We start from the raw sequence: 57,671 nt of genomic DNA on the forward strand, positions 1-57,671 counted from the left end.
GAGGCAAGGCGTTACTTGATATGCAGTGCTAGCTACCTTCGTTGAATGGTTAAGTGAATCGGCATTATGGGTACTTTTTTCAACTGGATTCCTTAGTGCGACCTTACTCCCCGGAGGTTCAGAAGCCGCTCTCATCGCAATACTTAAACTTGGCCACTATGATGTGGCCGAGATTATTTTGGTCGCTACACTGGGTAACACACTGGGTGGCCTGACTAATTATTGGATAGGTATTCTTCTTCCAAATCGAACCCAATCCGAAAAACATGGTCATAAAGCTTTGAGATGGTTAGAGCGCTATGGCTATTGGACTCTATTACTCAGTTGGCTGCCAGTAATTGGTGACCCGTTATGTTTAGCCGCTGGTTGGCTAAGAATGAAATTTATCCCCTGCGTTATATTGATTGCGATTGGCAAGGCACTTCGTTATGCCGTGTTGACTGCTGCATTTTATGGCGTTTTTTAAGGAGTTTTTATGAGACAACTTTGGTTAGGCAGTTCGTTAGCCCTATTCCTTGCTGGTTGTTCCAGTGTATCCCCAGTCTCTTTTTTTTCGTCTGTACCTGATGGGTTTACCTTAATAGAAGAAGCCACGTCTGAGCCGGGTAAGGCGATAATCCCTTACTCTAAATATCAGCTAGACAATGGCCTTACGGTGATCTTAGCGCCTGATGAGTCCGATCCTTTAGTTCACGTTGATGTTACTTATCATGTTGGTTCTGCAAGAGAAGAGATTGGAAAGTCTGGTTTTGCTCATTTTTTCGAGCACATGATGTTTCAAGGCTCTGAACATGTTGGTGATCAAGAGCATTTTCGCATTATCACTGAAGCGGGTGGTACGTTAAATGGCACCACAAATAGAGACAGAACCAACTACTTTGAAACGGTACCTGCAAACCAGTTAGAAAAAATGCTGTGGTTAGAATCGGATCGCATGGGCTTTTTATTAGATGCTGTTTCTCAAAAGAAATTTGAAATTCAGCGAGATACGGTTAAAAACGAGCGTGCTCAGAACTATGATAACCGACCATATGGATTGATGTGGGAGCGCATCGGTGAAGCGATGTACCCTGAAGGCCGCCCGTATTCTTGGCAAACCATTGGTTATGTAGAAGATCTAGATCGTGTTGATGTGAATGATCTTAAAGCGTTCTTTTTGCGTTGGTATGGCCCGAATAACGCCACGATCACTATTGGTGGTGATATCGACAAACAACAAACACTAGAATGGATAGCGCAATACTTTGGCGAGATCCCGAAAGGGCCAGAAGTCGACTTCGCTCCTAAAGTCCCTGCTAAGTTAGAACAACAGAAATTTATAACGCATCAAGACCGAGTGCAGCAACCTATGTTGGTTATGAGTTGGCCGACCACCTATATGGGAGGAGATGATCAGGCTTCATTAGACGTACTTTCAACCGTACTGGGTGATGGTAAAAATAGCTTACTGTACAAAGAGTTTGTTGAATCAGGAAAAGCCGTTAGTGCGGGTGCATTCCAAGATTGCGCTGAATTAGCCTGTACCTTTAATGTTTACCTAATGGGTAACGCGAATGCATCATTAGCTCCGCTTTATAGTCAGTTGTCTGAGACGCTCGGTTCTTTTGGTCTTGACGATATATCGCAAGATCAACTGGATGCCTTACTGGGCCGAGCTGAAGCCAGCACGGTCTTTGGTTTAGAAAGTGTACGAGGTAAAGTGTCACAACTGGCTGAAAATGAAACCTTCTATGGACAGCCAAATAGAATGGAAACCGAGTTAGCCCAACTTAGGGCGGTAACACCGAATTCCATCAACGACGTGTATCAACAATATATTCACTCCAAACCTTTTGTTGCACTTAGCGTCGTACCAAAAGGTAAGTCTGAACTTGTCGCGAAACCGGAAACCTTCGTCACTCCGGCGAGAACATTACCTAAGTATCAGAAAACTCAAGAAAGTGATTTGGCGTTTAGACCAACCCCTAAAAGCTTTGACCGAAATATAATGCCAGATGTATCCGGCAGCGTGAAAGGCACGATGCCGGAGCTGTACAAACTGTATTTAGACAACGGCATAGAAGTACTTGGAACCGTGACGGATGAAACGCCTACGGTTCAGTTACAAATTGAACTTCCTGCAGGTAAGCGATATGTGCCCGTTGGCAAAGAAGGGGTTGCTGGTTTAACGGCAGCCATGATGCACGAAGGCACAATAAAAAGAGATTATGCTCAAATTGAAACCGAGCTTGATAAGCTTGGTAGTAGCATCAGCTTCAACGATGGGGGTTACACCAGTACGATTTACGTCTCGAGTTTGGAGAAGAATCTAACCGCTACGCTAACTGTATTGCAAGAAATGCTATTCGAGCCTGCGTTTGAGCAAGCAGATTTTGACCGAGTTAAGCAACAAAGCCTACAGGGCTTAGTCTATGAACATCAGAAGCCAGGATGGCTTGCAGCACAGGCGACACGAATGGTTCTGTTTGGTAACAGCATCTTTAGCCGTGCAAGTGATGGCACTCAAGCGTCGCTAGAAAGTTTAACGCTTGATGATGTAAAGGCGTTTTACCAGCAACATTACACTCCACAAGGTGCACAGATTGTTGTTGTAGGCGATATTGATAAACGACATCTTGAACATGAACTGTCGTTTTTGAATCAATGGCAAGGCCCTACAGCTCCCTTGTTTACTCCGCAAGTTATTCCAGCCGTTAAAGATCAAGCAGTTTACTTAGTCGATAAACCCAACTCGCCACAAAGTGTGGTACGTCTTGTGAGGCAAGGCATGCCGTTTGATGCGACCGGAGAGTTGTACCTGACTCAGTTAGCGAACTTTAACTTAGCGGGTAACTTTAACAGCAGAATTAACCAGAACTTGCGTGAAGACAAGGGCTATACCTACGGCGCCAATGGCTATTTATATGGTCAAAGAGAAACAGGGGCGGTGATTTTTAGTGCTCAAGTTCGTGCTGATTCAACAGTTCCAGCGATTCAAGAGTTCATTAATGAAATGAACGAATTCTCCATCGATGGGGTAACACCAAAAGAACTGGACTTCATGAAGCTGTCTATTGGCCAACGTGATGCTTTGATCTATGAAACGCCATCGAAGAAGGCGCAGCTACTGAGCGGGATTTTAACTTATTCGTTGGATGAAGATTACCTAGAGCAGCGGGATAGCATTTTGCAGCAGGTTGATAAAGCCACGATTGATAAGGCTGCAAGCAAATGGTTTGATCCTAGCGAGTATCAAATCATCGTTGTCGGAGATGCGAAGCAACTAAAGCCCGAATTAAAGAATTTGGGATTACCGATTCGAATGCTTGAAATTGCGCCATAGAGGCCGCATAAAGTAATAGTATTCTAGTTTGCTGTTAACCTGTGATTGATGAAACATGCAGTCATAGGTTAGCAGCAGGGCTCACCTGATATTGATTTAGCTATTCATTTTAGTTGCTATTCATTAGTGACAATGATTATTCTAACCAGATCCTAACTTGAGAAGTGACGCAGTTTTGACTGATTTTGCTAAGCGACTAAATAAAGTGGCTACCAACCCATCTATTTTCCTTCAATACGGACGAGGCGTAGAGCGTGAGACATTACGTTATTACGGTGATGGCCAGTTAGCGTTGACGCCGCACCCATCAGGTTTAGGTTCGGCCTTGACCAATAAGTGGGTGACGACGGATTATTCAGAATCATTGCTCGAATTTATTACCCCGGTATCTCACTCCGTAACTGAGCTAATGGGGCAACTTGCTGATATACACCATTTCACTCAAAAACAGATGGGTAATGAAAAGTTGTGGCCGCTGTCTATGCCCTGTTTTGTGGCAGACCAAGATACTATCCCTCTAGCCCAGTATGGCAGTTCAAACAACGGCCGTATGAAGACGTTATACCGTCAAGGCTTAAAGCAGCGCTATGGCAGCTTGATGCAGGTTATATCCGGGGTCCACTTTAACTTTTCGTTCCCCGATTCGTTTTGGGACACCCTTTTAGGTGAGCAAGCGGAAGTTGATCGCCAAAACAGCAAGTCAGAGGCGTATTTTGGCCTGATCAGAAATTATTATCGTTTTGGTTGGATGATCCCATTCTTCTTTGGAGCGTCCCCTGCGCTGTGCTCTTCATTTGTGAAAGACCGCGACAGTAAGTTGCCATTCGAGAATTTAAATGGGTCACTGTATCTCCCTAATGCTACAGCGTTACGTTTGAGCGACTTAGGCTATACGAACAGTGCTCAAAGTGAGTTAAAAATCGGTTTTAATAGCATTGACGAATACCTTACTGGGTTGAATGCCGCCATTAGAACCCCTTCGGATGACTTTGCTCAGTTAGGCGTAAAAGAAAACGGTGAATACCGCCAGCTTAATAGTAATGTGCTGCAAATCGAAAATGAGCTCTATGCACCGATCAGACCAAAGCGCGTTGCTCGTTCAAACGAAAAACCATCACAAGCTTTACAACGAGCCGGAGTTGAATACATTGAAGTGCGTTCATTAGATGTGAACCCATTTAGTTCGGTTGGCGTGACTCAAGAGCAAGTTCGATTTTTAGATCTATTCTTAACGTGGAGCATTCTGTCAGACTCAGATCCTATGGACAGCTGTGAGCAGAAGTGCTGGCATGACAATTGGGAAAAAGTGATTCTGGAAGGGCGAAAGCCCGGCTTAGAGCTTCAGATAGGATGCAGTGGTGAAAGATTGTCACTGCAAGATTGGGCACACCGCGTGTTTGATGATTTAGAAGACATCGCTCGAGTTATGGATGCTGCACACGGCAGTACAGAGTATATTGACGTATGTCATCAGCTTCGTTCATGGATTGATGAACCAGAGAAAACAATTTCTGGCCAGCTTCTTGATTACATAAAGAAAAACAAAGGAATGAAAGCGACGGGTGATAAACTGGGTTCCCTGTATAAAGAGTTGCATCTGAATCACCAATACAGCGCGTATTCAGAGCAGTTAATGCAAGACGAAGCAAAGCGCTCAACTGCAGAACAAAAACAAATTGAAGATGACGAAACGGTTGAGTTTGAACCATTTTTAACCGAGTATTTTTCTTATTTAAATGAGTAATGTAAGGTGTTCATGACAAGGACTGCAGGACGAACTCTTATTGCCGTGGTATTAGCGGTATTAGTCGCAGGGTGTGCAACTGCGCCTCCCAAGAAGCAAAGTAACCTTTGCGATATATTTCGTGAAAAGCCAAGCTGGTATGATGATGCTCTTGCAATGGAGAAGGAATGGGGAACCCCTGTCCACGTTGCTATGGCATTTGTGAAACAAGAAAGTAGCTTCATCCATGATGCTCGTCCGCCGAAATATTATTTACTCGGCTTTATTCCTTGGGGGCGAGTGAGTAGTGCTTATGGTTATGCTCAGGCTCAAGACCCAGCTTGGAGTGATTTTCAAAAAGCCACCAGTCATGGCGGATCACGCACTAATTTTGATGATTCGATGATGTTTATCGGCTGGTACACCAGCGAAACGCAGCGGCAATTGAAAGTATCAAAGTGGGATGCCTACAATCAGTATTTGGCGTATCACGAAGGCCGAGGCGGCTACAAGCGTAAAAGTTACACTAAGAAACCGTCGCTCATTAAGGTCGCTCGTAAAGTCGAGCAGCAAGCAAAAACATACGGCTGGCAGTTGAAACAATGCCGAGAAGAATTGGATGACAATCGCAGTTGGTTTTTTTAACTTAACCGAATAGAATCGATGGTTACTAACAAGTCCAAGTAGAATTAAAATAGAGTTAGGAGAAGGAATACCATGCCACTATTAGATAGCTTTACCGTAGACCACACTCGAATGCATGCTCCTGCAGTACGTGTAGCAAAAACAATGCAAACTCCGAAAGGTGATACGATTACCGTATTTGACTTACGTTTTTGTGTACCAAACAAAGAGATTTTGTCTGAAAACGGCATTCACACACTCGAGCATCTTTATGCTGGGTTCATGCGAGCGCACCTAAATGGCAGTAACGTTGAAATCATCGATATTTCACCTATGGGATGTCGTACCGGATTTTATATGAGCCTGATCGGAACCCCTTCAGAACAGCAAGTTGCTGATTCTTGGTTAGCGGCAATGGAAGATGTGCTTAAAGTTGAAAGCCAAAATAAAATTCCTGAGCTGAACGAATACCAATGTGGTACAGCAGGTATGCACTCGCTCGATGAAGCGAAAGAAATCGCACAAGCCATCATTGCGGCAGGCATTGCTGTAAACAAAAATGATGAACTAGCGCTTCCTGAATCTATGCTGAAAGAGCTTAAGGTTTAAGTGCTGAGAGTGAAGTGCTAAAAGCGAAGTACGAAAAGCGAAGTGCTAAAAGCTAAGTATGAAAAAAGAGCCAAAGTGATTGCACTTTGGCTCTTTTTTTCGATAATCACTTAGCACTTAGCACTTAGCACTTAGCACTTAGCACTTAGCACTTAGCACTTAGCACTTAGCACTTAGCACTTAGCACTTCGTTAGCCTTGTGGCTTAACCACCAACACGTTCACTTTCGATTTATTGACCACTTTACTGGCGACCGAACCGAGCATCACCTTGTCGATCTTAGAACGCTTATGACTTGGCATAATGATCAGGTCTGCGTTGATTTTCTCTGAGTACTCTAAAATGGTAGCGCAGGGTTTCCCTTCTGCCACATAGGTTTGATGGTGCAAGCTTGAATCCACATGCTGTTGGGCAAAAGAATCGAGTTGAGCACGCACGTCATCTTTCATTTTCTTAGCGGCGTCTTTTGGGAAGTAAGTCGCCACCATCGACATATGGATGCCCGGTAGTACATTAAGTAAGTGTACGGTCGCATTGGATTGCTTGGCATGCCATACCGCAAGTTCTACCGCTTTATCTGAGAAGCCTTTGTCGTTTAGATCCACTGGAACGAGAATATTTTGGTACATAATGTGACTCTTTATTATTGTTAAAATCCATACGGCTTAACGATTTGGTGCCAGCGCACTGGCACCGACACGAGTTAAGCTGGAAGTGCTTCTTTTTTAATGCGTCTTCTCTGGTTTGCGGCAAGCAGTAATACCAAGAATATCGCTGGTACGAACACCCACTCTTTCATTGGTCTATCTGCCTCTAAAACCACAGAACGAATCGTCCAATCAAAATCGATGCCAGCAGCTTCCGCCGGGCTACCAAATTCGACCATATCGACAACCATTTCGCCTTCAACCATATTGAGCATCAAGCCCATGGAGCTAACGCGTTCTTCACCGGTCACCGCTGAATCATCAAACGGCAGACGAACGGTTTTTTCTACATAGTCGCCTTCTAGGTTTTCACCACCAACTCGTAGCTCTAGCGCATCGCCAATCGGCATGTCTCGAGCAATATCAACAATTTCTGGTCCTGAGTAAATGTCTTTGGCTGGGTAAATCATATCCCACCAATAACCCGGCCTAAAGAAGCTGAATGTCAGTACTAACAGTAGCACCGTCTCCCACCACTTATTGCGGGTAAGCCACCATCCTTGGGTTGCTGCTGAGAAAAGTAACATTGCAGTAATCGACGAGAATATGGTTAAAGTTAAGTGCCACCAAGAATCAATCCCCATTAACAATAGCTGGGTATTAAAGATGAACATGAATGGCAATATCGCGGTTCGAATATCGTAGGTGAAACCTTGAATACCTGTTCTTATTGGATCCGATTTAGCGATGGCTGCTGCTGCGAAGGCCGCTAAACCTACCGGTGGTGTGTCATCGGCCAGAATACCGAAATAGAACACAAACAAGTGCACCGCGATAAGTGGAATGATAAGGCCATGAGCGGCGCCTAACGTAACAATTACCGGCGCCATCAAGGTGGATACCACAATGTAGTTTGCCGTTGTTGGCAAGCCCATACCTAAGATCAAGCTGATGACTGCAGTGAAGAGCAGCATTAGGATGATGTTACCGCCGGAGATGAATTCGACAAAGTCAGTCATCACCAGGCCGATACCTGTAAGAGTGACTACCCCAACAACCGTACCTGCAGCAGCGGTTGCAACACCGATACCGATCATATTGCGAGCGCCAGAAACTAAGGCTTCCAAAAAGTCATTAAAACCGACTTTAAATTGCGCTTTGATGTCTCCCTCTTGACCAAATAACACAAACAAAGGGCGTTGTGTTAGCAAGATGAAAATCATAAATACCGTCGCCCAGAATGCGGATAAACCAGGAGAGAAACGTTCAACCGTTAAACACCAAACTAATACAACAATAGGCAATAAGAAGTGTAATCCCGATTTAATGGTTGGCCCTGGTTCAGGGACTTCCGTTAATTCTTCATCAATATTCAGGTTTGCCGCATCTTGGTAGCGAGATGAAATACGAATAAGGCCAAGGTAAGACACGAGCAAAGCGACGGTAACGATTGGGGTCGCTGCGTCTCCAAACACATCTTTAGTCCAACCAATTCCGTAGTAGACGGCAGCACTTATCACGCAAAGGCCTAAAATGGTGCCGGTGAATGAAAGTAAGCTCTGTACTAAGGTTGGTGTATGGCGACGCGGTAAGCCCGTCATACCAGCTTTACACGCTTCCAAGTGTACGATGTACAGTAAAGCAATGTAGGAAATCAGAGCGGGTAGTAGCGCTGCTTTGATGACTTCTACATAAGAAATACCGACATATTCGACCATTAAGAATGCTGCGGCACCCATAATTGGTGGCGTTAATTGTCCGTTAGTAGATGCCGCTACTTCGACGGCTCCGGCTTTGGTACCAGGGAAGCCAACACGCTTCATCAGAGGAATCGTAAACGTACCAGTCGTCACGACATTTGCGATTGATGAGCCTGAAACCAGTCCAGATAGGCCAGATGCGACAACGGCAGCTTTTGCTGGACCACCGCGCATATGACCAAGTAAAGAGAAGGCGACCTTAATGAAATAAGCACCTGCACCAGCTCGCTCTAACATGGCACCAAATAGTACAAATAGGAATACAAACGAGGTAGAAACACCTAGAGCAACGCCAAATACGCCTTCTGTAGTTAGCCATAAGTGCGACATAGCCTTGTTGAGGCTAGCCCCTTTATGCGCAATGACGTCGGGCATGTGCGGGCCACCAAAGGTGTATAGCAAAAATACTGCAGCAACGACCATGAGAGGGGGACCAAGTGCACGTCGAGTGGCTTCTAACAAGAACACCATTCCTGTTACTGCGGCGACAATATCAAAAGTCGTCGGTGCGCCAGAGCGATCGGCGAGTTGCGCATAAAATATGTAGATATAAGCGGCGGAAAAACTACCAAGTAGAGCCATGATCCAATCTACGATCGGTACATGATCTCTTGGTGAGCTCTTTCTCGCAGGGTAAGCAGTAAACGCGAGGAAAATGGCGAAAGTAAGGTGGATCGCACGCGCTTCGGTATCATTTAAAATCAGAAAGTTGAAAATAAAAGGCAATGGTGAAGCGTACCAAAGCTGAAAAAGGGACCAGCAAAGCGGAACGAACCATAAGATTCGGCCTGGAAAACCCTGCGGATTACGTGCACCAGTGTCGGACTGAGCCACCATTTCTTGCACATCTTGAGACGGAGTTGTTGCCTGCGTCATGGACGTTATCCTTATTATTGATGACAAACAGCAAATTTCTTCTTGCTGTGTTTTTAAGCTATCTCCAGAGTGTAGCTTTTAAATTCGAGAGTCGTGTTTTGTAAATGCTGTGTCTTAAATGAGAGACACAAAAGAAGATGCACGATGGGCATCAATTTAACTTGGAGTTATAAACGGAATAAAGGAGGCAGAAGCTGCCTCCTTTATTAATGGGTGAAATAGTGACTATTTCAAAAGACCCACTTCTTTGTAGTATTTTGCAGCGCCTGGGTGAAGAGGGATTGAAAGGCCAGCTTTCACCATGTCTTCTTTTTTCAGGTTAGCAAATGCAGGGTGCAGACGTTTGAATGTGTTGAAGTTTTCGAACACTGCTTTTGCAACATTGTAAGCGACTTCATCAGAAACATCCGTAGTCGTTACCATTGTTGCCGCTACACCAAAGCTATTTACATCAGAGTCTGTACCACGGTACATACCAGCAGGTACTGAGCTAAATGCGTAGTATGGGTTTTCTGTTACGATTTTATCGATTTCAGGGCCCGTAGCAGAAACGAGTTTAGCGTCACATGATGTCGTTGCTTCTTTGATTGAACCATTCGGGTGTCCAACCATGTAGATAAATGCATCAATCTTGTTATCACAAAGTGCTTGAGAACGCTCAGAACCTTTTAGTTCAGAAGCCAACTTAAAGCTATCATTTGTCCAACCAAGAGCGTCCATCACAACACCCATTGTTGCACGGTCACCAGAACCTGGGTTACCAATGTTTACGCGTTTGCCTTCTAGATCTTTAACGTTGTTAATTCCAGAGTCTGCGCGAGCAATGATGTTGAATGGTTCTGTGTGCAAAGAGAACATCGCACGTAGTTTTTTATAAGGACCTTGCTCAGAGAATTTGCTTGTACCATTGTATCCATGGTACTGCCAATCAGACTGTACAACACCAAAATCCAACTCACCTGCGCGAATCGTGTTTACGTTGTAGATGGAACCACCAGTCGACTCGACAGAACAACGAATGTTGTGCTCTTTACGGCCTTTGTTCACCAACTTACAGATGGCACCACCTGTTGGATAGTAAACACCGGTTACTGAACCAGTACCAATTGTAATGAACTCTTGAGCGTTTACTGCACCAGCACCCATGACGGTTGCGGCAATAGCAGTGATTTTCACAAGGTTTTTAAATGCCATGAATTTCCCTTCCTTATTTTAATGTACACCAGTAGGCCAATAATACGAGCTACCGGGTTTCCTACGTGGAAACGGCATCTCTTTCAATTCAAACGTTGAAAAAGTGACTGAATAATAGCAAATATATGACGGGAAATTACATTCTTGTTAAAAAAAATAGTGAGATAAGCTAAGGTGAGAGCGGGAATTAGTTGGTATGACTGATTTTAAAAATCTGTTTATTCAATGATTTAAGGCCAAAGTGCTTCAGTTAAGTTAATTTGCTTAAACGTGATTTATCTCACGGAAATCCAAATAATTCCCGTGAGTTATTGGAGGGGGTCTTAATATTTATCCAGCGTATTCAAACAGTTCGCACACAGACTTAAACAAAATCTCTGTGTCTATTTGCATGGTTGGCGTGATGAATATGGTGTCATCTCCAGCAACAACTCCCAGGATACCTTCAGATTTACCTAGCGAGTCAAGTAATCGAGCAATAAGCTGGGCTGCACCAGGGCCGGTGTGGATTACCACAATAGCTTGGTTGTAATCTACATCCAATACCAACTCTCGTAATGAACTGGATACGGTTGGTACACCCAACTCTGCGGGTAGGCAGTAAACCATTTCCATTTTTGCATTGCGAGTTCTCACAGCTCCAAATTTGGTGAGCATACGAGAGACCTTAGACTGATTTATATTATCAAAACCTTCTACTTTCAAAGCGTCAACAATTTCACCTTGTGAGCCAAAACGCTCTTCTTTAAGTAAAGATTTAAAGGCTCTAACCAACGTGTCTTGTTTTTCAGTATTTCGCATAGCTTCTCTGATCTGGCTGTAAAAATAATTGCGCCATTTTTGCATAGAAAGGCAGAATTAACCAATTGTTAGTTGATTAATGTAGTGGGTATCACTGCAAGTTTTTAGGTTTATCTTATTGGGTTTCTTGAGGGAATCTATTGTTCAAACAAGCTTTTGTACACATTATAGTTACTCGTAAACTAGGACTTTAATAGGCGGTTTGCGCAAGGTCGCAAAGCTGACGTTAATTAATTGTAATGATTACGTATATATTATAGTTTCATAACCATAAATATTAGATTAATTTCAACCTAAACGTGATTCAAAAATCTAAAATATAAGCCAAGGAGAACAACCATGAAAGTAGCTGTAATTGGTGCCGCTGGTGGCATTGGACAAGCGCTCGCTCTACTACTTAAAAACCGCCTTCCAGCGGGTTCCGATCTTGCATTATATGATATTGCTCCAGTTACCCCAGGTGTTGCTGCTGACTTAAGCCACATCCCAACCCCTGTTTCTATTAAAGGTTATGCTGGTGAAGATCCAACGCCTGCGCTAGAAGGCGCCGATGTTGTGCTTATTTCTGCTGGTGTTGCTCGTAAGCCTGGTATGGATCGTGCCGATCTGTTTAATGTAAATGCCGGTATTGTAAAGTCATTGGCTGAAAAAATTGCCGTGGTATGCCCAACAGCGTGTGTTGGTATTATCACTAACCCAGTCAATACGACGGTAGCGATTGCTGCAGATGTGCTTAAGAAAGCAGGTGTTTACGACAAGCGTCGCCTATTTGGTGTGACGACACTTGATGTGATCCGAAGCGAAACTTTTGTGGCTGATCTAAAAGATAAAGATCCAGGCGAGATCCGTGTTCCCGTGATTGGTGGGCATTCGGGTGTAACCATTCTTCCTCTTCTTTCTCAAGTTGAAGGTGTAGAGTTTACCGATGAAGAAATTGAAGCGCTGACTAAACGTATCCAAAATGCGGGTACTGAAGTCGTTGAAGCAAAAGCCGGTGGCGGTTCTGCAACACTTTCTATGGGGCAAGCAGCGTGTCGCTTTGGCTTGGCTCTTGTTCGTGCTCTTGAAGGTGAAGAAAACGTGATTGAATGTGCATACGTTGAAGGCGACGGTGAGCATACTCGTTTCTTCGCTCAGCCTGTTAAGTTAGGTAAAGAAGGCGCTGAAACTATTTTAAGCTATGGCGAGTTGAGCAACTACGAGAAAGCAGCACTAGATGGCATGCTTGAAACGTTAAGTGATGATATTACTAAAGGCGAAGAGTTTGCTAAATAAGCAAGGTTTCCACGCTTAAGTACGCGATAGTATAGAAGTAATAAAGAAGGCGACCATTTGGTCGCCTTCTTTTATATAGGGTTACAGGTTACTTGCTGCGCTCTACCGCAAGATGAGCCAGTGCAATAAGGGCTTGCTTGTATTCTGATTCAGGCAGTGCTGTCAGCTCCGCAATGGCTTTGTCAGCTTCGTTATGCGCCATTTGAGTGGTGTACTCTAACGACCCTGTGTCTGCCATCGCCTGCATGATGTCATCCAGCCTTTCCATGCCATTAGAATGTTCAATCGCATCACGAATCATGGCGGTCTGTTCTGGATTGCCATTTTGCATGGCGTACAGAAGTGGAAGTGTCGGCTTGCCTTCGGCTAAGTCATCCCCGACATTCTTACCCATCTCTTTACCATCAGCCGTGTAGTCCATGACATCATCGATAAGTTGGAAAGCTGTGCCTAAATACTTACCGTAGTTTTGCAGAGCGATTTCTATTTCTTCTGGAGCATCCGTTAAAATAGCACCAATTTGAGTTGCTGCTTCAAATAAGCGTGCTGTTTTTGAATAGATAACCTGCATGTAGCTGGCTTCTGTTGTGTCAGGATCATTGCAGTTCATTAATTGCTGCACTTCACCTTCAGCAATGACATTTACGGCATCACTCATCAGAGCTAAGATCTTTAGTGATCCTAAACTGGTCATCATTTGGAATGAACGAGTATAAATGAAATCGCCAACCAGAACGCTCGCAGCATTACCAAATGCTGCGTTAGCAGTTTCCTTGCCTCTACGCATATCAGATTCATCAACTACATCATCATGGAGTAGTGTGGCTGTATGAATAAATTCTATAAACGCAGCTGCTGTGGTGTGGTCTTTTCCTTCATAGCCTAGAGCTTTTGCAGATAAAACTGCAAGTAAAGGGCGCAAGCGTTTACCGCCGCCACTTACAATATAAAAACCCAGTTGATTAATTAAACTTACTTCAGAGTTGAGCTGAGCAAGGATGGTTTCGTCCACTTTTGCCATATCGACGGCAGTAAGTGCTTGGATAGCTTTAAAATCCATTGTTCTTCCGTTGAGGTTAGACCCTACAAGGCTTATGTTTTTGGTTTATTGCACAATATTACACTAAAAATCGTTGCGAAAACCATTATCTGAAGGCATCATTACCCCACTTTTCATTGGCGATTAGCTTTTCGCCAATTATTTCAAAATATGGCTTGTCATAGTGTCGCCCTTTCTGTAGAATCTGCGCCCTATTGATTAGTTTAGCGCACACCCGAGTTGTACAAATAACAACCATAGGCTGTGCGGAAAAAGCGGAGTAAAATATGTACGCTGTTTTCCAATCTGGTGGCAAACAACACCGTGTAAGTGAAGGTCAAACCCTTCGTTTAGAGAAATTAGACGTTGAAACAGGCGCAACTGTTGAATTCGATAAAGTTCTTCTTGTAGCTAACGGCGAAGAAATCGCTGTAGGTGCTCCTCTTGTAGAGGGTGGCAAGATTACTGCTGAAGTGGTTAAGCACGGTCGTGGCGATAAAGTAAAAATCGTTAAGTTCCGTCGTCGTAAGCACTCTCGTAAGCAACAAGGCCACCGTCAGTGGTTCACTGAAGTGAAAATCACTGGCATCAACGCTTAAGTATTAGGAGAGTTATACAATGGCACATAAGAAAGCTGGCGGTTCTACTAATAACGGCCGCGATTCAGAAAGTAAACGTCTTGGTGTTAAGCGCTTCGGTGGTGAATCTGTTCTTGCAGGTAACATCATCGTTCGTCAACGTGGTACTAAATTCCACGCAGGCACTAACGTTGGTATCGGTAAAGACCATACTCTTTTCGCTCTTACTGAAGGTAAAGTGAAATTTGAAGTAAAAGGTTCTAAAAACCGTAAATTTGTAAGCATCGACTCTGAGTAATTTTTACTCGGTTTCAAGCTGAATTCAAAAGCCCTGCCGATTCGGCAGGGTTTTTTATTTATGACAGGGCAAAAAGGAAGAAGCATCTTAAGTGCTAAGTGCTAAGTGCTAAGTGCTAAGTGCTAAGTGCTAAGTGCTAAGCTTAAGGCTTACTTCTTCCTTTTTGTTCCTGAATGCAGTTCGGTCGAAAGATCTCAGGTGATCGATCTTATATTCGGATCTGCTAGAATTTATATCATTCTATATAGAGTGATATTGCACGCACAAAATGCGGAGTTAAAAATGAAATTCGTTGATGAAGCGGTAGTAAAAGTAGAAGCAGGTGACGGCGGAAGCGGTACCGTAAGCTTTTGGCGTGAAAAATTTGTTGCTAAGGGTGGTCCTGATGGCGGTGATGGCGGTGATGGCGGTGATGTTTACCTCCAAGCAGATGAGAACCTTAACACTCTGATCGATTATCGTTTCCAGCGCTTTTATGACGCACAACGTGGCGAGAATGGTCGCGGCGGTAACTGTACTGGTAAACGCGGTCAAGACATAGTGATGAAGGTACCAGTAGGTACTCGTGCTGTTGATATCCACACGAATGAAGTTGTGGGTGAAGTTGCCGAGCACGGCAAGAAAATCATGGTAGCAAAAGGCGGTTGGCACGGCCTTGGTAACACACGTTTTAAATCGTCTGTTAACCGTGCTCCTCGTCAAAAAACGTTAGGGACTAAAGGTGAAGTACGCGAACTGCGTCTTGAGCTTTTACTGTTGGCTGATGTTGGTATGTTAGGGTTGCCGAATGCAGGTAAATCGACCTTTATTCGTTCAGTTTCTGCTGCAAAACCTAAAGTTGCTGACTACCCATTTACCACTTTAATCCCTAGCTTAGGTGTGGTGAGTGTAGGGGCTGAGAAGAGTTTTGTCGTTGCTGATATCCCTGGTCTTATTGAAGGTGCAGCTGATGGTGCAGGCTTAGGTATTCGCTTCTTGAAGCACCTTGAGCGCTGTCGTGTGCTCTTGCACATGATTGACATCATGCCTGTTGATGAATCTGATCCTGTGCAAAATGCGCTAACTATTATTGATGAGCTAGAGCAGTACAGTGAAAAAGTGGCTAAGAAACCACGCTGGCTGATCTTCAACAAAATAGACCTAATGCCAGAGGAAGAAGCGGAAGCGATTATCCAGAGAGTTCTTGAAGCATTAGCATGGGAAGGTGAGTACTTTAAGATCTCTGCCGTTAATAAACTTGGCACAAAAGATCTTTGCTACAAGCTGTCTAACTTTATGGAAGAGCTTCCAAGAGAAGAGCTCGTTGAAACTGAAGAAGAGAAAGTTGACTTCATGTGGGACGACTACCATAAAGATGCCATGTCAGGCAAAAACGTTGTTACAGACGACGATTGGGACGACTTAGATGACGACGATGAAGATGACGGTCATGTTATCTACGTTCGTGATTAATTGAACGTTTCTTGATTTAAATGCCGCATAGATATGCGGCATTTTTGTATCATAATCACCTCTTAAGGATAAGAACGAAGTTTTAATGGACAATAATCAACGCTCTATTTCTCGCTTGGTCGCTCAGGCCGGGCAAATGTTGTTAGCTCACGGGGCTGAAAGTACTCTGGTTGGTGATATCATGCGCCGATTCGGATTGGCTTCTGGAGTTGATGAAGTCGAAGTCTCACTCTCCGCAAGCTCATTGGTTGTTACAACCATGATGAATGATCATTGTATTACAACCGCAAGAAGATGCCCGGACAGAGGCATTAACATGCGGGTGATTACGCAAATCCAACGAATCTGTATCTTGCTAGAAAAGGGCATACTGGATCCTGAACTTGCTCAAGAGAGGCTTAATAACGTCAATCCGGAACGATATAATCGATGGCTCATCGTTGTCATGATTGGCTTGTCCTGTGCTGCTTTCAGCCATCTCGCCGGTGGAGACTGGATGATCTTTGCGGTCACTTTTGTTGCTTCTGCTTTGGGAATGATCGTTCGTCAAGAAATTGGTCATAGACATTTTAATCCTCTGCTTAATTTCGCCGTCACAGCCTTTGTTACCACCTCTATTTCGGCTCAAGCTATGGTATTTGAATTGGGTAATCAGCCCTTCATCGCGATGGCGTCATCTGTTCTCATGCTTGTTCCTGGCTTCCCTTTAATCAATTCCGTTGCGGATGTGGTCAAAGGGTACGTTAATATGGGGATTGCTCGTTTTGTTATGGCAAGTTTACTCACACTCGCGACCTGTCTTGGCATTATGGCCGCGATGAGTTTAGTTGGTGTGTGGGGGTGGGTGGAATGATGGACTTACTTCTCGCATTGTTAGAAGACATGTTCTTTGCGGCAATTCCAGCGGTTGGCTTTGCTTTGGTGTTTAATGTTCCTGTGAATGCACTCAAGTATTGCGCTTTAGGTGGAGCAATTGGTCATGGCTCTCGGTTTTTGATGCTGCAATATGGTGTGCCTATAGAGTGGGCGACATTCTTTGCTGCCACCATTGTTGGGATGATCGGGGTACATTGGTCTCATAAGTTTTTAGCACACCCAAAAGTCTTTACAGTTGCGGCGCTGATCCCTATGGTTCCGGGGGTTTTTGCGTTTAAAGCCATGATTGCTTTGGTCGAAATTAACCATGTCGGCTTTACTCCTGAACTGATGGCCGTCTTGATGACGAACTTCTTAAAAGCAATGTTTATTATCGCAGGGCTTGCGGTTGGCTTGGCAATGCCGGGTCTGCTATTCTACCGCCGAAAATCGATAGTTTAATGGAAGTGCTAAAAGCTAAGTACTAAAAACGAAGTGTTGAAAGTCAAAAGCTAAGAGCTTAAGGCTTGGTATATGTGGATAGGTGGTGTGATGAAAATTAGTATGATTGCAGCGATGGCAAATGATCGTGTGATTGGTAAAGATAACGATATGCCTTGGCACTTACCTGCCGATTTTGCTTGGTTCAAGCGCAGTACGATGGGAAAACCGGTGGTGATGGGGCGTAAGACGTATCAGTCGATTGGTCGTCCTCTTCCTGGTCGTAAAAATATTGTTGTCAGCCGAGATCCTAACTTGGTCATTGACGGAGTAGAGACTGCCATAAGCATTGAACGAGCACTTGAATTAGTTGATGGTGTTGAAGAAGTGATGATCATTGGCGGTGGTTCAATTTATCGTGAATGCCTACCAAAAGCAGAGTCGCTATATTTGACGTATATTAAAGCTGATATTGACGGTGATACACGCTTCCCTGATTGGGGAAAGGGTTGGTTACAAACTCATAATGAGCACTTCGAAGCAGATGAGAAAAATGCTTACGATATGGAGTTTGTGGTGCTAGAGCGAAGTGCTGAAAGCTAAGTCCTACAAGCTTAGATTTAAGAACTAAATGCTACGAGAGAAGCGGTCGAGTTTCTACAAGGGAGCTTGCGACCGCTCTGTAATCTGTATTCTTTTTATCCCAATGCTCTTTGGGTAAACATTTTTTTATCTTCCCACCTGAGCATTGTCAGCACTCCTCCCCAGACACAGCCAGTGTCTAAGCCAATAGCATTGTCATCTTGATAGCCCATGAGAGCCGCCCAATGACCAAAAATAATGGGCTTTTCAATTTTTGTGCGCTCAGGGTGTGCGAACCAAGGTATTAGGTTATCTTGCTTAGCTTCTGAAGGTGGCAACTTACATTTCATGTCTAATCGCATATCTGAATGGACGAATCGCATACGCGTAAAAGCATTGATAATATAGCGATTTCTCTCCATACCTTGCAGATCTGAGTGCCAAAAATCAGGCAAACTGTCGTACATATTACTTAATAGCCAAACCCACTCGTCGCTACTCAGAAGCTGTGATATTTCTTGTGAGCACTCTCTTGCTGTTTGTAAGTCCCATTGTGGTGATATTCCCGCATGACACATAACAAATTCGTCGTGCTCTAAAAACAATGGTTGCTGTCTTAACCACTGAATGAGCTCATCACAATCATCGGCATCATAGATCGGGGCTGTTTTGTCTTTTTTCTTTATCGGGTTAATGCCATGATAAATTGCCAATAAATGAAGGTCGTGGTTGCCTAAAATCACTTTGGCGCTATTGCCTAAAGATTTAACAAAGCGAAGCGTTTCCAAAGACTTAGGGCCGCGTGCGACAAGGTCACCTGCCAACCAGAGTGTGTCATTAGTCGAATCGAAATCAACGGTGGTTAGCAGTTGCTGCAGTTCATCAAAACAGCCTTGAATGTCGCCTACGAGATAAGTTGCCAAGAATAACCTCAGATAATCAATTAATAATGTTAGGGATCGCTAAGCGAAAAGGCTCTACTTCAGCTTTGAATGTCTGCTGAGCAGAATCGAGCATTTGATAATGGCCTTGCATGACACCAATTGGTGTTTCAATTGCGGTAGCACTGGTATAGGTGTATTCCTCTCCGGCTTCGATAACCGGTTGCACGCCAACCACTCCTTTCCCTTCGATTGACAGTTGCTTGCCGTTTCCGTCAGTAATGAGCCAATGTCGTGAGATAAGTTGTACTTGTTGATTACTCAAATTTTTGATTGTGATGATATAGGCGAAGACATATCTTTTGTTGTCTGGCTCTGATTGTTCTAGTACGTACTTGGTGTGTACTTGGCACTTAACGCAAGATCGAGGTATTTCCATGTGAACCTCCGGCAATTTGATCTTTAAAAAAAAGGCCACATTGAAGTGGCCTATTGTTTCTAATTTTGGCTGTTGCTGGGTAAAAAATCCAGCTTAAGCTTCGAACATCTTATTATTCGCTTGGCGTCGGTTTATGGTTGGCATCTAACCAGTTAGCCATGGTAACAAATTGTTCTAACGTCAGGTTTTCTGGACGCATGCTTGGGTTTACCCCTAACATTTCCAATTGCTCAGCTGATAGTAAGCTTCTGTAGCAGTTACGAACCGTTTTACGACGTTGATTAAATCCTTCACGACAAACGCGATCAAGCCATTTAAAGTTATTTGCTGGATGCGGCAATACTTCATAAGGCATTAGTCGAACAACGGCAGAATCCACCTTTGGTGGCGGGATGAACGCCGTTGGTGGTACTTCAAGTACCGGTACAACTTTACAGAAATATTGAGCCATAACTGTTAGTCGGCCATAAGCTTTACTTCCAGGCGCAGCAGCTAAGCGATTAACCACTTCTTTTTGTAGCATAAAGTGCATGTCTTGAATGTCTTTATGGAACTCAAATAGGTGGAACATTAAAGGCGTTGAGATGTTATATGGTAGGTTACCAAAAATACGCAGTTTGTTGTTTGGCTTTACCAGTTGAGTAAAGTCAAAGCGCATTGCATCGCCTTCGTGAATCGTAAGCTTGTCCGCAAGCTCTGGATGGTTACGCAGGCGCTCAGCGAGATCTCTATCTAATTCAATTACGGTAAATTTGTCGACTAATTTACCTACCGGTTCGGTGATAGCACCAAGACCAGGACCGATTTCAACCAAGTTTTGACCCGGAAGAGGGTTAATTGAAGATACAATCCCATCAATAATGTAAGGGTCGTTTAAGAAGTTTTGACCAAAACGTTTACGCGCTTTGTGCCCTAAATGGACATCATTTTTCATTGCTTTTCTCTACTAATTCAATCGCATGCGTTAGTGCTGTTCGGAAGCTTCCTGTATCCGCTTGGCCTTTCCCTGCCAGATCCAACGCCGTGCCGTGGTCTACCGATGTACGAATAAAAGGTAAGCCTAAGGTGATGTTAACTGAACGGCCAAACCCTTTGTACTTAAGTACAGGTAATACTTGGTCGTGGTACATGCCCAGTACAGCATCCGCATCTTGCAAATATTTGTCATTGAAAATGGTGTCTGCCGGAAGCGGACCCACTAAGTTTATGCCTTCTTGGCGAATTTTTTCTAGCGTTGGTGAAATGGTTTCGATCTCTTCTGTTCCGAGACAGCCATCTTCACCAGCGTGTGGGTTTAAGCCACACACATAAATTTTTGGATTGTTAATCGCAAATTTTGTTACGAGATCCGAATGTAAGATTCGAACTATGCTTTCTAGTCGTTCAGCGGTTACCGCTTTGGATACGTAGGCAAGAGGAATATGCGTAGTCACAAGTGCGACACGAAGACCTTCTGTTGCTAACATCATTACGACTAAAGGCGTTTTTGACTTCTCAGCAAAGAATTCAGTGTGGCCACTAAAAGCGACACCAGCTCTGTTGATGACCCCTTTATGCACGGGGCCGGTGACAATAGCATCAAATTCACCATTCATACAGCCTAACGCGGCTCTTTCTAGTGTTTTTAATACGTAGTGTCCATTCGCTTCATCGAGAGTTCCGGCTGCGACGGGGGCGTCTGTTTCTATATGATCAACAACCAGTGAGCCTTTAGATTGAGCTGTCGCTGGTATATCTGATTGATAGTCAATCAGTTCTACCGTTAGGCCCAACTCTTGTGCTCGTTCTGCAAGAACGTTTTTATCGGCGCAAACTACGATTTGATGGCCCCAATCTTCTTGAGAAAGTGCCAACACGAGATCAGGGCCGATACCAGCAGGTTCACCAGCGGTAACGATGATTCGCTTAATTGTCATCATTGGCTCCAAGCTCTTCAATATAAGCACCGGCTTTTATTTCTTGCATCCAAGCACCAACTTCTTCATTGAACTTACGATTAAAGAGAATTTGGTAAGCTTTGTTTTTCATTGCTGAGTCTGTGCGATCAACCTGACGGCGATCCAGTACTTCTACGATATGCCAGCCATGCACGGTTTGGAACGGTTCACTGATTTGGTTTTCTGGCAATGTTTCTACTTGATGCTTAAATTCCGGAACATATAGGTCAGGAGTTTGGTAGCCAAGTTCGCCGTTATTTGCCGCAGAGCCTGGATCGGCACTATATTGCTCAGCCAATTCTGCAAATGTACGCTCGCCGGCTTGTATTTGACGAGTCAGTTCGTTTAATTGTCGTTTGGCGCCATCGTCACTCAAAATAACCGAAGTTTTTATCAGAATATGCCTCGCATTCACTTCGGTAACGGCGACCGTCTCTAAGCCTTTTACGTCTTCAATTTTAAGAATATGGAAACCCACGCCGCTGCGGAATGGGCCAATGATGCTGTCTTTGCCTTGCATGGTAATTTGGTCTGCAAAAATAGTCGGCATTTCTTCTTTTCGCATCCAACCCCAGTCACCACCTTGCAGCGCTTTCGGGCCTTTAGAGTAGCTGTAAGCCATGGTGGAAAAGTCTTCGCCTTGTTTTAATTTCGCGACAAGATCTTTGGCTTGCTGTTCTACTTCTTGCTTGCTTTGTTCGTCATTAAAACGCAGTTGGATGTGGTTTAACTTGTATTGAACAGTCGCATTGGTTTCTTGAGCTAGAATGTTGGCTAAGTTGTCGACTTCCGCTGGTAAGATATTGATGCGGCGACGGACTTGTGCATTGCGAGCTTCAGACGCTGAAATTTCTTTTCTTACTTGCTCGCGAAAATCTGAATAACTCAGACCTTCCGCTTCAATAGATTGACGAAGTTGCTCTAACGTTAATTCTTTATTTTTTGCGATCTCTTTTAGTGCGGAATTGAGGCGGTTATCATCGATACGCACCCCCATTTGCTCCGCTTGTTGGGTTTGAATAGTATCCATTATGAGCTTGTCTAACACTTGCTCGTGAAGTACTTCTTCGTCTGGCAAGCTTTGACCACTGGCTTTGGCATTGGCGCGAATCGTTTTTAGAGCGCCAGTTAAATCACTTTGCAGGATCACGCCATCGTTAACAATGACGATGACTTTATCCAGTGATACCGGTTCAGCCAGAGCCGATAAAGAGCTAACGACCAGAGCTGCGCCCAAAAGGGTCTTTTTCCACATTTTCATTCAATTTATTCCAAAATCATTTGATGTTCATAGCTTAGTTATTAAGGTAGAAAGGCCTGCCGTAACCAAGTGCGTTATCCGTAGAGCCACCCGAACCGAGTTCTTGGCCAAAGCCACGGATACCTATATTAAATTTGAAGTTGCTTTCGTATTCAGGCGGTGTGTCGAAATTGCCGACATCTTTCCAATCACGCAATTGTTGAGAGTAAGAAAAACCAACAAACCAGCAGTCACTGGTGTAACTGAGTTTAGCTAAGCCTTCTAGCATGATATTTTCACTCATGTCATGAAAGTACTGCATTTCTGTGTGCCAGTTGCGGCTAATTTGGTAACCGCCTAGTACCCCTGCCTGAGAGATGCCATTTCTGGTATAGGTGTTTTTATTGTCGTCAACAAAATCCACATTCTGTTTAATGTAGTCTTTAGAAACATAACGATAAGTCCCTTGCAGGTAATTATTACCATCCCTGTATTCTAAGGTGCTATTGCCTAACTGCAATGAGCTAGTAGCAATGTCGTACTGTATACCGCCGTGATAGTACAAGTAGTCGTTGAAGTTAAAGTCAGTTTCTACTGCCCACGCAGAATAACTGGTGCCATCTTCATTGGTCACGGTAGCTGGTGGGGTGATGTAATAAATTTGACCAAAAGAGATGTTCATTCTCTCTTTGAAACCATCATCATAAAAACGGCTGGTGGCCCCGTAGCTAAACTGATTGGCGGATTGTATGTAATCGACACCACTGTGTTTTCGACTGCGGAACAAGCCGTAGTAATCCGTTTGCAACAAGGTCGTGTCGTACCAAGCGATGTTGCTTTGATCGTTTTCTGGTATGTACAAATATTGAACTTGAGGCTCAAGTGTCTGTAGGTAGTTACCGGTCTGGCGCTCAAGGTTGAGTTCACCATGCAAACGCATTTCTGGTATAACCCTAGTAACTTTTTCTTCTAGTAGGGCATTACCCGCTGTCTTAGAGTCAAATTTTTGCTCGTAGTGAGTTGCCATCATGCGACCTTCTGCAGTCACACTGCCCCATGGTCTAGAAAAAGGAATGGTTATTCCTGGCTCAACATGAACACGAGTAGCACTTGGCTTCTCTGCATCTTGAATTTCAAAGCGACTGATATGGCTGATCAGGTCAAAATTCACCCCTTGATAAAAGTCAGGTAAATAATAGTTAAATTTGAATTGAGGTAACAGCTGATAGGGCTGTGTTGACGTTGTGTTGTCTAGGATCTGGAAATCTTTTACTTTGAGTTCCATATCCCAGAAGTCGGTACGATAAGCAGCACTACCAGATTGTATTAACTGGCCGTCTTCTCGGTTACCGACATTAGAACTGATGTCTTTAAAGTAATCGACATCACTGACTCGGGAGTAGTCTATTTTAACTTTCCAAGACTCATTAATGACGCCATCATGCTGAAATGTATAGCCCCAGCGGTGATCATCATTGTCGCTACGTTTATCCGACGACATATATTCGCTGCGTAAAAAACCTTCGCCGTAATGGGTTAAATACTTAAAATTGGCGTCTAATTGTGTGCCACGGCGTTCCATGTAATTGATGGTGGTAGTGAGATCATAATTGGGTGCAAGGTTCCAATAAATAGGAATACTGGCTTTCAAACCGTCTTTAGTATCAAGACCAAAACTTGGGAACAACAGGCCTGACTTACGGGTATTACCAACAGGCATCGTCATATAAGGGACGTACATGATAGGAACATCTAACACTTCAAAGCGAGTGTGGTAAAAGTAGGCGATTTCTTCATTTTTATCGACTTCAATCGAGCCTGCTTTCATTCTCCAAGTATTGTCGCCTTCAGGGCATGAGGTGAGTGAGCCATCTTCCATTTCATAGACTTTTTGACCACTCTTTAGCACCATTGCCGCTTCACCACGGCCGGATTCACACAAAAACTGATATTGAGTGTTTTCCATTACGGTTTCATCAGTGTCTAGCTTTGTGGTGATCTTGTCGGCTTTTGCGGTGACTTGGGTATCACGGAAGTTTACATCGCCTTTGGCAACCATTGTCTGCTCAAGAGGTTTGTGTGTAATGCTATCTGCTGTGATTTTTCGCGCACCTTGCGTGATGATCACATCGCCCTCATAGGTCGCTTGTTTGTCCGCCTCGGCGGTGACTTTATCGGCTTTAATATGAATTGGGTGCGAATTGATATCTTTTTGTTCAGATTCAGCAACCAAACATTGATCAGCAGTGGGCATTTGCTGCACACTGGTTTCGTTATTGCTTTCGGATGATGCGGTTGGCACATACAAAGCAGCACTTATTGAAGCGGCTAATACAGTGCGGGAAGAAAGAGACATCGAGTTGAACTATCCTGTAAGACTTGATCCATTCGGTAATAGTCGGAGACCGAATTCCTATAAAAACGCCCTTTATCATAAAGGATTATTACATAGACCGACACTATAAGACCGCATAACGAGATAAAAATTCATAGATTGAGAACAATATAATGCACATTTTTGGCAAAATTCTTGGCGCTTTTTTTGGTTTACTATTTGGGGGCCCACTTGGAGCGATGTTTGGCCTATTCTTAGGTCATCAATTTGATAAGGCACGCCGCCTTCAACAAGCAGGATTTACGGCTGGAGGAGGATTTTCTCGAGCGAATAATACAGAGAAACAAGCCGAGTTTTTTAGAAGTGCATTTGCCGTTATGGGGCATGTTGCAAAAGCAAAAGGTCAAGTAACACAAGAAGAAATTCAGCTCGCTAGTACCATGATGTCGCGTATGAATTTACATGGTGAACAACGTGCCGCTGCGCAAAACGCATTTCGCGATGGCAAAGAGACGGGGTTTCCTTTAGAAGAAACGTTGCAAAAGGTTCGAGTTTCTTCAGGCGGACGTCATGATTTACTGCAGTTTTTTCTTGAACTTCAAATCTCTGCGGCCTTTGCTGATGGGTCACTTCATCCTAGTGAGCGTGATGTATTACACATTATTGCCCAAGGGCTTGGTTTTTCATCGGCTCAGTTAGAGCAGCGACTGCAAATGCAAGAAGCGGCATTTAGATTTCAGCAAGGTGGTGGCTTTGGTTCAGATGGCGGCCAACATGGCGGAGCATTTAAGCAAGCCTCCAGTGCTAATCAAATTTCCGATGCCTTTAAGGTATTAGGCGTTGCCGAATCTGCGGAATCAAAGGAAGTGAAGAGAGCGTATCGTAAGCTCATGAATGAACATCACCCAGATAAGTTGGTCGCCAAAGGCTTGCCTCCTGAGATGATGCAAGTAGCCAAAGAAAAAGCGCAAGAAATTCAAGCGGCTTACGATCTGCTTAAGAAAGAAAAAGGCTTTAAATAGGCAATAGGCAATAGGCAATAGGCGACAGGCTTTAGGGCATAGGTAACGGGTTGCCAGGTGAATTACGTTAGGGAGAGTGGAAATGCATCAGGAAGTGATTGATTTTTGGTTTGAAGAGTTGTCACCCAAACAGTGGTTTATGGGGGGCGATGAGTTAGATAGGTTAATAGCTCAGCGTTTTTCGGATCTGCATAAGCAAGCGAGTCAATGTGAGTTGGTTGATTGGCGGCAATCACCACAGGGACGATTAGCCGAAATTATCGTTCTTGACCAATTCTCTCGCAATCTTTATCGGGACTCTCCGCACGCTTTTTCCTCTGATCCTTTAGCGCTAGCGTTAGCGCAAGAAGCGATATCTTTAGGTTTAGATAAACAGCTTAACCCGCAGCAACGAACCTTTTTATACATGCCGTTTATGCACAGTGAGTCTTTGGTTATTCACCAACGAGCCGTTGAATTATTTAAAGAAAATGGCATTGAGGGCAATCTGGAGTTCGAATACAAGCATAAAGTGATCATTGAGAAATTTGGTCGTTACCCTCATCGAAATGATGTTCTAGGGCGAGAATCAACGCCGGAAGAGCAAGCGTTTTTGCTTCAACCAGGTTCAAGCTTTTAGTCTTTGCCGCTAACGTGGCTGGCCTTGCGTCTCGTTAGCGGTCTACCTCTTTAGCCAATCTATGGCTGATTCAGATTCCAGTCGTAGTCATATCTGACTTTTCCAACCAGTTCTTTAATATCGGGTCTGTATTGTTGAATATGCTTCAGTAATGCGGCTTCGTCTGCGCCAAAATCCGTTTTAAACCAATCGTAAATTGAAGACAGTTGAGTGCTTGAAGCAGACAGTTTTACGCCTTTATCACTGTTAATGAACTCATGTGCTGCTTGCTCTAATAATACGTTGGTGTTTTGTGCCGTGAATGCCGTTTGTTGTAAGTTAGGGCAGCCTAAGCTTGCACAATTGACCGCGTAATGGGTGCGAGGGTCTTGCCATATTGGTCGTAATATTCGATGTTCAATGTCATTTAAGGTCAGGCTTTTTCCCGCAACCGTGACTAACTCATCTCCCCAAGGTCCAAAACTGAAAAAACCACCTAACTTGGTAATGGACTCGATAGGGTAGTTATCTAAAATAAGATCAATGGTCAAAGCGTTGTATAAGTTAACCCAATAAGCGTATTGCTCTTTTTTTGAATATTGACGAGGGTCGACTAAGGCTAATTGGTCAATGTAGTTTTGTAGCTGTTTTTTATCAGGATTACTGACATTGGCATACGTGACCAGATGGTGTTGGCCTTCAAGCACGAGATAGTCATCAAGGAACTGTTGCCAATCTTGATGTGAAATGGACTGTTGATTTGACTCGTTGCTCACGTTCCAATAAGCCCAAAGTTCAGATTTTGGTGCGGCAGAGCTAACGGGTGATAGCAGGCTAATGAAGAGTACGAAAAGCAGTGTAAGTGTCTGTTTCATTCAAGCGATCCTTAATGGGTGTTTGAAGAGTAGACCGAAGGGAGCAAAAAAATCTTTCAAAGTAATAACTGGGGTTAAGACAAAAGAGTAAAGACACGGTTGGTCTTTACTCTCCATTCTCAGGTTCCGATTACTTCAAAAATGCAGGAATGTTCTCTTCGTATGTAGAGATCTTTGTTTCATGCTGAAGCGTTAAGCCGATGTGATCTAGGCCATTGAGCAAGCAGTGACGACGAAATTCATCTATTTCAAATGAGTATGTCTTATCGTTAGCCGTTACTGTCATGGATTCTAGGTCGACGGTGATTTCTGCGCCTTCATTTGCTTCTACAAACTGGAATATTTCATCGACCTCTTGCTCGGTTAAGCGAACAGGAACCATCTGGTTATTGATGGAGTTGCCGTAAAAAATATCCGCAAAGCTTGGTGCAATCATCACTTGGATGCCGTAATCAGCCAGTGCCCAAGGTGCATGCTCTCGAGATGAACCACAGCCAAAGTTTTCGCGAGCCAGTAAAATACTAGCACCACGGTAACGAGGTGCATTCATGACGAATTCAGGGTTTTCTTGTTCCCCAGCATCATCTCGGAAACGCCAATCATGGAAAAGGTGCACCCCGAAACCCGTACGGGTTACTTTTTGCAAAAATTGCTTAGGGATGATTGCATCGGTATCGACATTAGCGGCATCCAAAGGAACAACTAGACCCGTGTGTTGTTTAAAGCCTGACATATTCAAATTCCTTTTAATCTAATTCGCGAATATCAACAAAGTGACCAGCAATAGCCGCAGCCGCAGCCATCGCAGGGCTCACTAAGTGAGTACGACCATCACGACCTTGGCGGCCTTCAAAGTTACGGTTACTGGTTGATGCACAGCGCTCCTGTGGACCTAAGCGATCATTATTCATCGCCAAACACATAGAGCAACCCGGTAGGCGCCATTCAAAACCTGCCGCTAGGAATATTTTGTCTAACCCTTCTTGTTCTGCTTGTGCTTTCACTTGCTCTGAACCCGGAACAATGAGGGCTTGAACGTGTTTCGCCACAGAGCGGCCTTTTGCCACTTCTGCTGCGGCTCGCATATCTTCAATGCGAGAGTTGGTGCACGACCCGACAAAGACTTTATCGACGTTGTAATCAGACAGCTTCTTGCCTGCTTCTAGTCCCATGTACGCCAATGCTTTTTCTGCAGACGCTTTTTCTACTGGGTCAGTGAAACTTTCAGGGGCTGGAATGACACTGTCGACAGCCATTACTTGACCTGGATTGGTGCCCCAGGTGACTTGTGGTTTGATGTCTTCAGCGTTAAGCGTTACTACTGCGTCAAATGTGGCATCGGCATCGGTTGCTAAGCTGCTCCAGTATTTAACCGCAGCTTTTAAGTCTTCGCCTTCTGGTGAGAACTTACGACCAGAAATGTAATCGAACGTGGTTTGGTCTGGAGCGATCAGGCCCGCTTTTGCACCCAGCTCAATGGCCATGTTACAGACCGTCATTCGACCTTCCATAGAAAGATCAGTGATTGCTTCACCACAAAACTCAACCACGTAGCCTGTGCCACCTGCAGCCGTCGTTTTACCGATAATAGCCAATACGATGTCTTTTGCGGTAATGCCTTTCGCAACCTTACCTTTGACTTCGATCTTCATCGTTTTAGCACGGGCTTGCTTTAGGGTTTGTGTTGCTAATACATGCTCTACTTCAGAGGTGCCGATACCAAATGCAAGCGAACCAAACGCCCCGTGAGTCGCGGTGTGCGAATCACCACAAACAATCGTCATACCCGGTAGGGTAATGCCCAGTTCTGGGCCCATTACGTGAACAATACCTTGGTATTTATGGTTTAAGTCGTAAAGTGTGACACCAAATTCTTCACAGTTCTTAGACAGCGTTTCCATTTGGATACGAGCCATTTCACCAGAGGCGTTAATGTCTTTGGTTGTGGTCGATACGTTGTGATCCATGGTGGCGAACGTTTTGTTCACTTGACGAACTTTACGGCCTTTTTCTCTTAGGCCGTCAAAGGCTTGTGGTGACGTAACTTCATGTACTAAGTGGCGGTCTATGTATAAAATTGGATTCTCACCTTCCGCAGCAACGGCAACGTGAGCGTCATAAATCTTTTCGTATAGTGTTTTCGACATTGCTTCTTCCTTGAGCGCTGACCGATTTTAGCTATCAGCGCAACGCAGAGTAATTCTAGGATTAAAGGCCGCCTAGGAGCTTACGGCCATCCGTTTTATTATGAATTTGAGATGTATGCTGCGATCTTGTCGCCCATTTCTGATGTGCTCAGAGCCGGGTTGTCTCCGGCAAGATCACCCGTGAGTTCTCCGGCTGAAAGTGCTTTTGATACGGCTGTTTCGATATCTTGCGCTGCTTGTTCTTCACCTAAGCTGTAACGTAGCATCAGGGCAGCAGATAGAATTTGCGCCACTGGATTGGCAATGTTTTTACCGGCAATATCTGGCGCACTGCCGCCTGCTGGCTCGTAAAGACCAAAGTTACTCTTGTTCAAACTAGCAGATGGAAGCATACCCATCGAGCCTGTGATCATAGCGCATTCATCAGAAATGATGTCACCAAAGATGTTAGAGCACAGCATCACATCAAACTGAGATGGGTCTTTAATTAATTGCATGGTCGCGTTATCAATATAGATGTGAGAAAGCTCTACATCTGGGTAGTCTTTCGCGATCTCTTCTACGACTTCGCGCCAAAGGATCGAGCTTTGAAGTACGTTCGCTTTATCAACTGAGCAGACTTTTTTATCGCGTAATCTTGCTGATTCAAATGCGATTTTTGCAATACGCTCAATTTCATAGCGGTGATAAACTTCAGTATCAAATGCTTTTTCGTTCGGACCTTCACCTTCGCGACCTTTAGGTTGGCCAAAGTAAATACCACCGGTTAACTCACGCACAACCACAATATCAAAGCCACGTTCTGAGATGTCAGCACGCAAAGGAGAAAACGACTCTAGTCCTTTATGAATTTGTGCAGGACGTAGGTTACAGAATAATTCAAAGTGCTTACGTAATGGCAGTAGAGCACCGCGTTCAGGTTGATCGTTAGGCGCAAGGTGTTCCCATTTAGGGCCACCGACAGAACCAAATAGAACCGCGTCAGATTCCTCACAACCCTTTACTGTGCTGTCAGGCAGTGGACAACCGTGGTTATCAATAGCAATACCGCCAACATCGTGTTCGTTACAGTCAAAAGTAATGGCGTGTTTTGCTTCAATTGCAGCAAGAACCTTGTGTGCTTGTTGCATTACTTCTGGGCCAATACCATCTCCTGGTAGAACGGCGATTTTATATGTTTTGCCTGCCATGGTCGGTTAATCCTTGTTTAAGTTAAATTATGTTAGAGGTAAGAGTGCTTCGCTTAAGGCTTAAGGCTTAAGGCATAGGGCATAAGGCTAGAGATGAAACCCTAGAGCCTTCAGCCAAGAGCCTGCTCTTATACCGTTTTACTCTTGTCTTTATTCTGCTTCATCTCTTCGATTTGATCTGAACGATGAATACTATTAATAACGTGCAATAGCGCTTCGCCTGATGCTTCTACAATATCGGTTGAAACACCCGTACCGTGGTACTTGCGGCCTTTGTAGTTAGCAATGATGTCGGCTTGGCCTAACCCGTCTTCGCCTTCGCCTTTAGCGGTAAGGTCAAATTTATCTAGCTCGATATCATAGCCAGTTACGCGGTAAATACACTGGTATAGCGCATCAACAGGGCCGTTACCGACTGCGGCTTCGCACTTTTCTTCGTCGCCACAAAGTAGTTTGACACTGGTTGTCGACATAACACTGCCAGATTGCACGCTCAGATAGTTCAGCTTAAAGAAATCGTCTTCGGCGCGTAAATTGGAGAAGTGCATCAAGGCTTCTAGGTCGTAATCAAATACCTGACCATTGCGATCGGCCAACTTCAAGAAATCGGCGTACAAGGTGTCTAGGTTATACTCTTCATCTTTATAACCCATGGAATCCATGTGACTCTTCACAGCTGCGCGGCCACTGCGGCTAGTCAAATTCAACGCTTTGTTTTTCAGACCGATAGACTCAGGAGTCATGATTTCGTAAGTGTTTTTGTTCTTAAGCATGCCATCCTGATGGATACCAGATGAGTGGCTAAATGCATTAGCACCGACAATGGCTTTGTTATCTTGAATTGGCATGTTGCAAAGCTGGCTTACAAGCTTACTAGTACGGTGAATTTCATCGTGCTTTAGGCCTGTATTAACACCAAGATACTCTTCACGAGTTTTGATGATCATGGCAACTTCTTCTAGAGAACAGTTACCTGCACGCTCACCAATACCATTGATGGTGCCTTCAACTTGTCTTGCGCCAGCTTGAACTGCAGCAATAGAGTTGGCAACAGACATACCTAAGTCATCATGACAATGTACAGAAATAATGGCTTTGTCTATGTTTGGAACACGGTTGAATAACATTTCGATGATGCTGCCGAATTCACCTGGGATGGTGTAGCCAACGGTATCAGGAATGTTTACGGTACTTGCACCTGCGTTGATAGCGGCTTCAACCATGCGGCAAAGATTATCAATCGGCGTACGGCCTGCATCTTCACAAGAAAATTCTACATCGTCAGTATAATTACGAGCACGTTTAACCGCTTGGACACCCATTTCAACCACATCATCATAGCTGCGACGTAGTTTGTCTTGTACGTGTACGGTCGAGGTTGAAATGAAGGTGTGAATACGGAAAGCTTCAGCCACTTTCAAAGATTCAGCGGCCACATCAATGTCTTTCGCTACAGCACGTGACAAAGCACAAACACGGCTATTTTTGATGTTTTTTGCGATGGTTTGAACGGATTCAAAATCGCCAGGAGATGACACCGGAAATCCAGCTTCAATCACATCAACACCTAGACGTTCGAGTGCGTAAGCGATCTGTAGTTTTTCTTTTACTGTTAGGCTTGCAGATAGTGCCTGTTCACCATCACGCAATGTTGTATCGAAAATTATGACTTGATCGCTCATGTTGCTGTCCTTTTCTTGTAAGTTAATCGGTTACTTTCCGCAGATACCGACTTTTTATATTTTTAAGCTATAAAAAGCCCGCATCGTAGTGCGGGCTTCTTGAAACTGTGTGGTGTTTTTCGTCCACTGCCTACCCGCGTGATTGGTCCACGATAAGGAGGAGGCTGAGCAGGATAGAAAAACGAGATGTCATTGTTAAACATTCCACAAAATTAAGTTAACAAATTAGTACCGTACTCCATGAAGCGCGTCAAGAGTTTGTTACGTATTTTCTTCATATCGGATCAGTTAATCCAAAAAAACAGCCATTATTAATTATTCAATTGATGAAATAGTGATTAATTATTTAGCTATCGATTGTATGAAGAGTGTCTATAATTATTCGATTGATTAATTCAGGGGGATAGACATGGTGCGTAAAGCTGGGCGACCAATTGAGAAAACAGATGCTAGAGCAAGCCTCGTTTTTCATGCACGAGAGTTGTTCAGTTCCATGCCATATGAAAAAGTATCGACTCGAATGTTGGCTGAAAAAGCGGGCGTGAATATGGCGATGATTCTCTACTATTTTGGCAGTAAAGACGGGCTGTTTGAGACCATGCTTCGGGAGACGATGGAGCCTATGAAACAACACGTTAGCCAATTAGTTACTAGCAGCGATACCGAGGGATTTCTCGGCATCATGAAGACGTATTACGCAATGATGATAAAAAGCCCTGATTTTCCGCGCTTATTGTGCCGAGTGATGTTAATGGAAGAGAGTAGTATTCAACGAAAGCTTGTTGAAAAAGTCTTTAAAGACGTCACTTTACCAGCGCAAAGGCTCTTGTTTCAAAAAATGCAACAAGACGGTGTGATACGGCCTGAACTCGATCCTGACTTATGTCGAATGACCTACGTCAGTTTAATGGTTTTCCCATTTATAGCACCACCGAAAATGCTCGATTTACATGGCGTTGTTTTGGATGAAGCGTATTTAAAACGATTACTTAATCATAACCTTTCTTTCATTGCTCACGGATTTCTGCTCGATCCACATTCTAAATTACAAGGACATTCCCATGACATCTAAGCGTAAACTATTGTTCTTTCCTGTTTTTGCCGTTGGCGTTTTATTGTTGGTATTAGCGGTGAACTTACGTCCTACGCCTCCAACAAAACCAGCAGGATCGCGAGCACGCTTGGTAGAGGTGATGCCACTAGAGCTAAAAGCGATGGCACCGATTGCAATAGGGTTTGGCAAGGTCGAGCCTAAATTGGAGTGGAAGGCGATTTCGGAAGTGACGGGTAAAGTGGTTTATCGTCATCCTCATTTAGAAAAAGGTCGCATGCTGCCAGCTGGCACAGAAATCTTGCGCATTGACCCGTTAGATTACGAGTTGAAACTTGCTCAAACACAAGCGGATTTAACGTCTAGCTTAGTACAACTTTCTAAGCTTGATCTCGAAAAAAGCAACTTAGAAAGTACGATAAAGATCGAGACGAATCGTTTAGCGATAAGCAAAAATGAACTTGAAAGGCAGCAAAACTTACGTAAAAAAGGCTTGGCATCTCAGTCAGATCTTGATCAGCAAAATCAATCTTATTTATCTCAACAAAAACTGGTTCTGGATATGAAAAACCAGCTTACCTTATTTCCAGATGAAAGAAAGGTAGCGGCGGCTCAAGTCAAAATGAACCAAGCTCGAGTGCAAGAAGCCCAGAGATCTTTAGAGAAAACGTCAATCACACTGCCTAAGGACCTACGAATTTCAGAAGTTGATGTTGAGCAAAATCAAGTGGTGAACATGCAGCAAACGATGGTGGTCGGGCATGGACTAGATGTGATGGAAGTGGAAGCACAAATGTCGTTGCATGATATGCGAACATTGATCGGTAGCTTAGACACATTCAAAGGCGAAGAACATGGATTGCCAACACTTAAGGTAGAAGCGATTGACGCAAGCATTGAGCTAAACAGTGGCAATCTCAATGTTAAGTGGCCAGCAACGGTTGCTCGGATCAGTGAAACCGTCGATTTAAATCAAGCCACGGTGGGGGTGATTTTAGAAATCCAACAGGACTATGAAAAGATCGAACCAGACACATCTCCGCCTTTAATTAATGGCATGTTTGTTAAGGCTGAAATGCTAGGGCAACAAAATCCGAGTTGGGTCGTGCCTGAGCGTGCACTGCATGGTGACAAAATTTATCTAATGAATAATGAAGATCGGCTGACCATTGAAACGGTTGAAGTACTGTACCGTCGAGACAATCAAGTTGTCATTGATGGCGATCTCGAACAGGGAAGCAAATTGATCCTCAATGATCTATTGCCTGCCATTAATGGAATGTTACTAAGAGAAGTGAATGACAGTAAAGAGGAGGATCCAGCATGATTCGTTTCTTTTCTCGCCATCCAACAGCTGCAAACTTGTTGATGCTGGCGCTATTGATTGTGGGCCTGACTTCTTTACCAAACTTAAAAAGAGAGACGTTTCCTGAATTTAGCCCTCTTTATATTATGGCGGCGGTTGTTTACCCAGGTGCATCACCACAGGAAGTAGAAGAAAGCCTGTGTGTGCGAATGGAAGACGCTGTTGATGGGCTCGCTAACATTGAAGAAACCCGTTGTGAAGCCATTGAAGGCTCTGCGCGATTGGTACTCAAGTTGAATGAAAAAGCTGACATTGGCCGTATGCTGGTGGACGTACAAACTCAAATTAACTCCATTAATGATTTTCCAGATGAAATTGAATCACCCGTCGTTAAAGAACTGGATTGGAATGAACCGGTTGTTGATGTGGCGATCACCGCAAATACCACCTGGCCTGAATTAAAAGCTTATGCAGAAGATCTAAAGCGCACACTTAAGCTCGATTATGATGTGTCACTGGTCACGGTGAGCGGGTTCTCTGATCATCAATACAGAATTGAGCTCAATAGCAGCGCTATTAGACAGTTGGGGTTAACGGTCGCGGATATTGCCACTCAAGTTGGTAAGCAAAATATCAAACTGCCAAGCGGCAATATAGAAACGCCAGACAAAAACTTTCTAATTCGGTTTGATGAACGACGGATCAAACCAGAGGAATTAAAAGATATTGTTGTTGGATCGGCACCCAATGGCAGTGTGATCCGCTTAGGTGATATTGCAACAATAAGTGATCGCTTCGAATTAGATGAGCAAAAAGTTCTGTTTGATGGTCAGCCATCAGCGATGTTAAAAATCAGCAAAAATAAGGCCGATGATGCGTTGCGAATCAAAGAACAAGTCAGCAAGTTTGTTGAGGCTCAAAGGTTAATCGCGCCAGACGGTGTGACGTTGCAAATGACTAACGACCTGTCTTCTGTTCTGTGGGACCGCTTAACCATGATGCTTGAGAATGGTTGGCAAGGCATATTGCTGGTCTTTGCCACCATGTGGTTATTCTTCAGTTTTCGCTATTCGTTTTGGGTTGCCGCAGGTTTACCCGTCGCCTTCTTAGGTGGCTTATTTCTGATGGCTCAACTTGGGTTGTCTATCAACATCATGTCTTTGGTCGGCCTATTGATGGCGATAGGTATCATGATGGATGATGCGATTGTGATTGCCGAGTCGATAGCTTCCCATCTTGATCGGGGAGAGTCGATAGAAGACGCAGTATATAAAGGGGTTTCAAAAGTTTTTCCCGGTGTTCTTTCGTCATTTCTCACCACCGTATGCATCTTCGGCAGCTTGCTGTTTCTTGATGGTGAAATGGGAGCGGTATTAAAAGCGGTACCACAAGTGTTGATCTTGGTACTGAGTTTAAGTTTGGTTGAAGCATTTTTAATATTGCCAGCCCACCTATCTCATTCGCTACATAAAGAAAAAAACGAGCGTAAGCCGCTTAAATTTAAGCGTGTGCTATTAGAAAAGTTTGAACACTTTCGCAATACCAAATTAGTGAAAATGGTTAGTTTTGTGGTGGCGTGGCGCTATGCCTTTCTTGGGGGCGTTCTCGCGACATTGCTGGCATCGGTTGGTTTAGTGGCTGGTGGTGTCGTGAAGTTTGTCCCTTTTCCTGACTTAGACGGCGACATTGCAGAAGCAAGAATCATCTTGCCGCCAGGCGCGTCTTTGAGCCAAACCGAGATGGTGGTCGCCCATGTTATCGGTGCGGCGGAACGTGTAAATAAAGATTGGAGTGAACGTGTTGAAGGCGGAAGACCTCTGGTTGAACACATAACGAGCCAGTTTAACGCTAATGCCGATGCGGACGAATCCGGGCCGCACCTTGCTACCGTACGTCTAGATTTACTGGGAGCTGAGACAAGAAATACAGTGATGGATGACTTCGTGGATGCGTGGCGAGAAGAGGTGGGTGAATTAGCCGAACCGGTCTCACTTGTGTTCAAGCAACCCGTGATGGGGCCTGGTGGTCGAGCAATAGAAATTCGAGCTAAGCATGACGACCTTGAAGAACTTAAAGCGGTGTCGCTGGATATTCAGCAATACTTGAATCAGTTTGATGGCGTGACCGGGGTGCTAGATGACATGCGTCTTGGTAAAGAAGAGGTGTTAGTTAAACTAAGACCGGGAGCTGAAACTTATGGTGTTAACGGTCAAATGATAGCAAATCAGCTGCGTTCAGCGTTTTTCGGCCAAACGGCAGATGAAATTCAAGTCGGTGTCGAAAACATTAAAATTGAGGTTAGGCTGGATAAACTGCAAGCCGGTGACTTACAGCAGCTTGCTAACTTCCCCATCATTAAATCAGATGGGGCGCAAATCCCATTAGGATCGATTGCGACGTTAGACTTCCAGCGTAATTACGTACGAATTCAACGTATTGATGGGCTAAGGACAATTAGCGTGTATGGCGATGTGGATAACAGTAAAGCCAGCTCGACTGAGATTTTGAATCAATTCGTCAAAGATGAAGTTCCCGTGCTGTTAACTAAGTACCCAGGACTGCGTTTTGATTTTGAAGGTGAAGCAAAAGACGCAGCGAAAACAGGAAGCTCGATCGCAAGTGGTTTCTTACTGGGCTTATTTGGTGTGTTTGTCATATTGAGTTATCAGTTTAGAAGTTACTTGGAACCCTTTGTGGTCATGCTTGCTATTCCCCTTGCGTTAATCGGGGTGATCTGGGGGCACTTTCTATTAGGGCACTCATTAAGTATGCCAAGCATCATGGGGTTCGTATCGCTTGCGGGTATCGTGGTTAACGATTCAATTTTGCTGGTGCAATATATCAGACATCACGTTGATGAAGGAGACAGTGTATATGACGCTGTTGTCCTTGCCAGTCGTGAGAGGTTTAGAGCTGTGTTTCTGACATCGTTAACAACTGCTGCTGGTTTACTGCCATTGCTGACGGAGACGAGCCTTCAAGCGCAGGTGATTCAACCTTTGGTTATTTCTATTGTGTTTGGCATCTTCGCATCAACCTTGCTGGTGTTATTCATGATACCAGCAGCTTATGCGATATTAGCCGATTTTGGCGTGGTGCATAAGCATGAGCAAATCCAATAATTTGATGAGTTCATCAGTTTTTCACTGAGATTAAAGGCAGCTTCGGCTGCCTTTTTTATTAATTGGAGAGGTAGTATTGACTCAGTAAAGAGGTTAACGATTGCGTAATGAAATGCGAATATACAGTTTTCAAATGTGAGTGAAAGCTTGAATTTGTGGGGTAAATCGTTTTGGAGTGAAGCGTTACATTTGTTAGAACTATTAATTAGATCTCATTCGATATAAAGGAACATGAAAAAGCCCACTTTATCTTTTTTTATAACAAGGCTAACTCATTGTTTTTATTTGCCAATCGTTTCAGTGGCGTAAAAAATAATAATTTAATATTAAACCTCTTGTGAAGGTGGACGTATTGCTGGATATTAATATGCAAAGCGAAAGCATAGGCGTGACAAATGGCTTCAAGCGGAGCGCAGAGTTTTCGATAGCATGGCAAATGCCATATCTCAATAGCAAAGAACTAATACATATAGAGGCAAACACAATGTCGAACAGAAATGCAACAAACCAAGCCGTTGCCGGCTATCGAATGGAATCGACATTACGCGGTGTGGATCTGAACCTTCTCACTGTATTTGATGCAGTAATGCAAGAGCAAAATATCACTCGTGCAGCGCACAACTTGGGTATGTCTCAACCTGCAGTAAGTAATGCTGTAGCGCGCTTGAAAAATATGTTTAATGACGAATTGTTTATGCGTCATGGTCGTGGTATTCAACCAACTCAGCGTGCTCGTCAATTGTTTGGTCCTGTACGTCAAGCTTTGCAGCTTATCCGTAATGAGCTACCTTGCTCAATCTTCAGCCCTGAATCTTCGTCTCGACTATTTAAGTTGGTCGTGTGTAGCCCTTGCGATATGCGTTTTGCTCCAAGCATCATGAGCTCGATTTCGAAGCAAGCACCTGGCATTAAGCTTCATATGGATTCTGATGTTGATAGCTTGTTGAGCGAAAAAATGCGTTATCAAGAAGTTGATTTTGTAATTAACTATGCTCGCTTTGAAGAGCAAGGTTATTCAAGCACTGAAATTTTCAGTGATGAATTGGTTGTTGTTGCCTCTTCTAGTCACCCTCGTTTAGGCGACAATATTTCGCTTGAAGAGTTAAAAGCAGAAAGCCATGCTACATTGTCTCGAATTAATGGCATGCGTAGCTTCTCTGAGCAAGCTTACCGTGACTTAGAGTGTCACTCTGCTTACCAAGGCTCAAGCTTAAGTAACATCCTTTATGTAGTGAGTCAGTCTGAATTAGTGACTATCGCACCACGCTGGTTGGTACAGAGCATTTCAAACCTTGATAACGTGAAAATCTTGGATCTTCCAGTAGAGAACAAATTTATCTCTGGTTACCTAAGCTGGCATGAATCAAGTGAGAAAGACAAAGCGCACATCTGGATGCGTGACCAATTGATGATGATCTGTGGCGAAACCATCGCAGCAGCACGATAATCATATAAAACAAAAATAGAAAAGCACCGACGTATTTCGTCGGTGCTTTTTTTTGTGCAGTTAACGAGTATTTACAATTGAAGTGCATCAAAAACGGCTCGGATTGGTTGCCTTTTTTGGTGTCAAATGTACACTTGTGCGCTCAGTTAGCTTACATGTGTAAGCCAAGGGTAGAGAGTATGTCAAATTTAGATTTTCACATCGTAAAGTGTCTTCGTGACCAAGTTATCAGTGGTGGTGCTCGTACCGCGCTTCGCCACAAAGTTGCTGACGTTTGGCAAGACATCAGCTGGCAAGCATTTGGCGAGCAAATGGACTCGTTGTCGTTAGCGTTGCTTGCTCAAGGCATCAATGTTCAGGATAAAGTCGGCATTTTTTCCAACAACATGCCTCGATGGACAATAGCAGACTTTGCATCCCTTCAACTTCGCGCTGTGACCGTACCAATTTATGCGACAAATACACCCGCACAGGCTGCTTATATTCTTGATAATGCAGATGTGAAAGTTCTATTTGTTGGTGAACAAGAACAACACGATGCGGCTGTGTCTTTTTTCGATGACTGCCCGAAGCTTGAGTTGATTGTCGCGATGTCGGCAGATATTGACCTGCGCGAACATTGCGCTAGCTTACATTGGGATGAGTTCGTTGCCATGGGGCAACAAACTCCTAGAGAAGAGTTTCAACTGCGACTTGATGAAGCAAACTGTGACGATATTCTTACCCTAATCTATACATCAGGCACGACAGGCCAACCTAAAGGCGTGATGCTAGACTACAACAATATAGGTTGCCAGTTGGAAGGCCACGATGAAAGACTCGGCCTGACTAACCAAGATGTGTCTTTGTGCTTCTTACCTTTGTCTCATGTATTTGAGCGTGCTTGGACTTTTTACGTACTTTATAAAGGCGCAACCAATTGCTACCTGCAAGATACGATGCAAGTGCGAGATGCTTTAGGCGAAATAAAGCCAACGGTTATGAGTGCCGTTCCTCGTTTTTATGAGAAAATTTTCTCCGCTATCCATGAAAAAGTATCTCGCGCTCCGTTTGCACGTAAATTGGTATTTACGTGGGCGGTTAACATGGGGGCTAAAATGGCGGCCTGCCAGCAAGAGCAACGTAGCCCTTCATGGTTGTTGACCCGTAGTCATAAGTTAGCCGACAAACTCGTTCTGGCTAAACTACGTGATTTATTGGGCGGCCGTATTAGCTTTATGCCATGTGGTGGCGCAAAGCTGGATGAAACCATTGGACGTTTCTTCCATGCTATTGGTATCAATGTAAAGCTGGGCTACGGAATGACGGAAACCACAGCAACAGTGTCGTGCTGGGGGGATGAAACATTTAATCCAGATTCCATTGGTACTTCAATGCCTGGTGCACAGGTAAAAATTGGCGAGAACAATGAAATTCTCGTTAAAGGCCCAATGGTGATGCGTGGTTACTACAAGTTACCTGAAGAGACAGAAAAAACCTTTGATGAACACGGCTTTCTAAAAACTGGCGATGCAGGTCATTTTGATGAACAAGGCAATTTGTTTATTACAGACCGAATTAAAGAGTTAATGAAGACATCTGGTGGTAAATACATCGCCCCTCAAATGATTGAAGGCGCAATTGGTAAAGACCACTATATCGAGCAAATTGCTGTCATAGCGGATACTAGAAAATTTGTTTCTGCGCTTATTGTTCCATGCTTTGATACGTTAGAAGAATACGCGAAAGAGCTGAATATCAAATACCATGACCGAATGGAATTGATTAAGAATAACGGAGTCGTTGAGATGTTTGAAAAGCGCTTACACGAACTTCAACATGAGTTAGCAAAATTTGAAAAAGTGAAGAAATTCACTCTTCTACCAAAAGCGTTCTCAATTGATAAAGGCGAATTGACGCCAACTCAGAAGCTACGTCGTAAAGTGATCAGTGATCGTTACCAAGACGAGATCGACGAAATGTACGAAGACAAGCATAAAAAGAAGTGATTTTGAGTACTTGATTAATGAAGAATAAGCCCGCGGATGAAAGCGGGCTTTTTTATGCCCAAAACAGTCAGCTCTACACCCACCTAAAAACATAATTACCGTACTCCTATTTAATATATCCATCTAAAATTAACCTTTATATTGGTTTTATATGTTGATATTTGCAGGTCGATTCCGCATAACAGTCGTACTTTTCTTTGTTTAGCCATACATTCCAAGAATTGTGCGCTGCGCCGCATTAGACATCTAAGAGGTGAGGCGTTACAGTGCCATTTGTTACCTCTTTGTTAGTTATGATTAACAAAGAGTACATAGCAAGAAACGTGGATTAATTTCGATTTAGGCTACGAATAAGCCCTAACTATGTAAAACCGACGTTATGGTTCCAATCAAAGAACCAAGATGACTCGGTAAAGGAGAAAAATATGGAAATGTTATCAGGCGCAGAGATGATAGTTCAATCTCTGATCGACGAAGGTGTAAACCAAATCTTTGGTTATCCGGGCGGCTCCGTTTTGGATATTTATGATGCTCTGCACGCAAAAACCGACCACATTCAACACGTTTTAGTTCGACATGAACAAGCCGCGACTCATATGGCGGATGGTTATGCTCGTGCAACAGGGAAACCTGGTGTTGTCCTCGTGTGTTCTGGTCCAGGTGCGACCAACACCATTACTGGTATCGCAACCGCATATATGGATTCAATTCCTATGGTGGTTTTTTCTGGTAACGTACCAAACAACATGATCGGTAATGACGCATTCCAAGAGTGTGACATGGTAGGGGTTTCACGCCCAGTAGTGAAACACAGCTTCTTGGTCAAAAAAGCAGAAGACATTCCTGAGACAATAAAGAAAGCGTTCTACATCGCGTCATCAGGCCGACCAGGCCCAGTTGTTATTGATGTGCCTAAAGACGTAATGAGTCCGCTCAACAAACTTCCTTATCAATATCCTGAAAGCATTAAAATGCGCTCATATAACCCAACCACTACAGGTCACAAAGGCCAAATTAAGAAGGCTCTTAAGGCGTTACTTGATGCCAAAAAACCTGTGCTTTATATCGGTGGTGGCGCGATTATTTCAGGTGCAGATAAACAAATTAAACAACTGGCAGAAAGCTTAAACTTGCCAGTGGTTAGCACACTTATGGGCTTGGGGGCGTTCCCAGGAACTCATAATAATGCAGTAGGTATGTTGGGGATGCACGGTACCTATGAAGCCAATATGACCATGCACAATGCCGATCTCATCTTTGGTATTGGCGTTAGATTTGACGACCGAACGACCAATAATCTAGATAAATACTGCCCGAACGCGAAAATTATGCACATCGATATAGACCCATCATCTATTTCGAAAACGGTGCCTGTTGATCTTCCTATTGTAGGCTCTGCTGATACCGTTCTTGATACCATGCTTAAAGTATTGGTTGAGCAAGGCGGCAATAACGATGAAGCGGCCATTGAAGCTTGGTGGCAAGACATCAACACATGGCGTGACCGTAAGTGCTTGAGTTATGAAACAAACAGCGAACGTATTAAACCACAGCAAGTGATTGAAACCGTATATAAGCTGACAAAAGGCGATGCGTTCGTTGCATCCGATGTTGGTCAGCATCAAATGTTTGCGGCATTGTATTACCCATTTGATAAACCACGCCGTTGGATTAATTCTGGTGGCCTTGGCACCATGGGCTTTGGTTTACCCGCGGCAATGGGAGTGAAGTTTACTCACCCTGATGAAGTGGTGATTTGTGTTACTGGTGACGGCAGTATTCAAATGAACATTCAGGAATTATCGACAGCGCTGCAATACGATATTCCAGTAAAAATCATTAACCTAAACAACCGTTTCCTAGGAATGGTAAAACAGTGGCAAGACATTATTTATCAAGGTCGCCACTCTAACTCATATATGGACTCCGTGCCGGATTTTGCTGCAATTGCAGAAGCCTATGGTCACGTTGGTATCCGAATTTCAGATCCAAGTGAGCTGGAATCAGGACTGAAGAAAGCACTCGATATGAAAGATCGTTTAGTGTTTGTCGATATCAATGTTGATGAAACCGAACATGTTTATCCAATGCAGATTAAAGGCGAAGCGATGAACAACATGTGGCTAAGTAAAACGGAGAGAACCTAATATGAGACATATCATTTCATTACTACTTGAAAACCAACCGGGTTCTTTATCACGAGTGGTGGGGTTGTTTTCCCAGCGTGGCTATAACATTGAATCTTTGACGGTATCGCCGACCGAAGATGAAACCTTGTCACGCTTGAACATCACAACGGCCAGTGATGCCATGGAGCTTGAGCAAATTCAAAAGCAGCTTCATAAACTCATTGATGTGTTAAAAGTTCAAGAAGTGACCGATGTTGAACACGTTGAACGCGAATTGATGTTAGTAAAAGTAAAGGCTGATGGGTTTGCTAGGGCGGAAGTTAAGCGAACCGCCGATATTTTTAGAGGGCAAATCGTTGACGTTACTGCATCTCAATATACGGTGCAGCTAGCAGGAACCAGTGAGAAGTTGGACGCGTGTGTCACCGCTCTAAATGAAGTAACCGATGTAATTGAAGTTGCTCGTAGCGGTGTTGTTGGTATCGCAAGAGGGAAACATGCTTTAAAAGCCTAGCGAAGATCACATAAGATCAGCACTTGTGTCACAGATTTAATCAAATGCCACTTCCTAATCGAAGTGGTTTTTTTATAGATATGGATTCGCAGGTATAATGCCATTTTTACCATCTTGGAGCAGCATGTGAAACTGAAGAGTGTGATCATTTATCTAGTACTCGCTTGCATGCTACCGGGAATCTTAGTGGCGATTTACAGCCACTATCGATATCAAAATATAATTGAACAACATCAAACCAAACTCACCAACGACAGTCTAAACCAGCTCGCGTACAGTAAGCGTGAGTTTCATGATATTCAAGCTCAACTCTCTTCTACGATGGAATTACTGGGTAACAGTCATTATCTGTTTGATTACCTAGACAAACCAAATCTGCACAATAAGACTTTAGTCGAAGATATGTGGATTTCGGTCGCTGGCGCCCAAGAATGGTTCACTGATATCCGGTTTGTTACATTAGATGGTAAATCAAATCTTGGCGTGAGCTATGTCAGCGACCTTAAATCAGCCTCTAGAAACGAGTCAAAATTTGACATTGTCCCCTCTGAGTTTTTTGCTTTCGCAAAGTCTTCACAAAACGGCGAGGTGGGAAGTTGGGGCATCGATTTAAAAAAGACGAACGGTGAGTTAGTTAGACCATATCAACCTATCTTAACGGTGTTTACACCGGTTAGTTATAATGGTCAGAGGTTAGGTTACATTCTCGTTAATTTAGATGTTTGGAACCTCAGTACGATTGTAGATTTTTCGCCTAAAAATGAGTTTATTCCAGAAGTGCTGACCTCAAATGGCGACTATCTAATCAGTCGCCAACGAAATAAACTTTTTGGCTATTTATTACCAGAACGCGAACGATATAATTTTGCTCAGTTGCAGCCTCAAGTATGGGACGCAATGCTGCATCAACCAACTGGGCATCATTTTTCCGAAGGCAGCTTGTATGTTTTTAGCAGCGTCGAGTTCATGAGTGGGCACGAGGTTTACTTACTGATTAGTTTTGATGAAAAAAAGCTTCGGAAAGGCGTGAAAAGAGAAGTTGATAACCTTACTCACAAGGCATTATTAACTTTGTCTGCAGTACTCTTGTTTGCTTTCCCCATGGCCTACATTATTCACGTGTATAGAAAGCGCAGCCTCGAAAGTAAGTTAGCGAGAGCAGCGCTGCATGGCATGTCTGCTGTGATGATCTCTGATAGTCGACATAGAATTATTAAGGTCAACAAAGAGTTTGAAAGCATGACAGGTTTTAGCAACGACGACATCGTCGGTTGCAATGCATTAAAACTATTGACAGAAAAACACAGATAATCGCAGCTTATCGATCTCGCTACGGGCTTAAAAAATGGTGGATTTTGGGAGGGAGAGTTATCGAGTATTAAAGCGTCAGGTGAATCTTTTACTACCATCACTCGCATTCAAAAAATAGTCAATTTCAAAATGCGTAGCCGTTATTATGTTACTTCAATTGTAGATATCAGTGAAAGAAAGGCATTAGAAGATCGATTACGTCATTTAAGTGAAAGAGACGAACTAACAGGCTGTTGGAACCGACGTAAATTTGATAGTGAATTGCAAAAACAATCTAGATTGGTAGAGCGCTATCGTGATAAATATCACAGCTGCTTAGCGTTAGTCGATATCGACCATTTTAAGCGAGTTAACGATCAATTTGGTCATGACGAAGGAGACCGTGTGATCCATAAGGTCGGTCAGGTTCTTGGGGAACAACTGAGAGAGACTGATTTTCTTGCTCGTATCGGAGGCGAGGAATTTGCCATTATTTTACCTAACACAGAATTGAAAACCCTTGATGTCATGTTAAATCGTTTAAGAATAGCGGTTGAAATTGAAGAGACAATTCAAGTCACGGTCAGTATAGGTATAACCGATGTTGTTGGAGACACAAAACGTAGCTATAAGTTTGCAGACATAGCACTGTATGAGTCTAAAGCTGCTGGTCGAAACTGTGTTTCTACGTGTACTAGTGATAGTGATGTCGCTTAAAGGTGAGAATATTTCTTGATTGATAATTGAACGATAATGTCACAAAACGTGTACAGTTAGACTAAAGTCTAATGTTGTTTGAAATTTGAACTAGAATATTAATTGAGTAGACTTGCTCACCCATTTTAGTGATAGCCCATTTTAGCAACGGAAATAGCGAACGAAATAGAAAGGATGTGGGCATAAGAGGTTTGTTATGTACACGCATTTTCTTGTGAGACTGACCATTGGTCTTCTGATGGTGTTAGGAATAAAACTTAGCGCAATCTACTTCTTGGCGATGATTGTATTACTCAATACGCATCACAAAGAGTTTTTTGGATGGTAAAAACCGAGGCGAACGCCTCGGTTTTTTTATTCAGCTTCCGCTAATTCTATCTCAATGACACGTTCGATTTTTGACATTGTCTCTGCAAGATGCAATTCCAAGGTAGCAAGAGCTTGTTGCTCATCTTTCGCTAACACCGACTTCATTAGCTTTTCGTTTTTATCAATATTAATGAAGTCTTCGCCTTCAAACTGATCAGAGTTTAGCACCAGGTGCCGATAGCGTTTGAGCTGTTGATTGATCTCAGTGAAAAAGCTAAACATAGTGTGGGCGTTTGAGCCTTCAAGAAGTGCGGTATGGAAGTTGTGATGACGTTCTTCCCACTCTTGGTTATTGTAGTCGCTTTGAGCGTGTTGGATTCTTGATAGTTTGTGAAACGAAGACAGAACCTCCAATTCCCAGCTTTCATCTCCAACTTCAATAGCTTTACGAAGTAATACTGATGATACGACCTTGAGGCTTTCAAATAGGTCAAATAATTCATTTTTTGAAATAGGCGCAACCCAACAGCCTTTTTGTGGTTCTAAGCGAACATACTTACTCCACGAAAGTTGCACTAGAGCTTCTCGAATTGGTGAGGCACCAACACGGTATTTATCTTTAAGTTCAGCTACAACAAGCTTTTGGCCTGGAGCTAATTCACCTTTAAGAATATCCTCGCGGATCATTTTTGACACTTTGTCAGTAAGAGTAGGGCTCGACACGATATCCTCGTTATTTTTCTTTTATTTAGATTCCATTCACACTGAATATATTGCGGGTCAATAGATTAATAAATATGATGTCATATCATCCTGCGTTCAGTAATTTGATAATACGCCATGCGGAATATGCGGACAAGCCGTTTAATAAAAAAAAGTGGTGAGACTCTTTATAATTTGAGTCTTTATGTATAAAAATGAACAGAGCTCACTTTCATTGAAGCGCAGATCTTGTAGCACAAGATGCTCGTATTCTCTTAATTTCAGTAGGTTTAATGAGTATGTCTGTGCTAATGAGGTTTTGGGGAGGGAGAAATACGACGAATAAACAAGAGGCCTGCGGAAAACGGGCAGGCCTCTTTTAAGCCAACAAAAATAAGGTTAGAAGTTGTAAGCTACCGAGGCTTTGAAGTTCCGACCAACCTCGTAGCTTGTGTATTTACTTGAGCCCCAAGAAATACCAAACCCTGTATGTTCTGCGTATAATTTATCAAACAGGTTATCAATACCGACGTTAACACTTAAATCTTTTGCAAACGTTGGATTATAGGCAGCCCAGATACTGTGAACACCGAAACCTGATCGTGAAATGGTTTCACCATCTGTATTCTCATACTCATTTCCAGGGACAAACCTTGAATCCCAGCCAAATACGAATTCTTCAGTAGCTCGATATTTCGCACCTGCCTTAATGCTGTGAATCCCAGTTTTATTCATATGGCTTGTTTTTTTGTTGCTAAGGGATGTCTTGTTACCTTTAGAATAAGAGTGGTTAGCGTATAAATTGATGTCATTCCAAACGTAATTAAAAACGGTTTCAACACCCCAGACTTCGACATCATATTGATTGGCCAGTGTGGTATTGTTTTTCGTTGGGTGCATTTGATTGTCGAGGTTGTAACTGAAGGCAGTAAAACCAACAACGGCACTGTCTGAGACTAACAAATCTGTTAGGTCATAATCAAAGCCACCTTCATAGTTATGGCCTGTCATCGCCTCAGTATCAGATTGTTTTACATCACTGGCTGCTTTCATTGTCAATGTTTCAGGTAGCGCAGCTCCTTTAAACAAACGGCCATAACCAACACGTAGAGTTAGGTTATCAGTGGCTTGATATTGACCTTTAAACTTAGGTGACAACTGACTGAAATTGCCTTCAAATACACCACCAAGGACGTGGGTATCATAACGTAAACCGGTCGTTAGAATAAAATCATTGATTTCAAAATGGTCTTGAATGTAAAGGCCGTAAGCCGTCACAGTTCCCCCATCCATACCGTATTGCTTTGTCTGCCCTTGCATTGAGCCTGAAAGAATCTGCCCTTCACCAGAATTGATCCATTGTTTGGCTTTATAACCGTCTAACCCATACGTTAATTCGTGCTCGCCAAGCCACGAGACATTTCGAATGTCGCCACCAATTGTCGTAACGTTATATTCACGATCTGGAATTGAGATGGTGCCATCTTTTGTCCACTTACCACCAGGGCGAGTCCAGTTAACGGCGACTTGGGCGTCGCGGTTCATATATTGGCGATTGTAATAAACATTGGTTTTTAGGTTTACTAGATCACTGTCCGCATCGTAATGGTGCTGCAAGGTGATGGTGTCTCGATTTACAGAGTTGAAGTTGTGTTGATCGTCTGCGTACAAAGCACCATTCTTCTCACCAGAAAGCTGTCGTTCCCCACCATCACTGTATCGGTTTAATGTCAGTTTGAATTCGTTGATATCATTAGGCGTAAAGACCACTTTGGCCATGCCTGATTTGAGTGTACCTTGCTTTGAAGTCACGGCATCTTGGTCTGGAATATGCAGTTCGCCATCTTTTGAATAGTTTGCGATCCCGAGAAATTCAAGTTTATCGTTTAATTGAGCATAGAGAGCAACGTTGGTTGTGAAGCGTTCGTATCCCGTTTGGTAGCCGGTTTTCACGCGAGCTCCAATTTTTTCTCCATTCTTAAGTAAGTCGCTTGGATCTTTAGTTTCATAACTGAATGTACCGTTAATTGCACCAGAACCGGATAACGCTGAGTTACCACCTAATTCTATTTCAGCGACTTTGAGCATTTCTGGGTCAATGTTTTGATCGCCATTATGGTGGAACAATTGTCCTTCTTGCCTTGCGCCATCAATCGTGACGACTGAGAATTTGTCTTCCAAACCACGAACGAAAACTTTGCGAGAATATCGAGCGTTACCGTCTACGGTAACACTAGGCATGGTATTTAGAATGTCTTTTGTGCCAGACGCTTGCTTTTGTTCAAGAGTTTCAGAGTTAATCTGAGTTTGAACAAGTTGCTCCAAAGCTGAGCCTTTAACGACCATGGTTTCATCTGCTTCCTCTTGAGCAGATATAGCGTTAAGCGAAGTAAGAGCCAAGGAAATGGCCACTGCAAGATATTGAACTTTCATAATTATTGTGAATTCCTGAGTAAACTATCAATAATTGTATGAATACTGAAACATTTTGTAAATGATAATCGATATCATTTACAAAATTTACATTACTAACTTTTGGGAAGGGGAATTATTTTGTGTATTTACTCTGTCAGTCGGGCGTTATTTTTCGAGACGATGAGTGATAAGTAACGTGTATGCCGTTATTACTTATTTAGGCTGTATGACGTTGATGAAAAGGAATGAAGTGCTGTTGGACACAGAGTATAGGCGTAAAAAAGCCGAGTGCATGACACACTCGGCTTTGCTGTTTCGGCTTACGTGTTCTTATTCTTATAGAACGTGAACAGACGCAGTGTTAGTTGTACCTGAAGCAACAAGTGCACCAGAAACCATTACTACGATGTCCCCCTTCTTGCCTAGGCCAGAAGTTAGAGCGATTTCTTTACCGTTAACGTAAAACGCATCAGTACTTTGGATTGAATCAACAAGTACTGGAGTCACGCCTTTAGTAAGAACTAGCTGAGCAGCCGTCTTTTGGTTCGTTGTTACAGCGATGATGTTTGCCGTTGGGAAGTACTTACGAACAGAACGTGCAGATTTACCTGCTTCAGTCGCAACAACGATAAGCGGAGCAGCCAATTTCTCAGCTGTGTCTACTGCACCTTTACATACTGCTTCTGTGATACGTAGGCGAGGGCTGTCTAGGCGAGAACCAAGTTCTGCTTTAAGAGCACCGTCAGTACGAGTACAGATTTGAGCCATGATAGTTACCGCTTCTACTGGGTATTTACCTTTAGCTGTTTCGCCAGAAAGCATTACCGCATCAGTACCGTCCATTACTGCGTTAGCAACGTCGCCTGCTTCAGCACGAGTAGGGCGTGGGTTGCTGATCATAGAATCAAGCATTTGAGTTGCAGTGATAACCATCTTACGTGCACGGTTACACTTCTCGATCATCATTTTTTGAGCGAAGATTACTTCTTCTGCTGGGATTTCAACACCAAGATCACCACGAGCAACCATGATACCGTCAGACGCTTCAAGGATTGAATCGAAGTTATCTACACCTTCTTGGTTCTCAATTTTTGAGATGATGTGGATGTTTTCGCCACCGTTAGCATTTAGAAGCTCACGGATTTCTTTAACGTCTTCTTCTTTACGGATGAAAGAAGCAGCAACGAAGTCAACGCCTTGCTCACAACCAAACTTAAGGTCAGCTTTGTCTTTCTCAGAAAGAGCTGGAAGTTGAACAGAAACGCCAGGTAGGTTAACACCTTTGTTTTCGCCAAGCGCACCGTTGTTAAGAACTTTACACTTAACTTCAGTTTCAGATGTTGAGATAACTTCCATTTCAATTAGGCCGTCATCAACAAGGATAGTGTTACCAGCCGTTAGGTCTTTTGCAAAACCAAGGTAAGTTACCGCTACTTTATCCGTGTTACCAACTACCGTTGCATCAGTAGTGAAAGTGAACTCTTGACCAGCTACTAGATCAACGTCATCGCCACCTTCTAGTTTGATAGTACGGATTTCTGGACCTTTAGTATCAAGTAGGATAGCAAGTTGCTTACCTGTTGCTTCCATTACCGAGCGGAAGTTAGAGATACGAGTACCGTGTTCTGCGAAGTCACCGTGAGAAAAGTTCAGGCGCATTACGTTCATGCCTGCATTTACTAGTTCAGTCAGTTTTTCTACAGATTCAGTTTTAGGGCCAATCGTACATACGATTTTGGTCTTTTTCATGGAAGATACTCTCCGGTAAGTAATAGTTTCAAATCAATTTGTGTGCCTAGCCTGTAACCGACAAAAGAAAGAAAATTACAACAAATCAAAAATGTTGGTTTTCTTTACTACTTTGTTATCGGCTTGCATATAACTAAGCAAATTCTTCTAAATAGTTCAGCCGAACACCCTATTATTGGTGTTTCTCAGGCCAAAATTTCACGTTTTCTAACAATCCAACTGTATGCAGTTGCAAAAAAATAACGAAAAATTATGTAATTTATTTTCTTTTCGGTGGAGGATTCTACCACTGTATTTTAAAAATATCACGGTTATGAATTGTCTTAGGACAAAGTTTTGTCTCAATTTATTTATTTTTTAGAGTAAAAAAAATAGACAAGTTAGTTTCGAATTGATTAAAATACTTACGAATCGAAACTTATTGAGTTGTTATCTAATGTCAAAACGAAACACACAGGCAAGAAGGCATGCTATTTCTAAGTTAGTTGAAGAGTGTGGAGAAGTCAGTGTAGAGCAATTGTCACAGCAATTCGAAACCTCAGAAGTAACAATAAGAAAGGACTTAGCAAGTTTGGAAACCAGTGGGTTACTCCTACGTCGCTATGGTGGTGCCGTATCTTTGCCAAAAGAAGTCGTCCAAGATGATTTACACAACAAGGTTTCGGTTCGGAAGATAAGCCTTGCTCAGGAAGCTGCTACACTGATCAGAGATCATAATCGTATCGTAATCGATAGTGGCAGTACTACTGCTGCATTAATACAGCAGCTTGATGATAAGCGCGGTCTCGTTGTGATGACCAATTCGCTGCATGTAGCAAATGCGTTAAATGATCTTGAATCAGAATTAACCTTACTTATGACTGGAGGGACTTGGGATACGCATTCTGAATCTTTTCAAGGCAAAGTGGCTGAATCGGTATTGAGGTCTTACGATTTTGATCAATTATTTGTTGGTGCTGATGGCGTTGACCTATCAAGAGGGACAACCAGCTTCAACGAATTACTCGGATTAAGCCAAGTTATGGCCGAAGTTTCTCGTGAAGTTATCGTCATGATCGAATCAGACAAAATTGGTAGGAAAATACCCAACTTAGAACTGTCTTGGGACCATATTGATATTTTAGTTACAGATAGTGGTATCGAGCCCGAGGCAGTAAAAATAATAGAAGCTTGTGGCGTAAGAGTCATACAAGCGAAATAGATTCTTTGTCTCCCTTTTTGCTTGCTGGGAACGAGATAAATTAAATAAAACGGAGTTAATATGTGCGGAATAGTGGGTGCGGTAGCGCAACGTGATGTTGCTGAAATTTTATTACAAGGCTTACAGCGTCTTGAGTACCGAGGATACGACTCAGCAGGTGTTGCTGTTGTGAATCAAAATAGCGACTTACAACGTGTACGTCGCTTAGGCAAAGTACAAAACCTTGCTGACGATGTTGATCTTTCAACTTTCTCTGGCGGAACCGGTATCGCGCATACTCGCTGGGCAACACACGGTGAACCTTCAGAAACTAATGCTCACCCGCACATCTCTAATGACACTATTGCTGTTGTACACAACGGCATTATTGAAAACCATCAAGCGTTACGTGAAGAATTAACAGCGTTGGGTTATGTCTTTACCTCTCAAACGGATACCGAAGTTATCGTTCATTTAGTTCATCATGAACTAAAGCAAGCAAGCACATTGCTTGAAGCAGTGCAGAGTACGGCAAAACGATTGGAAGGTGCGTACGGCATGGTGGTGTTGGATCGCAATGAGCCTGACGAGTTGATTGTCGCTCGTTCTGGTAGCCCACTCGTGATTGGTTTAGGTGTAGGGGAAAACTTCCTAGCATCGGATCAACTTGCGCTATTGAGCGTTACACGTCGTTTTGTGTACCTAGAAGAAGGCGATGTCGCTAAACTTACTCGTCGTAATGTGGCCATTTTTGATGTTGATGGCAATCCTGTTGAGCGTGAAGAAACTAAGTCAAACGCAGAGCAAGATGCCGGTGATAAAGGTCAGTACCGCCACTTCATGCAAAAAGAGATTTTTGAGCAACCAACCGCATTGATCAACACAATGGAAGGTCGAATTTCTAGCGATTCGGTAATCACTAACGCGATTGGTGTGAATGCTGAAGAGATCCTAACGAAAGTCGAACATGTTCAAATTATCGCTTGTGGTACTTCTTATAATGCTGGAATGACGGCTCGTTACTGGTTTGAGTCTTTAGCTGGCGTTAGTTGTGATGTAGAAATTGCATCTGAGTTCCGCTACAGAAAGTTTGTGACCCGTCCGAATAGCTTGCTTATTACGCTTTCTCAATCCGGTGAAACGGCCGATACTTTAGCCGCTTTGCGTTTAGCGAAAGAAAAAGGCTACATGGCAGCGATGACGATTTGTAATGTCGCAGGTTCATCTTTAGTGCGTGAGTCCGATTTTGCCTTCATGACCCGTGCTGGTACTGAAATCGGTGTGGCTTCAACCAAAGCCTTTACCACTCAACTGTCTGCTTTGTTGATGCTTGTTACGGCATTAGGTAAGAAGAAAGACGTTATTGATTCAGCTAAAGAAGCTGAAATCGTACAGGCTCTTCATGATCTACCAAACCAAATTGAAAAAGCCTTAGAGTTTGATAAAGAAATTGAAGCACTGGCTCCTGATTTTGCCGACAAGCACCACACTCTGTTTTTAGGTCGTGGCGAATTTTATCCAATCGCAGTGGAAGCGTCACTTAAGCTAAAAGAAATTTCTTACATTCATGCAGAGGCTTATGCGGCTGGTGAGTTAAAGCACGGTCCGTTGGCCTTGGTTGATGCTGATATGCCTGTTGTCGTCGTCGCTCCGAATAATGAGTTGCTTGAAAAGCTGAAATCTAACATTGAAGAAGTAAGAGCACGAGGTGGTTTACTGTATGTGTTTGCTGACCAAGATGCAGGCTTTGATGCAGAAGAAGGGATGAAAATCATCACTTTGCCTCATGTGAGTGAAATCACGGCCCCTATTTATTACACCATTCCGATGCAGCTATTGTCTTATCATGTTGCATTGATTAAAGGTACTGATGTCGATCAGCCTCGTAACCTGGCAAAAGCGGTAACGGTTGAGTAATTAGGTTACTTTTATCGGTGAGATAAAAAGTACTGAACTCTATTAATAAAAAGCCACTTACAGCGTAAGTGGCTTTTTTGCATCTGTCGGTCGGTCATCTGTGTGACTTTCCGTTGTCCTATACGCTAGAGAGCGATTATAGGCCTTTGATGTTCTCAGCTTCTAGCTCGTTGAAGTACTTAACCGTTTTCACTTTAAGTTCTTGCTGTGCTGCTTCGTCAGCAACGATGATTGCTTTCGGGTGCATCTGAAGCGCCGTAACAGTCCACATGTGGTTTACTGAGCCTTCAATCGCCATTTGCAGAGCTTGCGCTTTGTTGTGGCCCATAGACAGGATCATGACTTCTTCACTGTCTAGTAGAGTCGCTACGCCGATGGTAAGTGCGTATTTTGGAACTTGATTGATATCGCCGTCAAAGAAGCGAGAGTTCGCGATACGTGTATCTTCAGTCAGTGTCTTAATGCGAGTGCGAGATGACAGTGAAGATCCTGGCTCATTAAATGCGATGTGGCCGTCAATGCCTACGCCGCCCATGAACAAATTGATTTTGCCGTAAGACTTAATTTTCGCTTCATAAGCTGCACAATGTGCTTCTACGTCTTCAGCTTTACCATCAAGTAAGTTGATGTTTTCTTCTTGAATATCAATGTGGTTAAACAGGTTAGTGTACATGAATGTACGATAAGATTCTGGATGGTTAGGTTCGATGCCTACGTACTCATCCATGTTGAATGTTACAACGTGTTTGAAGCTAACTTCGCCAGCTTTGTGCAGTTCGATAAGCGCTTTATACGTGTTTAGTGGCGTGCTGCCTGTCGGGAAACCAAGAACGAAAGGACGATCCGCAGTTGGATTAAACGCAGTGATCTTGCGTGCGATATGACGAGCAGCCCATTTGCCAGCTTGTTGCGTATTTTCTAAAGGAATAAGTCTCATTATTCTGTCCTATCAAAATTGTTAAGTGTGTGCTTTTTTTTTATTGTAAATTAAGATTCATCTAATTTCTATCACTGTCGGTCAATTTGACAAAATACCTTACTTTGATGAAGGTTTAATCAAGGTTTGAACAATATTTGATGTGATTGTATCGGTCTCAATCAAATCTCTCGAGTTTATACGTGCTAAGTGGGCGTTTAATTTTTCTAGAGAATTATGGTAGGTATTTTGCAATAAAAAGTTATCAAATCAGTGAACTTTAACAGTGTTATTAGTGTGATCTATCTTAAATTGTTGAATGAAAGGGCAATGACAGCCCTTTTGAATAATAAATGCCGCTAATTAGCCTTGATGCATGCATCCTAGGAACTCAAGGCTGAGTGTTGCGGTTGCGGTAAGTTAAAGCTATTGCCAAGGAAAATTAGGTTTTTGGCGAGGTTTACGCTTCTTTATTACATCAACGCTGCATAGGTAGTCTTCATGAAAACTTTCAGTCTCTAAAAACAAAGCCGGTACATACAAGCGTATTCTAGAATTCGCTAATATGATGGTTTTATCTTCATCGGTGACTAAACGAGCGAGATCTCCAGCCATTAGGCGCATGCCTTTGTGTAACGTAACTTTGTTATTGCTTGCGACGGACTTAATTAGTGGATACCCGAACAGAGTTAAGGGCTTATTGTAGACAGTAATGGTCTCGTTGAATGTTGCTTCTACATAGACTTGCTCTGACTGAATAACGTTCGCCAGCTCGTTTATTTCAGCTTGAACGGCGATAGAGAAAACCCATTCACCAAGAATTGGCTCCCATTTCCCACCTAAACGTAAACACTTGGTGTAAATGAATGTGTTCTTTCGGCCGGTAGCCAGTGTACAGATACCTACTTCGCCTTGACGTTCGAATGGCAATGTCAGTCTGAATATACTGTCCCTTGCATGATGTTGGTACCTATCTGATATTTCTTCCACATGCAGCATGGATTTTCCCAGAGGTAAGTTCTGGCTATTTTCATCAATAACAATGCGGCAGTAACCGCTCTGTTTCTGGCAGATAAAGTAGGATTCTTTGCGTTCTAATACATCGAACTCGAGCATGGAGACTCCAAACACCTGAAGATATCAGGTGTTAACTATATGGAAAGCGGGGTTTATTTACTTTGGGCGTATCGAGAGATGGCTTATTCGATTTCTTCAATTGACTGAGCGTTTTGTTTTCTCAATTTCTCGATATTTTCCATGATGCTACCTAATGATCCGGTCAGTTTGTAATCACTTGCAACCATATCATCAATGCGTTTATCGGTTTTGTTTTTTACTCCATCACCCATCGCATTTTGAACTTCTGATTCCTGAGCATTCAAAGTCTTATCTTGATCATAAAGAATCACTTCCTCAAACGCTTCAAGATAAAGAGTTCGAAACTCCTCAACAATATACTTTTCTGACAGAGTTCTGAGCTTGGCTGACTTACGTTGTTTAATGTAAATTTCAACACGGCTAACGGGCTGCTTCAGCGTTAGAATATTGGTTCTCGCTTCCAATACTTCTCTATCGGTCGGCGTATCTTTTAAGGTTTTGAACACAGCAAACGAGGGGGGCCATTCTTGGCCTTTCTTTAGCCGCTCTTCTAGGTTGTCTTTTAAGCGGTTGTAGCTATTTTCTGTTAGTGAAGCAGCGAACATCATGATGTGACGATCCGGTTCATCACCAAACTCTTGGCGGATTTTTCCTTGGCCAAAGCTAAGGGTCATTTCATACCAAAATTTAAGAATTTTCTTCTGTTCAACGCCTTTAAAATTAGCCATCAAAGCCTGAGTTTTCGGGCTGAAAAGCTTCAGATCACTGTCGGATAGGCTAAAGTCAGATGATAAAGCCTGTCCGCTAGCTTGAGTGGTAGGAGATTGACCTTGATTTGAAATTATGGGAGCTTGATGCTTTTGAGTTGCTGGAGACGAGCCTGTCTTAGCTTTCACGCGAGTGAGGTAGCTTTCAAAAGATTCCGACATGTTTTTAGGGCTACTCATGGTATCGCGCTTCCTTAGTTATCATCATTGAAATTGAAGTTAGATATTTTCTCTTCTAACACATCAAGCGCAGAGTGCTTAACTTGTGGTTTATTGGAGGCTTGTTTTCTGGCTCCCGGTTGTCGATACGTTTTCTCAGAGTGAAGGTGAGAATGCAGGCGACTAGTCAGCTCATCTAACGTGTACAACTGCCTGTTGGGTGTTTCTTTAATGCGTTCGACGAAAGCAGCCCAAACATTAGTTTGCCCGACAAATCCACTTTTGAACATGATCATCTCGGCCCAATCTTCAACAACACTTGGCGACAGCTCCATAATGTTGATTGATTTTCCCGTGATCGATTTATTAATCGGTGCCACTTGAGAACGATGAAAACTCGATAAGCGGTTGGTATTACGGTATGTGTCTTGCGGTTGTTGGGCGGATTGCTGTTGTGCCTGTTGCGGAGGCTG

At 43.3% G+C, this 57,671-nt stretch carries 49 protein-coding genes (2 of these 49 running past the window's edge); 26 read left to right on the forward strand and 23 right to left on the reverse strand.

Annotated features, from left to right (window positions below; all coding sequences use genetic code 11):
* The 6 genes from VTAP4600_RS00620 to luxS all read left to right on the forward strand — a co-directional run.
* Positions 1-32, forward strand: the 3' end of a protein-coding gene (locus tag VTAP4600_RS00620) for an NADP-dependent oxidoreductase (protein ID WP_102521022.1). It extends 922 nt beyond the left edge of the window; the window shows 32 of its 954 coding nt (coding positions 923-954); its start codon lies beyond the left edge, outside the window; its stop codon occupies positions 30-32.
* Positions 26-466 (forward strand): YqaA family protein, encoded by a 441-nt coding sequence (locus tag VTAP4600_RS00625; protein WP_102521023.1) that lies wholly within the window; start codon positions 26-28, stop codon positions 464-466. The genes VTAP4600_RS00620 and VTAP4600_RS00625 overlap by 7 nt, the downstream gene beginning before the upstream one ends.
* Before the next feature lie 9 nt (positions 467-475).
* A complete protein-coding gene (locus VTAP4600_RS00630) occupies positions 476-3,322 on the forward strand; it encodes a M16 family metallopeptidase (RefSeq protein ID WP_102521024.1) in 2,847 nt (948 codons plus the stop codon).
* Positions 3,323-3,497: 175 nt separating this feature from the next.
* On the forward strand, positions 3,498-5,066 hold the full coding sequence (gshA, locus tag VTAP4600_RS00635) for a glutamate--cysteine ligase (RefSeq protein ID WP_102523841.1): 1,569 nt from the start codon (positions 3,498-3,500) through the stop codon (positions 5,064-5,066).
* 12 nt (positions 5,067-5,078) lie between these two features.
* The gene (locus VTAP4600_RS00640; RefSeq protein WP_102521025.1) at positions 5,079-5,690 is read left to right on the forward strand and encodes a transglycosylase SLT domain-containing protein; all 612 of its coding nucleotides are present in this window, start codon (positions 5,079-5,081) and stop codon (positions 5,688-5,690) included.
* A 72-nt stretch (positions 5,691-5,762) separates the two neighbouring features.
* Entirely contained in the window at positions 5,763-6,278 is a 516-nt protein-coding gene (gene luxS, locus VTAP4600_RS00645) for an S-ribosylhomocysteine lyase (RefSeq protein WP_102521026.1), read from the forward strand.
* 191 nt (positions 6,279-6,469) lie between these two features.
* Here luxS and VTAP4600_RS00650 read toward each other — a convergent pair whose 3' ends face one another.
* The 4 genes from VTAP4600_RS00650 to argR form a co-directional block, all read right to left on the reverse strand.
* The gene (locus VTAP4600_RS00650) at positions 6,470-6,907 is read right to left on the reverse strand and encodes a universal stress protein (RefSeq protein ID WP_102521027.1); all 438 of its coding nucleotides are present in this window, start codon (positions 6,905-6,907) and stop codon (positions 6,470-6,472) included.
* A 74-nt stretch (positions 6,908-6,981) separates the two neighbouring features.
* The gene (locus VTAP4600_RS00655) at positions 6,982-9,561 is read right to left on the reverse strand and encodes a TRAP transporter permease (RefSeq protein ID WP_102521028.1); all 2,580 of its coding nucleotides are present in this window, start codon (positions 9,559-9,561) and stop codon (positions 6,982-6,984) included.
* Between the two features lie 225 nt (positions 9,562-9,786).
* Positions 9,787-10,755 carry a TAXI family TRAP transporter solute-binding subunit gene (locus VTAP4600_RS00660; protein ID WP_102521029.1) on the reverse strand — a complete coding sequence of 323 codons (969 nt, stop codon included), beginning with the start codon at positions 10,753-10,755 and terminating at the stop codon, positions 9,787-9,789.
* Between the two features lie 330 nt (positions 10,756-11,085).
* Positions 11,086-11,556 (reverse strand): transcriptional regulator ArgR, encoded by a 471-nt coding sequence (gene argR, locus VTAP4600_RS00665; protein WP_102521030.1) that lies wholly within the window; start codon positions 11,554-11,556, stop codon positions 11,086-11,088.
* A gap of 339 nt (positions 11,557-11,895) precedes the next feature.
* On the opposite strand from argR, the gene mdh reads away from it, so the two are divergent.
* The gene (mdh, locus tag VTAP4600_RS00670; protein ID WP_102521031.1) at positions 11,896-12,831 is read left to right on the forward strand and encodes a malate dehydrogenase; all 936 of its coding nucleotides are present in this window, start codon (positions 11,896-11,898) and stop codon (positions 12,829-12,831) included.
* Positions 12,832-12,919: 88 nt separating this feature from the next.
* On the opposite strand, the gene ispB is transcribed toward mdh, so the two are convergent.
* On the reverse strand, positions 12,920-13,891 hold the full coding sequence (gene ispB, locus VTAP4600_RS00675) for an octaprenyl diphosphate synthase (protein ID WP_102521032.1): 972 nt from the start codon (positions 13,889-13,891) through the stop codon (positions 12,920-12,922).
* A gap of 266 nt (positions 13,892-14,157) precedes the next feature.
* On the opposite strand from ispB, the gene rplU reads away from it, so the two are divergent.
* The 6 genes from rplU to folA all read left to right on the forward strand — a co-directional run bounded on the left by rplU (position 14,158) and on the right by folA (position 18,097).
* Positions 14,158-14,469: a 50S ribosomal protein L21 gene (gene rplU, locus VTAP4600_RS00680; RefSeq protein ID WP_102521033.1), complete on the forward strand. Its 312-nt coding sequence runs from the start codon at positions 14,158-14,160 to the stop codon at positions 14,467-14,469.
* A gap of 19 nt (positions 14,470-14,488) precedes the next feature.
* Positions 14,489-14,746, forward strand: a complete 258-nt coding sequence (rpmA, locus tag VTAP4600_RS00685; RefSeq protein ID WP_102521034.1) for a 50S ribosomal protein L27 — start codon at positions 14,489-14,491, stop codon at positions 14,744-14,746.
* Positions 14,747-15,028: 282 nt separating this feature from the next.
* A complete protein-coding gene (cgtA, locus tag VTAP4600_RS00690; protein WP_102523842.1) occupies positions 15,029-16,198 on the forward strand; it encodes an Obg family GTPase CgtA in 1,170 nt (389 codons plus the stop codon).
* Positions 16,199-16,283: 85 nt separating this feature from the next.
* Entirely contained in the window at positions 16,284-17,051 is a 768-nt protein-coding gene (locus VTAP4600_RS00695) for a threonine/serine exporter family protein (protein WP_102521035.1), read from the forward strand.
* Complete coding sequence (locus VTAP4600_RS00700; RefSeq protein ID WP_102523843.1) at positions 17,048-17,515, forward strand: threonine/serine exporter family protein; 468 nt, start codon at positions 17,048-17,050, stop codon at positions 17,513-17,515. Before VTAP4600_RS00695 ends, VTAP4600_RS00700 begins: the two co-directional genes overlap by 4 nt.
* 90 nt (positions 17,516-17,605) lie before the next feature.
* On the forward strand, positions 17,606-18,097 hold the full coding sequence (folA, locus tag VTAP4600_RS00705; protein ID WP_102523844.1) for a type 3 dihydrofolate reductase: 492 nt from the start codon (positions 17,606-17,608) through the stop codon (positions 18,095-18,097).
* A 95-nt stretch (positions 18,098-18,192) separates the two neighbouring features.
* Here the strand turns inward: folA and apaH are convergent, their stop codons facing one another.
* From apaH to lptD, 6 genes are all read right to left on the reverse strand, one after another.
* Positions 18,193-18,999 (reverse strand): bis(5'-nucleosyl)-tetraphosphatase (symmetrical) ApaH, encoded by an 807-nt coding sequence (gene apaH, locus VTAP4600_RS00710; RefSeq protein ID WP_102521036.1) that lies wholly within the window; start codon positions 18,997-18,999, stop codon positions 18,193-18,195.
* 16 nt (positions 19,000-19,015) lie between these two features.
* Complete coding sequence (gene apaG, locus VTAP4600_RS00715) at positions 19,016-19,396, reverse strand: Co2+/Mg2+ efflux protein ApaG (protein WP_102521037.1); 381 nt, start codon at positions 19,394-19,396, stop codon at positions 19,016-19,018.
* A 112-nt stretch (positions 19,397-19,508) separates the two neighbouring features.
* Positions 19,509-20,330: a 16S rRNA (adenine(1518)-N(6)/adenine(1519)-N(6))-dimethyltransferase RsmA gene (gene rsmA / locus VTAP4600_RS00720; RefSeq protein ID WP_102521038.1), complete on the reverse strand. Its 822-nt coding sequence runs from the start codon at positions 20,328-20,330 to the stop codon at positions 19,509-19,511.
* Positions 20,320-21,312: a 4-hydroxythreonine-4-phosphate dehydrogenase PdxA gene (pdxA, locus tag VTAP4600_RS00725; protein ID WP_102521039.1), complete on the reverse strand. Its 993-nt coding sequence runs from the start codon at positions 21,310-21,312 to the stop codon at positions 20,320-20,322. The genes rsmA and pdxA overlap by 11 nt, the downstream gene beginning before the upstream one ends.
* On the reverse strand, positions 21,302-22,594 hold the full coding sequence (surA, locus tag VTAP4600_RS00730) for a peptidylprolyl isomerase SurA (RefSeq protein ID WP_102521040.1): 1,293 nt from the start codon (positions 22,592-22,594) through the stop codon (positions 21,302-21,304). Before surA ends, pdxA begins: the two co-directional genes overlap by 11 nt.
* Before the next feature lie 34 nt (positions 22,595-22,628).
* The gene (gene lptD / locus VTAP4600_RS00735) at positions 22,629-24,929 is read right to left on the reverse strand and encodes an LPS assembly protein LptD (RefSeq protein ID WP_102521041.1); all 2,301 of its coding nucleotides are present in this window, start codon (positions 24,927-24,929) and stop codon (positions 22,629-22,631) included.
* A gap of 152 nt (positions 24,930-25,081) precedes the next feature.
* Between lptD and djlA the strand changes: the two genes are divergently transcribed.
* Together djlA and VTAP4600_RS00745 are read left to right on the forward strand one after the other, a co-directional pair.
* On the forward strand, positions 25,082-25,930 hold the full coding sequence (djlA, locus tag VTAP4600_RS00740; RefSeq protein ID WP_102521042.1) for a co-chaperone DjlA: 849 nt from the start codon (positions 25,082-25,084) through the stop codon (positions 25,928-25,930).
* An 82-nt stretch (positions 25,931-26,012) separates the two neighbouring features.
* On the forward strand, positions 26,013-26,549 hold the full coding sequence (locus VTAP4600_RS00745) for a DUF924 family protein (protein WP_102521043.1): 537 nt from the start codon (positions 26,013-26,015) through the stop codon (positions 26,547-26,549).
* Positions 26,550-26,608: 59 nt separating this feature from the next.
* Here the strand turns inward: VTAP4600_RS00745 and VTAP4600_RS00750 are convergent, their stop codons facing one another.
* The 5 genes from VTAP4600_RS00750 to leuA all read right to left on the reverse strand — a co-directional run bounded on the left by VTAP4600_RS00750 (position 26,609) and on the right by leuA (position 32,422).
* Positions 26,609-27,403, reverse strand: a complete 795-nt coding sequence (locus VTAP4600_RS00750) for a DUF547 domain-containing protein (protein ID WP_102521044.1) — start codon at positions 27,401-27,403, stop codon at positions 26,609-26,611.
* 130 nt (positions 27,404-27,533) lie between these two features.
* Positions 27,534-28,136 carry a 3-isopropylmalate dehydratase small subunit gene (gene leuD / locus VTAP4600_RS00755; RefSeq protein ID WP_102521045.1) on the reverse strand — a complete coding sequence of 201 codons (603 nt, stop codon included), beginning with the start codon at positions 28,134-28,136 and terminating at the stop codon, positions 27,534-27,536.
* Positions 28,137-28,149: 13 nt separating this feature from the next.
* Positions 28,150-29,550, reverse strand: a complete 1,401-nt coding sequence (gene leuC / locus VTAP4600_RS00760) for a 3-isopropylmalate dehydratase large subunit (RefSeq protein ID WP_102521046.1) — start codon at positions 29,548-29,550, stop codon at positions 28,150-28,152.
* A 98-nt stretch (positions 29,551-29,648) separates the two neighbouring features.
* On the reverse strand, positions 29,649-30,740 hold the full coding sequence (gene leuB / locus VTAP4600_RS00765; RefSeq protein ID WP_102521047.1) for a 3-isopropylmalate dehydrogenase: 1,092 nt from the start codon (positions 30,738-30,740) through the stop codon (positions 29,649-29,651).
* Between the two features lie 128 nt (positions 30,741-30,868).
* Positions 30,869-32,422 (reverse strand): 2-isopropylmalate synthase, encoded by a 1,554-nt coding sequence (gene leuA / locus VTAP4600_RS00770; protein ID WP_102521048.1) that lies wholly within the window; start codon positions 32,420-32,422, stop codon positions 30,869-30,871.
* A gap of 409 nt (positions 32,423-32,831) precedes the next feature.
* On the opposite strand from leuA, the gene VTAP4600_RS00775 reads away from it, so the two are divergent.
* The 9 genes from VTAP4600_RS00775 (at position 32,832) to VTAP4600_RS00815 (ending at position 45,986) form a co-directional block, all read left to right on the forward strand.
* Entirely contained in the window at positions 32,832-33,494 is a 663-nt protein-coding gene (locus tag VTAP4600_RS00775; protein WP_102521049.1) for a TetR/AcrR family transcriptional regulator, read from the forward strand.
* Complete coding sequence (locus VTAP4600_RS00780) at positions 33,484-34,800, forward strand: efflux RND transporter periplasmic adaptor subunit (RefSeq protein ID WP_102521050.1); 1,317 nt, start codon at positions 33,484-33,486, stop codon at positions 34,798-34,800. The genes VTAP4600_RS00775 and VTAP4600_RS00780 overlap by 11 nt, the downstream gene beginning before the upstream one ends.
* Complete coding sequence (locus VTAP4600_RS00785; protein ID WP_102521051.1) at positions 34,797-37,901, forward strand: efflux RND transporter permease subunit; 3,105 nt, start codon at positions 34,797-34,799, stop codon at positions 37,899-37,901. Before VTAP4600_RS00780 ends, VTAP4600_RS00785 begins: the two co-directional genes overlap by 4 nt.
* Before the next feature lie 484 nt (positions 37,902-38,385).
* Positions 38,386-39,348, forward strand: a complete 963-nt coding sequence (gene leuO / locus VTAP4600_RS00790; RefSeq protein WP_102523845.1) for a transcriptional regulator LeuO — start codon at positions 38,386-38,388, stop codon at positions 39,346-39,348.
* 179 nt (positions 39,349-39,527) lie between these two features.
* On the forward strand, positions 39,528-41,336 hold the full coding sequence (locus VTAP4600_RS00795) for an AMP-dependent synthetase/ligase (protein ID WP_102521052.1): 1,809 nt from the start codon (positions 39,528-39,530) through the stop codon (positions 41,334-41,336).
* Positions 41,337-41,761: 425 nt separating this feature from the next.
* Complete coding sequence (locus VTAP4600_RS00800) at positions 41,762-43,483, forward strand: acetolactate synthase 3 large subunit (protein WP_102521053.1); 1,722 nt, start codon at positions 41,762-41,764, stop codon at positions 43,481-43,483.
* Position 43,484: 1 nt separating this feature from the next.
* Complete coding sequence (ilvN, locus tag VTAP4600_RS00805) at positions 43,485-43,979, forward strand: acetolactate synthase small subunit (protein WP_102521054.1); 495 nt, start codon at positions 43,485-43,487, stop codon at positions 43,977-43,979.
* Between the two features lie 126 nt (positions 43,980-44,105).
* Positions 44,106-45,290, forward strand: a complete 1,185-nt coding sequence (locus VTAP4600_RS00810) for a PAS domain S-box protein (RefSeq protein WP_102521055.1) — start codon at positions 44,106-44,108, stop codon at positions 45,288-45,290.
* A gap of 129 nt (positions 45,291-45,419) precedes the next feature.
* Entirely contained in the window at positions 45,420-45,986 is a 567-nt protein-coding gene (locus tag VTAP4600_RS00815) for a GGDEF domain-containing protein (protein WP_102521056.1), read from the forward strand.
* A 354-nt stretch (positions 45,987-46,340) separates the two neighbouring features.
* On the opposite strand, the gene VTAP4600_RS00820 is transcribed toward VTAP4600_RS00815, so the two are convergent.
* The 3 genes from VTAP4600_RS00820 to pykF all read right to left on the reverse strand — a co-directional run bounded on the left by VTAP4600_RS00820 (position 46,341) and on the right by pykF (position 51,161).
* Positions 46,341-46,982 carry a GntR family transcriptional regulator gene (locus tag VTAP4600_RS00820; protein WP_231897892.1) on the reverse strand — a complete coding sequence of 214 codons (642 nt, stop codon included), beginning with the start codon at positions 46,980-46,982 and terminating at the stop codon, positions 46,341-46,343.
* Positions 46,983-47,396: 414 nt separating this feature from the next.
* Positions 47,397-49,430 carry a TonB-dependent receptor domain-containing protein gene (locus VTAP4600_RS00825; protein WP_102521058.1) on the reverse strand — a complete coding sequence of 678 codons (2,034 nt, stop codon included), beginning with the start codon at positions 49,428-49,430 and terminating at the stop codon, positions 47,397-47,399.
* Positions 49,431-49,748: 318 nt separating this feature from the next.
* Entirely contained in the window at positions 49,749-51,161 is a 1,413-nt protein-coding gene (gene pykF / locus VTAP4600_RS00830; protein ID WP_102521059.1) for a pyruvate kinase PykF, read from the reverse strand.
* A 436-nt stretch (positions 51,162-51,597) separates the two neighbouring features.
* Between pykF and VTAP4600_RS00835 the strand changes: the two genes are divergently transcribed.
* Together VTAP4600_RS00835 and glmS are read left to right on the forward strand one after the other, a co-directional pair.
* A complete protein-coding gene (locus VTAP4600_RS00835; RefSeq protein WP_102521060.1) occupies positions 51,598-52,362 on the forward strand; it encodes a DeoR/GlpR family DNA-binding transcription regulator in 765 nt (254 codons plus the stop codon).
* A gap of 60 nt (positions 52,363-52,422) precedes the next feature.
* On the forward strand, positions 52,423-54,258 hold the full coding sequence (gene glmS, locus VTAP4600_RS00840; RefSeq protein ID WP_102521061.1) for a glutamine--fructose-6-phosphate transaminase (isomerizing): 1,836 nt from the start codon (positions 52,423-52,425) through the stop codon (positions 54,256-54,258).
* 136 nt (positions 54,259-54,394) lie between these two features.
* Here the strand turns inward: glmS and nagB are convergent, their stop codons facing one another.
* The 4 genes from nagB to VTAP4600_RS00860 form a co-directional block, all read right to left on the reverse strand.
* Positions 54,395-55,195 carry a glucosamine-6-phosphate deaminase gene (gene nagB / locus VTAP4600_RS00845; RefSeq protein ID WP_102521062.1) on the reverse strand — a complete coding sequence of 267 codons (801 nt, stop codon included), beginning with the start codon at positions 55,193-55,195 and terminating at the stop codon, positions 54,395-54,397.
* Between the two features lie 405 nt (positions 55,196-55,600).
* Positions 55,601-56,290 carry a hypothetical protein gene (locus tag VTAP4600_RS00850; RefSeq protein WP_102521063.1) on the reverse strand — a complete coding sequence of 230 codons (690 nt, stop codon included), beginning with the start codon at positions 56,288-56,290 and terminating at the stop codon, positions 55,601-55,603.
* An 83-nt stretch (positions 56,291-56,373) separates the two neighbouring features.
* The gene (locus VTAP4600_RS00855; RefSeq protein ID WP_102521064.1) at positions 56,374-57,219 is read right to left on the reverse strand and encodes a hypothetical protein; all 846 of its coding nucleotides are present in this window, start codon (positions 57,217-57,219) and stop codon (positions 56,374-56,376) included.
* A 14-nt stretch (positions 57,220-57,233) separates the two neighbouring features.
* Positions 57,234-57,671: the 3' portion of a hypothetical protein gene (locus VTAP4600_RS00860; RefSeq protein WP_102521065.1), read on the reverse strand. It continues 333 nt past the right edge of the window; the window shows 438 of its 771 coding nt (coding positions 334-771); its start codon lies off the right edge, out of view; it ends in the stop codon at positions 57,234-57,236.

It is taken from the genome of Vibrio tapetis subsp. tapetis (genome assembly GCF_900233005.1).
In the GTDB taxonomy this organism is placed as follows: Bacteria; Pseudomonadota; Gammaproteobacteria; order Enterobacterales; family Vibrionaceae; genus Vibrio; species Vibrio tapetis.

What these genes read in the sequence shown, in the direction of transcription:
- VTAP4600_RS00835 (WP_102521060.1), top strand. Translation starts at nt 51,598, where the DNA reads ATGTCAAAACGAAACACACAGGCAAGAAGGCATGCTATTTCTAAGTTA.
- VTAP4600_RS00750 (WP_102521044.1), bottom strand. Translation starts at nt 27,403, where the DNA reads ATGAAACAGACACTTACACTGCTTTTCGTACTCTTCATTAGCCTGCTA.
- VTAP4600_RS00820 (WP_231897892.1), bottom strand. Translation starts at nt 46,982, where the DNA reads ATGATCCGCGAGGATATTCTTAAAGGTGAATTAGCTCCAGGCCAAAAG.
- folA (WP_102523844.1), top strand. Translation starts at nt 17,606, where the DNA reads ATGAAAATTAGTATGATTGCAGCGATGGCAAATGATCGTGTGATTGGT.
- VTAP4600_RS00785 (WP_102521051.1), top strand. Translation starts at nt 34,797, where the DNA reads ATGATTCGTTTCTTTTCTCGCCATCCAACAGCTGCAAACTTGTTGATG.
- VTAP4600_RS00695 (WP_102521035.1), top strand. Translation starts at nt 16,284, where the DNA reads ATGGACAATAATCAACGCTCTATTTCTCGCTTGGTCGCTCAGGCCGGG.
- VTAP4600_RS00660 (WP_102521029.1), bottom strand. Translation starts at nt 10,755, where the DNA reads ATGGCATTTAAAAACCTTGTGAAAATCACTGCTATTGCCGCAACCGTC.
- pykF (WP_102521059.1), bottom strand. Translation starts at nt 51,161, where the DNA reads ATGAAAAAGACCAAAATCGTATGTACGATTGGCCCTAAAACTGAATCT.
- VTAP4600_RS00795 (WP_102521052.1), top strand. Translation starts at nt 39,528, where the DNA reads ATGTCAAATTTAGATTTTCACATCGTAAAGTGTCTTCGTGACCAAGTT.
- VTAP4600_RS00745 (WP_102521043.1), top strand. Translation starts at nt 26,013, where the DNA reads ATGCATCAGGAAGTGATTGATTTTTGGTTTGAAGAGTTGTCACCCAAA.
- leuD (WP_102521045.1), bottom strand. Translation starts at nt 28,136, where the DNA reads ATGTCAGGCTTTAAACAACACACGGGTCTAGTTGTTCCTTTGGATGCC.
- VTAP4600_RS00825 (WP_102521058.1), bottom strand. Translation starts at nt 49,430, where the DNA reads ATGAAAGTTCAATATCTTGCAGTGGCCATTTCCTTGGCTCTTACTTCG.
- rplU (WP_102521033.1), top strand. Translation starts at nt 14,158, where the DNA reads ATGTACGCTGTTTTCCAATCTGGTGGCAAACAACACCGTGTAAGTGAA.
- rpmA (WP_102521034.1), top strand. Translation starts at nt 14,489, where the DNA reads ATGGCACATAAGAAAGCTGGCGGTTCTACTAATAACGGCCGCGATTCA.
- leuB (WP_102521047.1), bottom strand. Translation starts at nt 30,740, where the DNA reads ATGGCAGGCAAAACATATAAAATCGCCGTTCTACCAGGAGATGGTATT.
- VTAP4600_RS00775 (WP_102521049.1), top strand. Translation starts at nt 32,832, where the DNA reads ATGGTGCGTAAAGCTGGGCGACCAATTGAGAAAACAGATGCTAGAGCA.
- VTAP4600_RS00700 (WP_102523843.1), top strand. Translation starts at nt 17,048, where the DNA reads ATGATGGACTTACTTCTCGCATTGTTAGAAGACATGTTCTTTGCGGCA.
- VTAP4600_RS00800 (WP_102521053.1), top strand. Translation starts at nt 41,762, where the DNA reads ATGGAAATGTTATCAGGCGCAGAGATGATAGTTCAATCTCTGATCGAC.
- glmS (WP_102521061.1), top strand. Translation starts at nt 52,423, where the DNA reads ATGTGCGGAATAGTGGGTGCGGTAGCGCAACGTGATGTTGCTGAAATT.
- luxS (WP_102521026.1), top strand. Translation starts at nt 5,763, where the DNA reads ATGCCACTATTAGATAGCTTTACCGTAGACCACACTCGAATGCATGCT.
- surA (WP_102521040.1), bottom strand. Translation starts at nt 22,594, where the DNA reads ATGAAAATGTGGAAAAAGACCCTTTTGGGCGCAGCTCTGGTCGTTAGC.
- cgtA (WP_102523842.1), top strand. Translation starts at nt 15,029, where the DNA reads ATGAAATTCGTTGATGAAGCGGTAGTAAAAGTAGAAGCAGGTGACGGC.
- mdh (WP_102521031.1), top strand. Translation starts at nt 11,896, where the DNA reads ATGAAAGTAGCTGTAATTGGTGCCGCTGGTGGCATTGGACAAGCGCTC.
- apaG (WP_102521037.1), bottom strand. Translation starts at nt 19,396, where the DNA reads ATGGAAATACCTCGATCTTGCGTTAAGTGCCAAGTACACACCAAGTAC.
- VTAP4600_RS00630 (WP_102521024.1), top strand. Translation starts at nt 476, where the DNA reads ATGAGACAACTTTGGTTAGGCAGTTCGTTAGCCCTATTCCTTGCTGGT.
- VTAP4600_RS00655 (WP_102521028.1), bottom strand. Translation starts at nt 9,561, where the DNA reads ATGACGCAGGCAACAACTCCGTCTCAAGATGTGCAAGAAATGGTGGCT.
- leuC (WP_102521046.1), bottom strand. Translation starts at nt 29,550, where the DNA reads ATGTCGAAAACACTATACGAAAAGATTTATGACGCTCACGTTGCCGTT.
- VTAP4600_RS00650 (WP_102521027.1), bottom strand. Translation starts at nt 6,907, where the DNA reads ATGTACCAAAATATTCTCGTTCCAGTGGATCTAAACGACAAAGGCTTC.
- argR (WP_102521030.1), bottom strand. Translation starts at nt 11,556, where the DNA reads ATGCGAAATACTGAAAAACAAGACACGTTGGTTAGAGCCTTTAAATCT.
- VTAP4600_RS00640 (WP_102521025.1), top strand. Translation starts at nt 5,079, where the DNA reads ATGACAAGGACTGCAGGACGAACTCTTATTGCCGTGGTATTAGCGGTA.
- VTAP4600_RS00780 (WP_102521050.1), top strand. Translation starts at nt 33,484, where the DNA reads ATGACATCTAAGCGTAAACTATTGTTCTTTCCTGTTTTTGCCGTTGGC.
- leuO (WP_102523845.1), top strand. Translation starts at nt 38,386, where the DNA reads ATGTCGAACAGAAATGCAACAAACCAAGCCGTTGCCGGCTATCGAATG.
- rsmA (WP_102521038.1), bottom strand. Translation starts at nt 20,330, where the DNA reads ATGAAAAATGATGTCCATTTAGGGCACAAAGCGCGTAAACGTTTTGGT.
- lptD (WP_102521041.1), bottom strand. Translation starts at nt 24,929, where the DNA reads ATGTCTCTTTCTTCCCGCACTGTATTAGCCGCTTCAATAAGTGCTGCT.
- nagB (WP_102521062.1), bottom strand. Translation starts at nt 55,195, where the DNA reads ATGAGACTTATTCCTTTAGAAAATACGCAACAAGCTGGCAAATGGGCT.
- ispB (WP_102521032.1), bottom strand. Translation starts at nt 13,891, where the DNA reads ATGGATTTTAAAGCTATCCAAGCACTTACTGCCGTCGATATGGCAAAA.
- leuA (WP_102521048.1), bottom strand. Translation starts at nt 32,422, where the DNA reads ATGAGCGATCAAGTCATAATTTTCGATACAACATTGCGTGATGGTGAA.
- VTAP4600_RS00855 (WP_102521064.1), bottom strand. Translation starts at nt 57,219, where the DNA reads ATGAGTAGCCCTAAAAACATGTCGGAATCTTTTGAAAGCTACCTCACT.
- VTAP4600_RS00850 (WP_102521063.1), bottom strand. Translation starts at nt 56,290, where the DNA reads ATGCTCGAGTTCGATGTATTAGAACGCAAAGAATCCTACTTTATCTGC.
- pdxA (WP_102521039.1), bottom strand. Translation starts at nt 21,312, where the DNA reads ATGACAATTAAGCGAATCATCGTTACCGCTGGTGAACCTGCTGGTATC.
- VTAP4600_RS00815 (WP_102521056.1), top strand. Translation starts at nt 45,420, where the DNA reads ATGCGTAGCCGTTATTATGTTACTTCAATTGTAGATATCAGTGAAAGA.
- ilvN (WP_102521054.1), top strand. Translation starts at nt 43,485, where the DNA reads ATGAGACATATCATTTCATTACTACTTGAAAACCAACCGGGTTCTTTA.
- djlA (WP_102521042.1), top strand. Translation starts at nt 25,082, where the DNA reads ATGCACATTTTTGGCAAAATTCTTGGCGCTTTTTTTGGTTTACTATTT.